A 52,047-nucleotide genomic window follows, 5' to 3' on the forward strand; every position below is an offset into this window, starting at 1 on the left:
TCGTGTCCCTGCCGATGTGCAACATGTACCTGCAAGACCGCGAAGCCGGCCGCACACCGCGTTGGCGCGGCGTCACAATGGCGCATGAATTAAAAGCGGCAGGCGTCAACGTCTCGTTTGCATCCGACAACACCCGCGACCCGTTCTATGCTTACGGTGATCTCGACATGGTTGAAGTCATGCGCGAAGCCACGCGGATTTGCCACCTGGATCACGGGTTAACCGACTGGCCCACGTCTTTTGTCACCAACCCAGCACGCGCCTGCGGTTTCGAAACCCCAAGCCTGAACGCGGGCGCACCCGCCGATCTGATCCTGTGCAGTGCACGCACATGGACAGAGTTTTTCTCTCGTCCTCAGTCGGATCGCATCGTGTTGCGAAACGGTGATCCGATCGACCGCACCCTACCGTCCTATACAGAACTCGACATGATTGTGAGCAAGCCATGACCCCCAATATCGCCGATGCAAAAGCCAAACTGTCCCATCTGGATATGGAACAAAACCCTGCTACCGTGCGGAACAAGTCGCGTGATTTCTTTTGGTATTCCCCGGTTTTGAAGGATGCGATGGATCACCTTGAAGCTGACTTTGTGATCAACGCAAAATCCGAAGACGAGATCATCGAGATTTTGCGTGTCTGTTACGCCCACGATGTCCCTGTCACCATGCGCGGGGGTGGCACAGGCAACTACGGCCAAGCCATGCCGCTTGCGGGGGGCTGCGTGATCCATGTCGCCAAAATGAACAAGGTCAAGGAAATCGGCGCGGGCTACGTCGTGGTGGAACCCGGCGCAGTGATCAAAGAACTCGACGACGAGTTAAAGGAAAAGAGCGGCCAAGAATTGCGCATGTATCCATCAACCTATTCGCAGGCGACCATCGGTGGATTTATCGCTGGCGGTTCGGGGGGGTGCGGCTCTGCTGCGTGGGGTGCGTTGCGCGATATCGGCAACATCAAGCGCCTGCGCGTTGTCACGATGGAGGCTGAACCACGGGTTCTGGAATTCACGGGCGAAGAGCTCCACAGGGTGTCTCATGCTTATGGCACCAACGGCATCATCACCGAATTGGAACTGCCCTTAGCCCCTGCCTATGACTGGACGGAATTGTTTGTGCGGTTCGACACCTTCCGCGCGGCGACAGAGTTTGCAGGTGTCGCCACCGCCGAGCCTGGAATTTTGGTTAAGCTCGCGTCGGTTTATGCGGCCCCCATTGCACATGCTTACTTTCAACGGGTCAAACCCCATGTCACCGAAGACGACCACCTTGTCGGGCTGATGGTGGCGCCCCACAATATGGATGGGTTGGTGACTTTGCTCGAACGCTTTGAAGGCGGCAATGTGATCTATCGTTCTGACGACGTCACATGGGACCGCCATCCCGGTCCTATGTATGAATTCGGCTGGAACCACACGACATTGCGGGCAATGAAGTTCAACAAGGGCCTGACCTATTTGCAGGTCCGCTATGGTAGCGACATTGAAAAAGTCATGGCCGCCTACGAGACCTTTAAGGGCAAGCTACACATGCACCTTGAGGTGATGCGCGACGGTGCGGGCATTTCGTTTGCCGGGCTGCCAATTGTGGAACCGATGGACAAAGATGCGCTTGATCAGTTGGTCGCAGAGCATGAAGCCATGGATTGCATGATCTTCAACCCACACCGCTACACGCTTGAAGAGGGCGGGCGGCAATCCACGGATATGCGCCAGCTTGATTTCAAACGCGAATCCGACCCCAAGGGGCTTCTTAATCCTGGCAAGATGATTGCGTGGGACGAACCGGATTTTGATTACGCTGATATGTATTCGTACAAAAACATCCGCACCAAGCCCGAGGCCGTCGAATGATGGCAGCATCACCCAAAGGACGTGTATTGGTCCTTTTCGCCCATCCTTGCCCCGAAAGCTTTAATGCTGCGGTGCATGACGTCGTCGTGCAAACGCTGACCAAATCGGGCTGGGACGTTGATGATTGCGACCTCAACAAAGAGGGGTTTCAGCCTGTCCTGACCGAGGTCGAGCGGCGTGGTTACCACGAGGAACCCGAGAACATCGAGCCGGTGCGGCCCTACGTCGAACGCGTCAAAGCGGCTGATGCCATTGTGATGGTATTTCCGGTGTGGAATTTTGGGTACCCCGCGATCCTCAAGGGTTTCTTGGATCGTGTTTTTCTACCCGGAATTTCGTTCAAATTGGTCGATGGAAAGGTGCGGCCCGGCCTGACCAACATTAAGAAGCTATATGCCTGCACGACATATGGTGGCACCCGTTGGCGCGCCATTCAGAATGCAGACCCACCCCGCAAAACAGTGACCCGCGCGGTATGGTACGCCTGTGGAATGCCGCAGAAAAAATACATCGGTCTTTATGATATGAACCGAAATTCCGAGGCGACGCTTAAGGCGCACCTTGAACGGGTTCGCCGTGAGATGGAGGCGTTTTAGCAATGAAAGCGCTGGTCGTGTACTGCCACCCCCGCGAAGGTTCATTTAATGCCGCGATCCGCGATTTGGTCATTTCACAGTTGAAGGCAAAGGGCGTAAAATATCGCTTGCGTGATCTCTATGCGGAGCGGTTCGATCCAACGTTGTCGGCACATGATCACGAGGTCTACGAGACAGTTCCCGAAAACCGTGCGCGCGTGGATCGCGACTGTCGTGATCTGGAATGGTGTGACGCGCTGATCTTTATCTATCCGACATGGTGGTACGGGCTGCCCGCAATGCTAAAGGGCTGGCTGGATCGTGTAATGGTTCCTGGGGTGTCGTTCATCATGCCCGATACCGATCGCGGACTAATCAAGCCAGGCCTAACGCATATCACAAAGCTGGGTGTTTTTACGACATGTGGTGCGTCCCGTTGGCTTACCTTCTTTGTCGGGGCACCGGGCAAACGTACGCTTTTGCGTGGTGTCCGTTTGCTGCTGGCAAAACGGTGCAGGACCAGGTTTGCAGCGCATTTTTTGATGGACAGCTCCACGCCTCAAACCCGCGCAGCACATCTTGATGTTGTCAAAACCCGCCTTAACCAACTTATTCATATATAACGTACAGGAAACCTAACGATGGACATACCTGTCATAGACTGGAGCCGTTTTACGAGCGGCGACGACCCTGCTGGGGTCGTGGCTGATTTGGGTCAGGCCTGCCGAGAGACTGGATTTTTCGTCATCAAGGGTCACGGTATTCCCCAAGATATGATCACGAATGTCTTTGCGATGGCCGACAAGTTCTTTGCGCTTTCCATTCCCGAAAAAGAGGAAGTTGCCATTTCGAAAAACCCGCATAATCGCGGGTGGGCGCAGTTGGGCAGCGAGGCCTTGGATGAAACGTCAGGTCTTAAAGATCGGAAGGAAGCTTTTAACGTTGGGTTCGACTTGGCCCCCGATGATCCGCGCGTGCTCGCGGGTGATCCGTTTCGGGGTGTGAACGTCTGGCCCAACGTGACTGGCTTCAAGGACGTCATGCTAGATTATTACGCCCGCGTCCTCACCCTTGGTCGTGAATTGCATCGCGCGTTCGAGGCGGACTTGGGTCTGCCGCTTGGCTATTTTGAACCGCATTTCACCGAACCTATGGCGACTTTGCGGGTGTTGTCATACCCCGCCGCCCCGGATGGCGAGGGGATCGGCGCGGGGGCGCACAGCGATTACGGGTCGGTCACGCTATTGATGACCGATGGTGTTGCAGGCCTGCAGGTCAAGCCGCGCGGGGGTGATTGGACGTCCGTGCCCCATATCAATGGCGCATTTATCGTCAACATCGGGGATTGCCTGATGCGCTGGTCCAACGACATCTACGTGTCGACGCCACACCGCGTATTGCCCCCGAAAACCGCCCGGCGATCTATCGCGTTCTTCCTTGATCCTAATCCCGACAGCGTCATCGCCGCGCTGCCTGGCACAGGACCCGCCAAACACTCACCAATAACGGGCGCGGACTATCTGCGCGCGCGCCTTGATGCCACCTACAAGCCGGAGCCTACACAATGAGACGCCTTAACTGGTCCGAATTTCGCACAACAGAATTTGCCGATTTCGACCCCGAAAAAACCATCGCAATTTTGCCCACCGCCGCCATCGAGCAGCATGGGCCGCACCTGCCAGTAGGGGTGGACACGTTCATCAACGAAGGGATGCTCGCCCGCCTACGCGAGACTTTGCCCGATGACATCACAGTTCTGATCCTTCCTGTTCAGGCTGTCGGTAAATCTAACGAACACATCCACGCCAAAGGCACGCTGACGTATACAGCCAAAACGGCGCTGGACGCATGGACGGAAATCGGCCTGTCCGTGGCGCGCGCCGGCATCAAAAAGATGGTGATCGTCAATTCTCACGGCGGTAACCTTGATCTGATTTCCATTCTGGGCCGCGAGTTGCGGGTGCAGGCGGGAATGATGGTGGTTAAGTGCCAATGGGGAAATTTTGGCAAACCCGAAGGGATGTTTTCCGATCAAGAGAACAAATTCGGGATACATGGCGGCGACTACGAAACATCGTTGATGCTACATTTCAAACCTCACCTTGTGGACATGGCGCAGGCTAAAGATTTCCGTTCAACCGCAGAAACCGCGCCCATCTCCCCGATTGGTCCCGTTAATCTTGCATGGGTTTCCAAAGACCTGAACGTGGCCGGCACCGTTGGCGAAGCGCACCTTGCCACGGCGGAAAAAGGAAAAGCGGCCTGTAAACTTCAGGTGGCGGGGTTCATCGACATGTTGGCGAAGTTGCGTGACTTACCGACAGATGGGTATGCCCGCACAATCCCGGATAATTGAGCCGCGAAAATGCACCTAAAGCGGCTGTCTGATTCCCGCCCTTTGTGAAGGATGGCACGATCGGCCCAGAGCCGATCTTTGCGGTGCAGTTAAATTTCTGTCGACCTTTGACCGCCCAAATGGGGATGAACTTCGCAGGATTATGCTGCTCACATCGACTTCAAGCTCAAGCGTTTTGGAAGCCGCGCCCATCGGGCGGACATTCTATGCTGGTCTATAACAGATGCTTGAACACACCGAAAAGATCGCGCTGTGACGAAATAACGAGCTTCCTGTAAAGGTTGCGGCGGTGGACCTTGCTGGTCTCGGTTGCAATATCAAGGATCTTAGCGGCCGAGCCATTTGAATGCCCTTTGAGCACCAACCCTGCAATCTGCGCCTCACGCTGGGTGAGGTTGATGTTCAATCGGTCCCGGGCGTGGGCTCGGATTATATCGGCCAGCGGTGGCCGTGCAGAAATCGGTTGGGCAGAGGGCGGCGGGGCCGCGGCCTCGCAATGCTGCAACAGTAATTCGAGCAACAAAGGTGCATAGGTTCGCAAATACCGTAATTCGCCCCGCCGAAACGCCCCCTGTTCGCCGCGCCGACTCATCGACAAATGGGCGACGCCTCCGTTGCTCATGGGCGCTAGTAGGCCCACCTCGTCACAAAGCCCGGTGCCGCGATAGTATCGCAGATAGTATTCGCTCGAAAAGAAACGGTCCGGCGCGATGTCCGAGAGGCGGAACAGCCCCCCGCCTTCCGGCAAATTTCGGTGCAGATAAAACGGATCAAAGCCGTAGCTGCCCTCCATATAGTCTTCCAGCGGCCTGCCAAGCAGCTTCTCTGGCTCAATCCAACGATTCAGTAGCACGGGCCGCTGGCCCGGATCAAAGCGCAGGATCAGAAAGGTGCCAAAGGCCATGCGCGCAGAGAATATGGCCTTGTAGGCCTCGAAAAAATCCGGACTCCCGACGGCGCGCAGGGCGTTTCGAAGTTGGCCAACTGCCAAGTCTGTCAGCGTATCGCTCAAAAAATACTCCGGAATCAGATCGAAAAAGGCAAATATCTACCCCTGACGGGGTATATTCTCCAATTCAAATTGGCGCAATCATGCAGACTAAGTTTTGATCAAAAACACAAAGCAAACGGGCGATCAGGGGGAATAATGACCGTAGCAGTTAGCGCCGAGTCCTTGCGGAAAGTGTATCCGGGCAGCCCGCCCGTCGAGGCGCTGGCAAGCATTGACCTGGAGATACAGGACAACGAATTCTTCACCCTATTGGGGCCTTCAGGCTGCGGCAAGACCACTCTGCTGCGGCTAATTGCTGGATTTGAGCATCCGACTTCTGGTCGTCTGGATATGTTCGGTGAAAGCCTGCTGGAATCCCCGCCCTACAAGCGACCGATCAACACCGTCTTTCAGAACTACGCGCTTTTCCCGCATATGACTGTGGCCGAAAACATCGGCTTCGGATTGCAAATGCTGGGCACGCCAAAGGACTCGATCAAAGCCACCGTTGGCGAGATGATGGAACTGGTGCAGATGTCCCAATTGGCAGATCGGCAGACCAGCCAGATCTCCGGCGGGCAACAGCAGCGCGTCGCCCTTGCGCGTGCGCTGGCACCGAGGCCCAAGATCCTTTTGCTGGATGAGCCGCTCAGCGCGCTGGATTTCAAACTTCGTAAACAGATGCAGCTGGAGCTCAAGCGCCTGCAGACCGAAACCGCCATCACATTTATCTTCGTAACCCACGATCAAGAAGAAGCGCTGACCATGTCGGACCGCATCGCGGTCATGTCCAATGGTGCGATCCGGCAGATTGGCCGCCCGCGCGAAATCTACGACCGCCCGGCGGATCGTTTCGTGGCCGACTTTATCGGTGACACGAACTTCCTCTCAGCGGAGGTGATCTCAATCACCGGCGAAACCGCGCAGCTCCGGCTCTCTTCGGGCCAAGTGGTAGAGGCCCACGCGAACGACGGGTCGCAGGGTAAGGTGACACTGGCTCTGCGCCCTGAACATGCGCAACTAACGGCTGAAGGCGCAGGTGTACTCGCAGGTACATTACGCGAGGTAGTTTATTTCGGCACCGATACGCATCTCTATGTCACGCTCGATGACGGCGATGAGTTCATCTTGCGTCAGCAAAATGCGCCGACGATCGACAACAGCTTTACTGCGGGGGACCGGGTTGGGGTGACCTTCCCTGCTCGTGCCGCTCAGGTTCTGAGGGATTGACCGATGGCTGAGCTTTCAAACACCGTCGCCAAACGCGCCTCTCGCACCCGCTGGCTGCTGCTGACGCCGGCGCTGATCATCCTAATTTTCGCCGCCAGCGGACCGCTTTTGATTACGCTTTTCTATTCCTTCCTCACTCCCGGCGACTATGGCGGTGTGGTTTGGGATTTCTCGACTGACGCGTGGTTCGGCGTGCTAATGCAGCGCGATATCTTTGACGACACGCTGGGCTGGTCAGACGCGCATCTGAGCATCTTCTGGCGGTCGCTGAAGCTGTCGATCCTGACTACCATCGCCTGCCTGTTCTTTGGCTTTCCTACCGCCTACTTCATCGCGACGCGGCCTAAAAAGCAGCGCGAGTTTTGGATGTTGCTGATCATCATCCCCTTCTGGACCAATCTTCTGATCCGAACCTTTGCGATCCTCGAATTGATCCGAAATGAGGGGACTGTGAACTCGATCCTGATTGCACTGGGGATCATTGATGAACCAATCCAGATGCTGTTCACCGAATTTTCGATCATCCTTGGCATGGTCTATGTCTACCTGCCGCTGATGGTTCTGCCGATCTACGCCTCACTTGAGCGGCTGGACTTCCGGCTCGTTGAGGCGGGTTATGACCTCTATGCCACGCGGCTGCATGTGCTGCGTCGGATCATCCTGCCCTTGGTCAAGCCCGGCGTGATTGCCGGATCAATCCTCGTGCTGGTGCCATCGCTTGGGGCCTATGTGACACCGCGTGTCATGGGCGGCGGCAACCAGCTAATGATCGGCAACCTGATCGAATTACAGTTTGGACAGGGGCGGAATTGGCCTTTAGGTGCGGCGCTGTCGATCACCTTGTTGGCAATCGTGATGGTCGCCCTGCTGGCCTATGTCCGTGCCGCAGGGAACGAGGAGGTGCAGCATGGCTAAACGCGGCTTTGACATTCGCAAGCTCACCGGCTTTTCCAGCATCGCGATGGCCTGTTTCTTTATGCTCTACATCCCAATTGTGCTGCTGGTGGTCTATTCCTTCAACGCTGGCACCTCCATCGCGATCTGGGAGGGATTTTCATGGCGCTGGTATGTCTCGGCCTGGGACAACGAGATGGTGCAAGAGGCGACGGTCCGCAGCCTCGTGATCGCAGTCTCCGCCGCCACCATCTCAACCTCTGTCGCGGTGCTGGCCGCCCTTGCCACTACACGCACTGGAAAATTTCGCGGGCAGACGGCGGTCTTTGCGCTCATCCACCAGCCCCTGATGGTGCCTGAGATCGTAACGGCAGTGGCGCTCTTAATTTTCTTTGCCTCGATAAAGGTCGTGACGGGCTACACTGGGCTATTGTATCTGATCATCGCGCATTCGGCCTTCTGCATCCCCTTTGCCTATCTGCCGATCCGGGCGCGGTTGCAGGGCATGGACCTCAGTCTCGAACAGGCCGCGGCGGACCTTTACGGCACGCCATTCAAGGTCTTTCGCTACATCACCCTGCCGCAGCTTTGGCCCGGCATCCTCGCCGGAGCGATGCTGGCATTCGTCATCAGCCTTGATGATGTGGTCATTACCGAGTTCGTGAAATCCGCCGGGCAGGACACCCTGCCAACCTATATGCTGGGCCAATTACGCCGGGTGGTGACGCCAGAGATCAACGCAATTTCGACCGTGTTGCTCTGCATCTCTATTATAATGGTGATCGCCTACACCCTACTCAACAAAGTCAGAAAATAACCAACCAACGGGAGCTTAAAATGAAAAAGACACTGACCGCACTTACCCTCATTCTCGCCGGGCCGGCCATGGCCGAAGGCGAATTGAACATCTACAACTGGGGCAATTACACCAGCCCCGAGATGATCGAGAAGTTCGAGAAGGAGACCGGCATCAAGGTCACCATCACGGACTACGACAGCAACGACACCGCGCTGGCCAAGATCAAGGCGGGCGGGCATGGCTTTGACATCGTCGTGCCGTCGGGCACCTATGTCCCGATTTTCGTTGGCGAAGGGCTGTTGATGGAAAGCAAGCCGAACGAGATGGAGAATTTCAAGTACATGGACCCGCAGTGGATCGATGTGGAATTCGATCCCGGCCGCAACTACACCGTGCCGTGGCAGTGGGGCACCGTCGGTGTGACGGTGAACACCTCGGTCTATGGGGGCGACATCAACACCGCTGCCGTGATCTTCGATCCTCCCGAAGAGTTGAAGGGCAAGATCAACGTGGTGCCTGAGATGAATGACGTTATGGGCATGGCGATCCACTATGCGGGCGGAGATCAGTGTACGGCCGACAAAGATGTGTTGAAAAAGGTCCGCGACATCCTGCGCGAAGCGAAACCCAACTGGCTCTCGATGGACTACGGCAATATCGAGAAATACGCCAAGGGCGATCTGGCCGCAGGCGTGAACTGGAACGGTGCCTCCTTCCGGGCGCGCAACCAGAACCCCGACATCGCTTTCGGCTATCCGCAGGAAGGCTATCCGGTCTGGATGGACAACGCCGCGATCCTGTCAGACGCCAAGAACGTCGAAGAGGCCAAGACCTTCCTTAACTTCATCATGCTCCCGGAAAACGCCGCGATGCTGTCTGAGTTTGCGCGTTATGCCAATGGTATCGCAGGCTCTGAGGAGTTCATGCCAGAGGACATGAAGAGCGCCCCCGAAGTTGTGGTGCCCGAAGAGCTGAAGGGTGCGGCCTATGTCGCCAAGGTCTGCCCTCCAGAAGCGCAGAAGCTATATACTGCGATCTGGACTGACCTTCAAAAGTAAGCCCTCGGCCGAACAAAATACTGCGCCCTGCCCCTAATTGGGGCGCAGTTCAAGCACTTCCCCCCATGAATTAAGGACTATCGGCCATGTTGGCAGATATCATCATCCAAAACGGCGCGCTGATCACCTTTGATGAAGATCAGCCGGCGGCCACCGCGCTGGCGGTTGTTGGCAACAAGATTGCAGCGGTAGGCACGGACGCGCAGGTTTCACCGCTGATTGGTCCCGAGACACGAGTGATCGACGCGCGCGGTGGCACCGTATTGCCTGGCTTTATCGACAGCCACGTGCATCTTTTTGGCGGCTCCGTGGAGTTGGGATACCTCAACCTCTACGGCGTCAAAGGGCTGGAAGAAATGCGCAGGCTGATCCTGCCCTACGCCGAAGCCAATCCCGACGACAGGATGCTGTTCTGCGTCATGGCGGACTACGGAATTCTGGGCACTGGCAAGACCCTCACACGCCACGATCTGGACGCCATCCTGCCAGACCGCCCCCTTGCCATGTTTGCCCCGGATCACCACACGATCTGGGCCAACACCGCCGCGCTGGAAGCCGCTGCGCTGCTTCAGGGTGGTGAAGTCGATGCCGGGTCGGAAATCGTCTTGGGGAGCGACGGACTTGCCAGTGGCGCGTTGCTGGAGCCGGGGGCTTATAGCCCCATCTTGTCGCTCACCCGCCACGGCGGCCGCGACATGCTCGGCCTCACCACCGGGAAAGACCCTGAGCCCGCTGCTACCCGCGCTGAACGCGAGATGGATAAAGATGCCATCGCCCGCGGTCTGGCCCATTGCGCCGCGCAGGGGATTACCGGATTACATCTGATGGATGGCAATCGCTACCAGCTTGAACTGCTGTCAGAGCTGGAAGCCGAGGGCCGCTTGCTTTGCCGCTGCCATGTGCCTTTCCACCTCAAGGGCACCGACCCAATCGAGCGTCTGACCCGTGAAGCCTTCGCCATGCGCGCCGACTATAAGGGGGACAAGGTGTGCTGTGGCCACGTCAAAATGTTCATCGACGGCGTGATCGAAAGCGGCACAGCCTTGATGCTGTATCCCTATCCGGGCGCGTTGGGCGAAAATGGCAACACGGGGGACGAGGTCTTTACCCAAGAGCATTTCGTGGCCGCCTGCGTTGAGGCCGACCGCCTTGGCTTTCAAATCGCAATTCACGCCATCGGGGACGCCGCCGTGCGCCGCACAATCGACGCTCTTGAGGCTGCGCAAAAGGTCAACGGCAAGCGAGACAGCCGCCACCGAATTGAACATATCGAAGTGATCCACCCCGATGACATTCCCCGATTGGCCGAACTGGGCATCGTCGCCTCGCTGCAGCCCGGCCATGCACCGCGTGGCCATGTCTTCCCGCCTGACGGTGTCGGGAACTACATCCGTCCTGAACAGATTGAAGGGGCCTATGCATGGCAAACCATCCGAGAGACGGGTGCCAAAGTGATCTTTTCAACCGACTGGCCCGTGATCCCCATCGACGTCATGCCCAACATCAAAGCTGCAATCGCACCGTTGGACCTCGGCCCACTTTGGCCCGACCAGACCCAAAGCCTACGAAATACCCTCGCCAGCTACACCCGCGACAATGCCTGGGCCCAGTTTAAGGAGGCAACGCACGGTAAGCTGAAAAAGGGAATGGTCGCCGACATCGCGGTGTTGAGCGCTGATCTGACCTTGCTGGCCCCCGAGGCAGTAACGGAGGCTGCTGCGACAGTCGCCATTATGAACGGGACGATTACCTTTCAGCGCGCAGAATGAACCTGCATTGTGATGCCATCAAAGAAAGGGGTTTCTCACGATCAGGGCAAAACCTGCGAGTATCGACTTGAATAAAGATACCTCATTGCCTCGAATGACAGCTTACCGTCCCTCGCTGTCGATCGACATGATCGGCCCTAACCCGACACCCAGGTGTGCATCAAATCCAGCACGGTAGTGTTTCAAAGCCGTCATTTCTGCCTCGTACAGAAATTCTCCCGGTCGAGCGTCTGAGTTGTGGGAACGACCGCTTATTCTGAGGCCATAACACTACACTCTCGCAATCGCCTCCACCTCTGACCTCAACCTGCGCTCAGCAACACCGGGCGCAGCGCCCCAGACCGCGATCCAGCGGTAGAAAATCGGCGTGAGGAACAGGGTAAACACTGTAGCAAAACCCAAACCACCGACGATGACCCAGCCTACGGCAATACGGGCTTCTGCACCTGCGCCGGAGGTCAGGATCAGAGGAAGGCCACCGAAGACTGTTGAAACCATCGTCATCATCACTGGTCGGATGCGCAGGCGCAGCGCGCTTCGAATTGCGTTATCAATGTCGTCGCCCGCTTCGCGCAACTGGTTCGCGAATTCGACGATCAGAATGCCGTTCTTGGCCATGACCCCGATCAGCATAACAAGTCCGATCTGACTGTAGTAGTTCAACGAACCGCCAGTAATTGAAATAGCCAGCAGCGCGGCGGCAAGGCCAAAGGGCACCGTCATCATGATAACAACCGCGCTGGCAAAGCTTTCAAACTGCGCCGCAAGCACCAGAAGCACGACGATCAGGGCCACGCCGAAGACCATGTAGATACCGCCCTGTGAGTCGTCGAGCGTCGCGGCCTCTCCGGTGAAGGTAATGCCCATACCGTCGGGCAGGACCTCATCGGCTATCGCTTTTTTAATGATACGGCGACCACCGAGATCTACACCTTCCCCAAGGTTTGCCTGCAGAGAGACAGACAAGGCGCCGCCCAAACGTTCGATCTGGGCATCGCTTACCACCATGTCGAGCGATGCTACGGTGGAAAGCGGGATATAGGCGCCGCTGTCGAGGCGGATTGACATGGATGCGATATCGGAGGGATCATCAATCGGTGGTCCGCCGGGGACGACATTGACGTCTACTTCAACGTCATCAGAAAAGACGCTGACCGCAACATTGCCTTGCACCATAGCTTGTATGAGGCTGGTGACATCCGCGCTGTTTAGCCCCATGTCCCTCGCGGCGCTGTCATCAACGGCCACTTCCAATTGTGCATTAACGCTGTTGTTTGACAGTTGCGGGTTCAGGAAGGTGGCATCCTGCGACATCGCCCCGACAAGAGTGTCAGCGGCTTCGGTCATTTTCGTAAGATTGGTGCCCGTCACGGCAAAGCTCAGCCCGCCGCCCGCGCCACGAATGTTGAGACTATTGGTAGAGCGCGCGCTGACCTGCACGCCGGGAACAGAGGCCAACTGGCCGCTGATCTGCGCGATTAGTTCTTGTTGCGTCGTGTCGCGCTCGGTCCAGTCTGGTAAGCGCACGACGATAAACGCACTGGTGCCACCACCGACGCCAATGATGCTCTGCACCGTCTCGATCTGGCCGCTTTCTTGGTATGGTGCGAGGATACCCTCAACAAGCTGGACCTGCGTATCAAGGTAATCAATCGTTGTGTCCGAGGCTCCGCGCGCCTGCACGAGGAAAAAGCCACGATCTTCTTCGGGGGTAACAGTAGAGGGCAGCGTCATCGCGGCCCCCATGGCTATGATGGCGAAACCAACGGCGACCGACAGAACCAACAAAGGCGTGCGGATGGCGAAATCCATCACGCGGTCAAAACTGCGTGACAGCGCACTGGGTTCGGCTGGCTCGGCGTTGGTCTGAGTCTTGCCGGGGTCCAGAAGTGCCGACAGGACCGGCGCAAGCGTCAATGCGGTAATCGACGACAGCGTGACGGCAAAAGCCAGCACAAAGCCAAATTCCGAAAAGACACCTCCCGCCTGCCCCGGCATGAAAGAAATCGGAATAAACACCGCAGCGAGCGTTGCGGTTGTAGAAATGACGGCCAAGAACACCTCGTTGGTGCCAGATGCAGCGGCAGCAAAAGCCCCCATGCCCGACTTGCGCTTGCGGACGATGTTTTCAACCACCACGATGGCATCATCCACGACCATCCCGGTCGCCAGAACCAGTGCGAGCAGGCTGATCGTATTAACGGAAAACCCTGTAATCCAGATCGCAGCGAGCGTGCCGATCAACGCCACCGGGATCGTGACCGCGGGGATCAAGGTTGCCCGTGGAGAGCGCAAAAACAGAAAGATCACGGCGACCACGATGCCAGTGGCCATAAGGATGGATTTGACGACCTCGTTGATTGATCCTTCAATGAAAATACCATCGTCTGAGGTGACTAACAGCTGCACATTTTCAGGTAGTTGTGCGCGCAATTCATCCACAGCGATCGTGACATCGCGCGAGATTTCCAGCGTGTTGCCAACCGATTGCCGCGTGATATCGAGACCAATGGCGGTTTCACCGTTTACGCGGGTGTAAACGCTGGTGTCTTCCGGGATCAGTTGGACAAAGGCGATATCGGCCACTTGGGTCGTGTCATTGATCGGCAGCTGGTTGATGGTCTCCACAGTGACAGCTTCATTTCCGACGCGCAGCGAGAGCGTCTGGGACTCGCTTTCAAGCGCGCCAAGGGCAGTGTCGTCGCGCAGTTCCGCAAGTGCGATTGAGACGTCAAAAATGGTCAGCCCGCGGCTCAGCAATGACGGTATGTTCACTGCCACCCGGAATTCATTAGCGCGATCGCCGCGCAGGGTCACTTCGGCGATGCCGTCGATCAAGGAGAGACGCTCGTAAACCGTGGTCTCGGCAAGTTGCGTGAGCGTGTCGAGGCTGGCATCCCCCAACAGGGCAAGGCGAATGATCGCGTCAGCGTTGCTGTTGCTTTTGCTGACACTTGGGTCCTCGATATCGTCGGGCAGAGAGCGCAGGGCAGCCGATACGATCTCGCGCGCCTCATTGGCGGCCACGTTGACGTCCGTGCCATCCGACAAATCAATAGTAATCTGGCTCGACCCTGTGCTGGACGTGGATTCAATATAGGCCATCCCCTCAAGCGCGCTCAGTGCATCTTCGAGTACTTGAGTGACTTCGGTGTCTACCGTGCTTGCCACGGCACCCTCGTAAGTGGTCCTGACAGAGAGCACAGGCTGATCCACGTCCGGCATTTCACGGATGTCGACGCTGCTGAACGCCGCCAATCCGGCGATGATGATAAGCAGGTTCAGCACGATCCCGAAAATAGGCCGCGCAACAAAAATGTCTGCGAAACCTGCCTTGTGAGCTCTTTTCTCGAAACTCATGCGCCCGGACTCTTGTGTGCGTTGGCGACTGTGATCTGTGCGCCGTCTCGCAGCTTCGATGCTCCCTCAGCCACGATCTGCGCGCCCAGGGCGGCTGTTGTCTCAACCCAGACCTGATCACCTTCGCGGTAGCGGATGGTGACAGGAATGCGGCGAGCGCTGCCTTCTTCGGCGACCCAAATTCCTGCACCGGTGCGGTCCCACGTAATTGCCGTGGCGGGCACAACGGGCAAGGGATCGGTTTCTTCGGTCATGCGGATGGCAAATGTCATCCCGGCAAGCAATAGCCCTTCGGGGTTGTCGATCTCCGCCTGCACCGTGGCGCTGCGGGTCACGCTGTCGAGCCGACTGTCAAAAGCGGTGACTTCACCTTCAAAGATCCGCCCCGCATAGGTAGGTGTCGAGACAAGAACCCGCTTGCCTTCCGTCAAGAGACCGATGGAGCGTTCCGGCACTTCGAAAGTGGCGAGCAGACTGGTGGTATCGTCAATCGTTACGATAGCATCCCCGCTCGATACACGGTCTCCCACGCTAACGTCACTAAGCCCCAATTTGCCCGAAATTGGTGCCACAATCGTGCGGTCGTTTAGCGCGACCTGCGCCAGCCCCACATTGGCTTCAGCCAAACGCAACGCCACGCGTGCCTCCGACAACGCTACCTCAGTCACAACAGAACTGCCGTTGCTGCGTAGCCCCTCATAGCGCGTCACAGTCGCCCGTGCCTGATCGCGGTTCGCCTCGGCAATCTCAAGCGCCAACTGTTCCGTGCGGTCATCCAAACGCAAAAGGACATCGCCTTTTTCCGCCATCCCATTGGCATGGAGTGCCGTCTCAACTACTTCGCCCGCACCGGTTGCGGTTACGTCGGTGCGGTGCAGTGAGACAGCACTGCCAACGGTCCGCAGAACAAGCGTGTACGCGCGGGCTTCAAGTGGAGTGAGAACAACTATTGTCGCTCGGCTTTGTTGCCCTCCCCGCTGTCCTGGTCGTGCATCGTGAGGGGCCTCAGATGTCTCGGTCGCGCTGCCGCCCCAAAGCTGAGTGACCTGATCAGGAACACCGAAAGTGACGCCATAGGCACCCGCGATGATGATGAGGGATAGAATGGCGAAATATGCTCTTTTCAAGGTCTTCTCGGCTCCTGAGGAGTGCTGTCCATGCGAACATAGCGTTATAGTTTTTGGTAATCGGGTTATCGAGTTCAAACGCGGACGCGCCGGCCGAGGAAATGACATGCAAATCAGTCTGCAAAGTCGGAGAGTTTTGTCATGAAAGGTTCCTGCAGTGTTTGTTCTTGTCTTATACGGTCATCGAAACGCATTCCGTCGCTCGGATTTGAATTTAGTGAGGTAAAAGGAATTTTCTATTAGCCGGCGCAAGATAGGTGGCAATGAACTGAAGCATCCAACGCCACAGACACAGGGGGGCAGCATCGATAGCATTCGAGGTCTTAACTGTCGTTCAAACCCACACGGAACAGCGCGGAAACTGCATCAGCGTTGCCGAACTACTTTAGGAGGAAAACAAACTGCAAATTCAACGAAGGTCGGGTTTTCGCATTCCTGCTGGTGTGCTTGCTGATGCAGCGAACGCCCCTACCCGCCCTATTGTTGATCGACGTGGCCAGATTGACAGATCAGGGTGTTTACGGCATCGATCCACAAAGCGTTGAGATTCAATTGTAACGTCACAATTCTCCCAAAATCTGACATCTGAATTGGAATACATATGCCCACAATGATTCCAATTGATCGCAGGGCAAACCTGATGGGCAGTATTTGGATGATTGCTGCGATGGCCATTTTCGCCGTCGAAGACGCATTTTTAAAAGCAGCGTCAACGGTGCTGCCTGTCGGTCAAATTCTGATGATCTTCGGCTTGGGCGGTGCTGCGCTGTTTGCATGCTTGGCGCGTCTGAATAATGAACCCCTGTTTGTCCCAGAGATCCTATCCCTGCCGATGCGCATCCGGGTGGTATTCGAGATTGCAGGCCGGCTGTTTTATGTCCTCGCCATTGCGTTAACACCATTGTCTGCCGCAACCGTCATCTTGCAAGCCACCCCGTTGGTCGTGGTCGCCGGTGCAGCATTGGTGTTTGGCGAAAAGGTTGGTTGGCGCAGGTGGTTTGCGATCTTTATTGGTTTGATTGGGGTCGTTGTTATCGTTCAACCGGGCACGGACAGTTTTTCGGCCCTATCGATTTTGGCGGTTATCGGCATGATTGGATTTGCGGGGCGTGATCTGGCAAGCCGTGCTGCACCGGCAACGCTCAGCACAGTCATTCTTGGGCTGTATGGTTTCCTGGCAATTGTCGCGGCTGGTGCGCTTATCGCCGTTTGGCAAGGGGTGCCTTTCGTAGGCCCAGATGTTGGGACGTGTTTTTACTTATTGGGGGCCATCTTGGCAGGTGTCGTTGCCTATTCATGCCTGATGAAGGCAATGCGGACCGGCGAGGTATCCGCCGTCACGCCGTTCCGATACACAAGGCTGCTTTTCGGGATCACATTGGGTGTTGTACTGTTCAACGAACAACTGAGCCCGACAATGATACTGGGTTCCGGTTTGATCGTATTCTCGGGGCTTTTCATTCTTTGGCGCGGAAAATCGGCAAGGTAACCGAGATACATCAAAGCTTGATCAGCTGATCCCCAACTTTGACGGTCCCGTCTTGCACGATTTTACAAAGAATTCCGCGCAACCGAAGGTCGCGATTTTCGCGTTTGTTGATCCAGCGTAGACTATCATTCCCGTACCGCTCATGCCACTTGATGCAACCGGTGTTGAATTTATCGCTGACTTCTAGGATCGCGGAACCAGCACTTAACCGTGCGCCCACAGGTAGGTTCGCGGCGCCAAGGTCCATGTCGACAACGATAGGATCGCCCGGATGAACCGTGTTTGTACGATCACGCCAACACAGGTCCATGACCCGCTGCGCAAGAATGGATACCTGTATTCTGGGATCCGGTTCACCGTTGGGCAGCGTTAACCACGGCTTTTTGGTCCACCTTTCACCGATAATCCCGCGCTCGACGGTCATCTCTAGCGTGTCAGGGAAAGTCCGAAGGCCGTAATCAGGTCGAAAGCACAATTGCCCAATTGTGGCACCGCTTTTAGGTGCTGCCAGAATGTGATCCAGCGCGGCGTTACATTCAGCAGTTGTCGCGTGCGCAGGCGTATGCGGTGTCATCTTATCCAACCTCAGAAATCCCTGTCTTGTATCCCTACCCTTGGTCCTGTGCCCAAACAAGGGGCGCTACAAAGCCTCAAAAATCGATATTTTGTATACAACACGGTAGTAATTGCGTTTTCTCCGCACGAGGGCTAACGTTCTTACTATGGAACAACGCAGTGCTATTAACATAGCTAGCTCTCTTGAGAAAATGATCTTTAACGGGACTTTTGCCGATGGTGACAGGCTCGACGAGGTGCGTTTGGCCGAACAGTTTGGGGTCTCGCGCACACCACTTCGAGAAGCGTTACAGCGACTGGAAAGTTCTGGACTTGTCACGTTGATCCCGCGGCGCGGTGCCTTTGTACGTCAACCGGGCCCGTTGGAACTGTTTGAGATGTTCGAAGTCATGGCCGAGCTTGAAGCGGTCTGCGGTCGATTGGCCGCGCGGAGGATTTCAGACAAAGCATTTGATGAATTGCGTGCAGCAAATGCGCGGTGTCAGGCGGCATCGGACGCTCAGAATGCCGACCTCTATTACGACGAAAACGAAACTTTCCATGCCACCATATATCGCGAATCTGGCAACAGCTTTCTTGAGCAGGAAAGCCTGAAACTGCAAAAACGTCTGCGCCCTTTCCGGCGGCAGCAGCTGCGTTTGCGTGGCCGTATGGCACAGTCTATGGCCGAACATGAGGCCATTGTTGATGCGCTGGTGTCAGGCGATGCAGAAAGTGCGGCCAACGCCCTGCGTAATCATGTCAGCGTTCAGGGCGAAAGGTTTCACAGCCTGATGACAGGGCTTAGCGCAGCTGCAAGCTAAGGCCCCGACATAAAAATCCGCCCCCTGCATATTTAAGTGGTGCCCAGTTTAGCATCCTAAACGTCACGAAATGTTCCCAGCCCTCACGCGATGCGCAGGGCTTGTTCAGTTGTGCATCATACTTGGGTAGCAATATCCCGGCCCCGACAGAGGCAAGGACATATTTATAAATTGCTTGACGGGTCACAAATGGCCAGTCTTGTATACAATATGTTAAAATACAAATACAAATAATCCATCACCAACAGTGAGGACTGGATGACTATCAAAGCACTGATCACCGGTACGGCCCTTGGCCTGATCGCCGCATCATCCGCATTTTCCGGCAAGGAATGGAATGCGCCCGACATGTCCCCCCTGCCCACGGTCGTCGCATGAGCGGGTCGTTCTCACGCAGCCAATCGACCCGTAAACCCGGGGTCACGGCAACATCCGGGGGGGTCGTCGCAGCCCAGCATGTTCAGGCCGCTGAGGTCGGTGCCGACGTGTTGGCCGCGGGCGGTGATGCGGTTGATGCGGCGGTCGCCGTCAGTTTTGCTTTGGGCGTGCTGGAGCCTTGGATGTCCGGCCCAATGGGTGGCGGTGCGATGATGCTGTGGCGCGAGGACGAACGCCGCGCCGTTGCCCTGAACTATGGGATGCGCTCTTCAGCCGGGCTTGATCTGGCGCAGTACCCCCTATCTGGCGCGGGCAAGGCATCTGACTTGTTCCCATGGGAGTCCGTGGTTGACGACCGCAACGTGACAGGGGCCACGGCCGTGGCTGTTCCCGGCACCATGGCGGGCATTTCAGCCGCCCACGAACGGTATGGCCGGATGCCGTGGTCGTCGCTGCTGTCACCAGCCGTCGCGCTGGCCAAGCGCGGTTTGCATGTGGATTGGTATGCCGCGCTGATCATCGCCTCCAGCGCGCGGGATCTGGCGCGCGATCCGGACGCAGCAGCGATTTACCTCGATGACGGGGTTTGGCCCAAGGGGTCCGGCTGGACTGCGCAGGCTGATCAGCGTCTGGACCAAAGCGCGATGGCCGCAACACTGGACCAGCTCTCCCAAGAAGGCGCGGCGACCTTTTATCAAGGCGACATCGCCCGCGCCCTTGTGCGCGATGTGACCGACAAGGGCGGGTTTCTGTCGATGGCAGATATGCGCGACTATCGCGTGACGTGGTCCGATCCGCTGTCCTTCCGGTTTCGCGACGGCGTTGTGCATGCTGTTCCCGGCCTCACTGCGGGGCCGACACTGGCCGATGCGATGGGCCACTGGGAAGACAGCTATGACGCCGCCGAAGCCGAAGCGCCGTCCGGGTATCTGGCCCGGGCCGACGGGCTGCACCGTGCTTATGCACACCGTCTATCGTCGATGGGGGACCATGAAAGCGCGCGAGCGCCGGGGTGCACGACGCATTTCTCGATCGTGGACCGCGCCGGCAATATGGTTGCCATGACCCAGACGCTTTTGTCTGTGTTCGGCTCAAAGGTCGTGTCGGGCAGCACCGGATTGATGCTGAACAACGGCGTCATGTGGTTCGACCCCGAACCCGGCAAACCCAATTCGCTTGGCCCGGGCAAAGCGTGTCTGATGAACGTTTGCCCCGTGATTGGTGAAACCGCGACCGGTCGCTTTGCCTTGGGGGCGTCGGGCGGGCGCAAGATCATGCCGGCGGTGGCCCAGATCAGCAGCTATCTGATGGAGCAAGACATGACCCTGCAAGATGCAATCGAGGCCCCGCGTCTGGATGTTTCAGGCGGTGCGCAGGTGTTGGCCGACACCCGTCTTGCTGGCCCTGTGACGGATGCGTTGGCCGCCAAATTCCCGCTGGCTCTGGCCCAACGTTTGCCATTTCCCTATGCCTTTGCCTGCCCCGCAGCTGTCATGCGCCACGGCACCACAAATTCCGGCACGACCGAGACAATGTCCCCTTGGGGCGGTGGCGTCGCAGAACCCGAAAGCACAAAGGACCCCCATGAGCCTACATGACGCCGCATACGCCAATATTGAATCCTATTTCGACACTGGCGCGTTTCAGACCGAATTGGCCGCTTTGGTGGCCCGCCCGACCGAAAGCCAGGACCCGCGCGGCAAGCCGCATTTGCATGCCTATCTGCACGAAGACATCGCCCCTATGCTGCAAGAGATGGGCTTTACCTGCCAGTTTCACGACAATCCTGTGCCAGACGGCCCCCCGATTTTGACAGCCGAGCGGATCGAAGACGCGACCCTGCCCACAGTGCTGAGCTATGGTCACGGCGATGTCGTACGCGCGCAAGAAGACCAGTGGCGCGAGGGGCTGACCCCCTTTGAGTTGATTGAGGAAGGCGACCGTCTTTATGGGCGCGGCGCCGCTGATAACAAGGTACAGCACCTGATCAATCTGCGGGCAATGCGCGCGGTCATTGCCGCCCAAGGGCATCTGGGTTTCAACGCCAAGATCATCATTGAAATGGGCGAAGAGGCCGGATCACCGGGCCTGAAAGAGTTCTGCGCCCAACAAAAGGATTTGCTGAAGGCTGATGTTTTTATTGCGTCGGACGGGCCGCGGCTGCGACCGGCAGCACCAACCATCTTTACAGGATCACGCGGTGGGGTCAGCTTTGATCTAGAGGTCAACCTGCGAGATGGGGCAAACCATTCCGGCAACTTTGGGGGTTTGCTGGCCGATCCTGCGATGATCCTTGCCCATGCCTTGGCCAGTATCACCGACGACCACGGCCAAATCCAGATTGCCGAGTGGCGGCCCGACAGCCTGACCCCCCGCGTCCGCGAAATTCTGGCCGCCCTGCCCGCGCATGATACCGGCATCGCGTTGGACCACGATTGGGGCGAAGCAGATCTGACCCCCGCCGAACGGGTTTTCGGTTGGAACAGCTTTACCATTCTGGCGATGAAGGCCGGGGTGCCAGAAGCCCCGCTGAATGCCATTGCGGGCTCTGCTCGGGCGACATGTCAATTGCGTTTTGTGGTTGGTACCGACGTGGACGATATCTTGCCCGCCCTGCGCCGCCATCTGGACCGCGCAGGTTTCGACAAGGTCAAAGTGGTCGAACACGGCGAAAACAGCTTTCCTGCGACGCGGCTGGCCCCCGATCATCCGATGGTTCGCTTTGCCAGCGCGTCAATTGAAAATAGCATAGGGGTCGCGCCGGATATTCTGCCCAATCTCGGCGGTTCGCTCCCCAATGACTGCTTTGCCGAAGTGCTGGGGCTACCCACAATCTGGATTCCCCATTCCTATGCCGGGTGTGCGCAACATGCCCCCGACGAACACGTGCTCAAAAGCCTGTCGCGTCAGGCGTTGCTGGCGATGACCGGTCTGTTTGCCGACCTTTCAACGCAGGGCTCAAACTTGAAATAACAGTGAGAGGAACGAAAACATGGTTCAGACAAGTTTTCTTGGGGATATGCTGACTTCGTTGTTCGAGCGTCGCCGCAACACCAGCACCAGCAGCGATACCCGCCCGATAGAAGAAATGTGCCTGTCGCTTTTGGCATCTGCGGGCGAGGTGTCTGGTATTTATCTCGCTAAGGCGATCCTAGACCGCTACGCGGAGCTTGGCACCGCCCAGAAGCTGGAATTTTTTCGTTTCCTGAACGACACATTGGAAATGGATGCTGGCAATTTGTGTGACCTGACACAGGCCTATCTCGATACAGGTAGCGTTGCGGATTACCGCGCCATCACAATCGCTGCCGAACCGCGCAGGCAGGAATTGTTGCGGCGACTGAACCAATCCGCTGGCGCGACGGCGCAATTGGTTTCAATGCGGGTCGATCTGCTCGGGTTTTTGAAAGACCACCCTGAACTCAAACGGTGCGATTTTGATTTCCTGCATTTACTGCGCAGCTGGTTCAATCGGGGCTTCTTGGTGTTGCGTCAGATCTCTTGGGAGACACCCGCCAGCATACTCGAAAAGATTGTAGAATACGAAGCCGTCCACGCCATCAATGATTGGGAAGATTTACGGCGCCGGCTCTATCCCTCGGACCGCCGTTGTTTCGCATATTTCCACCCCACAATGCCGGACGAGCCGTTGATCTTTGTCGAGGTAGCGCTGATGAAGTCTGTGCCATCCTCGATCCAGCATGTGCTGGCTGAAAACCGCACGCCGTATCAAGCCGCCGATACAAATGTCGCCGTTTTCTATTCCATCTCGAATTGTCAGGACGGGCTGCAGGGCGTGAGCTTTGGTAACCTGCTGATCAAGCAGGTGGTCGATGAGTTAAGCCAGCAGTTGCCGCAGCTTGATACCTTTGTCACACTGTCGCCCATTCCGGGGTTCAATGACTGGCTCGCGGCGCAGACAGACACCCCTATCACACAACATGTTCTAGCGGGTGATGCGTCTGAAACGGAAGTCGAAACGGCCGCAGCACATTATCTGGTCAACGCCAAGCGCCCGGGCGGAAAACCCCGCGATCCCGTCGCACGATTTCACCTAGGTAACGGTGCGATCCTGCACGAAGTTCACGCGAACGCCGACCTGACAGCAAAAGGACGCGAGCAATCAAGCGGCGCAATGGTGAACTATCTCTATGACCTGAAGCGGATTGAGAAAAATCATGAACAATTTGTCCATGGCCAGACGATTGCCACGTCCAAACCCATAGCGTCCAAGGCGGCCGCCTTTGTAGCAATGCAAAAGGCAGTGCCCACAAAATGACCAATCGCCTTTAGGGCGCATTGATCGCGGACAAGTTTGTCACGAAAACGCCCCCTACCCCAAGTTGGGGGAATTTACAGGAAGCGTCCCAAGCGTCCGTATTTATCTACTATATCTACATGTTGCTGACATGATGGCCGCTCATCAGGAGCCTTCAAAAAACCCTTGCAAAGGAAAAGCCGTACACCTCTGGGGACTGACCACCCCGCGAGCTGGATTTGGATGGTGCAGAAACCATTGACGAGTTCGCTCACATGGTGACGCGCAACACGCCGGCAGGTTCCAATTCTATCCCATGGCATGCAACGCTTTGGTCTGTGTAATTGAACCAGAACCGCTCTGCTTTTGTTGTACGAATGCGGACACCGTCGGGCATGGGAAGGGTCTTGATCTGTGCCGCGGCACAGGTCGTCACGATAAACTGGTCGAGAGCTTCATCATCCAGCCAGCCAGCCAGATAAGTTTGATTGCCTTGGCACATCGCAACCGGCTCACCCGCTTCGCTTTGCAGTGTAACTTGGGCGCTGCCCTCCAACACCTCGCGGTAGCGGATGACCCTCCCCCCACTTTGTAGCGAAACAAAGATATCGCTGCGCAAGCTTTCGATCTGGGCGACCGTTACATCCAAGTTTGGAATGCTAGGCGGCAACGGCACAGGGATCGCCATTTCCCCATTTCGCGCCCCTGCACGCGGGCCATAGACAACCGCGCTGTCGCAGCTTGCGAGCGCTTGTTTCAACGCGTCTTGCATGAACATCAAACCGGGGGCCAGGATCAGCTTGTAGCCGTAAAAATTGCGCGTAGTGGCAGGCAGAATATCCACTGATAAACCCTGTCTTCGCAGCGCTTTATACGTATGAAATACCAACCCGAAATAGCTTAGGTCGCGGCCATGGGGTTGGGTTGCCCATGCAAAATCCGCGTCATAGTCAAACACAATGGCAACGGGGGCTTGCCCGCTGACCACATCCGGCGCGTCGCGCATTTCTGCATTCACTTTCCGGACTTCCTCCATCGCAAACGCTTCTTTGCTGTCAGGGCGCAGCAGGCCTGCATGCAGCTGCTCTTGCGCAAATGGCGCTTGCCGCCAACGGAAATAGCACACCGCTTCTGCACCATGGGCAAATGCCTCCCAAGACCACAGGCGCACCATGCCTGCCAACGGCACGGGGTTGTGCGGGGCCCAATTCACAGGGCCTGGCTGTTGTTCCATCACCCACCAGCGGCCGCGGCCCACGGCCCGGTAGAGATCGTGATGAAATGCCTGAAAATCGGGATCACCTTGGCGGGCAAACTTATGCTGGTGCGCGGCATTGGCACCGACCCTGTCCTCCAAGAAACCCAAGGGGTAGCTGTCCCATGTGGCGATATCCAGATTTTCGCCCACGGCAAAATGATCGAAATCGGTGATCCTGCCCATATAGTTATGACTGACAGGCGCGGCGCTGTGACGTCGGATCACGTCAAGCTGTAGCTGGTTAAACAGCACCACCTGATCCGAACTGAAACGACGGAAGGCCAAGCTATGCGCCGGGTTCGCTTCGGTCACGGTCAGGTTTGGTGGATCGATATCTTCAAAGCAGTCATAGTCCATCGACCAGAACGTGTTCCCCCATTCAGCATTCAGCCGCGCGACCGTCCCATAACGGTCTTCGAGCCATCTGCGAAACGCAACAGCAGCCGCATCGCTGTAAGAGATCGTTGTGTCATGGCAGCCATATTCGTTGTCGATCTGCCACGCTGCGACATGGGGATTGCCGCCATAGCGGCGCGCCATCAATTCGGCGATCTTGACGCATTCTTTCTTGTAGCCTTCGTGGCTAAAGCAATAGTGCCGGCGCGACCCGAACTTGCGTGGCCGTCCTTCGACATCCACCGCAAGCATGTCGGGGTGACGTTTCAACATCCAGCGCGGCGGGGTCGCCGTGGGCGTGCCCAACACGACTTTCAGTCCGGCCGTACCCAATGTCTCAATCGCAAGATCAAGCCAGTCCCAGTGATACTCATCGGGTTTAGGCTCTAGCTTGCTCCATGAGAACTCCCCGATCCGCACCCATGTCAGACCGGCCTCGACCATACGGCGGGCGTCGCTCTCCCACATCTCGACAGGCCACTGTTCAGGGTAATAGCAGGTCCCAAGGGTTCGTTTCATCATGCCTCACAAAATTATCCGGTGTTCCCGCTGGCCTTTGACCCCTGCCGCAAAGCTAAAGGTCTGGCCATCCTGCGCGCCATGACGCCCTTGCGCAGCCGAGGTTACAAAAACGGTCTTAAGGTCAGGACCCCCAAAAGCAGGGCATGTGGCCTGCGCGGCGGGTACGTCATATGCTTCTATCAATGCGCCATCGGGCGCATAACGGGCGACCTGCCCCGCACCCCATTGCGCGTTCCAAAGGCATCCTTCGCTATCCACAACCGATCCGTCGGGGTTTCGCTTGGTCTGCTTGAGGTCCACAAAAACTTCTGCATCACCCGCAGGCCAGCCGTCATCCGCGTCGAGAGCAACCCTCATAATCTGCCGCGTCGGTGTGTCCGTATAATAGGCAAAGCGACGGTCAGGCGAAAAGGCGATGGAGTTCGAGATTGTGATGTTTCCAAACAGCTTGCGCAATTCGCCTTTGTAGAACCTGTATATCGCGCCCATCCCACGGTCTGCGTCAAACCCCATCGTGCCGATCCAGAAACCGCCCCAAGGGTCCGCACGCCCGTCATTTGAACGGGTCAGCGGCTGGTCCGCTTCCAACGGCGCAACCAACGCGCGTTCACCACTGATCAGATCAAACTGCCAAAGACCGGTTTCCGAGGCCATGAGCAGCGTGTTTGTATCAATCCATCCGGCAGCAGAGACACATTCGTCAAAGTTCCACGAAAGGACGTCACCACCCTGTCGCGACAACAACGTCTTGCCAAGAATATCAAACCAGAACAGCTGCGCACGCTCGGGGTGCCACAATGGCCCTTCCCCCAAGGTACACGCACGTGCATCGAAAATCTCAGCGGTCACTGGCGCAACGCTTTGTCATAGGCCGCCACCGCTTCACGTGCGTTTTTTCCAACGTCGGCAGTACTGTAGCCCGGTTTATACAGGCTGGACCCAAGGCCAAATCCAGTGACGCCGGCAGCCAGCCATTCGGCAAAATTCACGGGGCCCACACCGCCCACGGCAAAGGTCTCGGTCCCTGCGGGCAAAACCGCATTGATCGCTTTCAAGCCCTCAATGCCCAGCAAGAACGAAGGGAAGAACTTCAGCCCGTCCGCCCCGGCCTTGAGGGCCGCAAAACACTCGGTCGGGGTCATCACACCGGGATAGGATATCATGCGCGCTGCCTTGCTGGCCTCAATAACGGCGGTATCGGCATTGGGCGAAACAATCATTTTGCCGCCCGCATTCGCAACGTCCGTGACGCTTTGCACGTCCAGCACGGTCCCCGCCCCGATCATCGCTTGCGCGCCATGGCTGCCGGCCATCGCTTCGATTGATTTAAGCGGTTCTGGCGAATTCAGCGGCACCTCGATCCGGGTGATGCCTTCTGCGATCAGTGTCGCGCATATCTCGGCGGCTTCATGCGGTTGGATCCCACGCAGGATGGCGATGATATTCCGGCTCATGTCGATGCCCCTTTTCTTAGGTTATATGCAGAGGTCAGACCGGCAAGCGTCAAATCTGCGCTCTCCAGCACCTCGGCTTGAATGCCCTGCTCGGCCAATGCGCTTTGGTAATGCTCGGCAACAGCATCCGCACCAAGGATCGCGACATGACGCCCCAGCCAATAAGGCTTTGTGCCAGCCAACTCCAAACCGATCAACAAGCCAGACAGCCGCGCCCGCCCTGCGTCAGCAGAGGTGCCCAGCAACAACCCTGCGGCGCGCATGCCGAACAGTTGCGCGGCGAAAGCCTGCGGACGGTCCATCGCGCTGGCCACCCCGGCCAGAAAGCTGTCCTGATCCCAGCCATCACTGGTGACGGAATGGCGCAGCACAGAATGCTGGGACAAAAGCGCAAATATCTCGCCCGTCATGCAGGTCTGGAAACTGACAATTTCGCCTGCGCTGATATGCACCCATTTGGTGTGGGTACCGGGCAGACATAAAATACCGTCAAAATCGGGCTGAGCGCTTAGCACACCAGCGATCTGGGTTTCCTCACCGCGCATTACATCAGGGGGGGACATCTGTTTGACTCCCGGCAGGATGTGCACGGCTAGTCGCGGATCAGTGCTGGCAGGGGTGACAGCGGCCTGCCCGCTTGGTGGGGCACAGGGCGTCGCAACATAGGGCGCTTCCATCCACCCTTCGCGTGCGCCGACCATGCCTGAACAAATGACAGGCGTCACACGGTCCGGCGCAAGATAGGGTTCAACCAATTCCAACAACGCGGGCTCAAACGCGTCACGCCCCAGACCAGCCATTCCATTTTCAGAACTGTCTTGCGCAAAAGGCAGACCATCACGGCCCATCATCCAGACCCGCAGGTTAGACGTGCCCCAATCAACAGCAATCCATTCAGCGCTTTGTTGCACAGTGTCCATCCCCTATCCCGTGACCACGACGCCGCCGTCAACCGCGATCAGCTGGCCTGTCATCATGCGGCTAGAGGTGGACGATAAAAACAACACGCTGTCCACGATGTCTTGGGGCTTTAGCGTATCCTTGAGGCATTGCCGGTCGATATGTGCCGCTAGCGCTTCGGGTGTGACCCATTTCTCGATCTGCTTATCCGTCAGTACCCACCCGGGTGCCAGCGCATTGAGGCGGATTTTGTCTGGCCCAAACTCGCGTGCAAGCGAGCGGGTCATGCCGTTAATCCCCGCGTTTGCGGTTGTGTAGGACGGATAGCCCGCGTTGCCCATCATGTAGGAAATCGAGCTCATGTTCACAATTGCACCGCCCCCCGCCGCGCGCATGCCCGCAATCACGGCTTGGCATGCAAAGAAATAGGATTTGAGGTTGATCGCTTGGGATTGGTCCCAGAATTCCTCGGTCACTTCTTCTGCTGAGTGGCGCGCATCGTTTGCCGCATTGTTGATCAGGACAGTGACAGGACCGTGCGCGTCGGCCGCCGCAGCCAAACATCGCTTGAGCGCTGGAATGTCAGAGATATCACAGGTCTGGTCAAAGGGGCGACGACCGTGTTTTGCTTCCATCTCGTCACAAAATGCGGAGGCATCACTGCGCTGGACAAAGCTGACCTTTGCCCCCTGCGCCATAAAGCCGTCGGTCAGGAATGCGCCAATACCGGCACCGCCGCCGGTGATGAAAACCGACCGTCCGCGCAGGTCCGGAAAAGTTGCATGTGTGGTCATCAGTGGCTTTCCCTTGTGACAGGGCGGGTGTCTTTACCCACCAGAAAATCAAGGTCTGCGCCTTGGTCGGCTTGTAAAACCGTATCGATATAAAGCTTGGCATAGCCGCGCACGTAATGCGGCGGTTCCGGCATCCATGCGGCACGGCGTGTCGCCAGCACCTCGTCCGAGACCAGCACATCAAGCGTGCCGTCAGCCACAGACAAGCGAATGCGGTCACCGGTTTGGACCAGCCCAAGATTGCCGCCCGCGTTCGATTCCGGGCTTACGTGCAGAATGACTGTACCGTACGCCGTGCCAGACATACGCGCATCGGATACACGCACCATATCGCGCACCCCCTCTTTGATCAGGCGCGCAGGGATCGGCATATTGCCGACCTCGGGCATGCCCGGGTACCCTTTGGGGCCGCATCCCTTGAGAACCAGCACAGTGTCGGCCGTCACAGGCAAATCCTCGCGGTCGATATTGGCTTTCATATCCTCGATATTCTCGAACACATAGGCATCGCCCTCATGCTCCAACAGCGCATCTGTGGCGGCAGATGGCTTCACAATCGCACCGTTGGGCGCGATGTTGCCGCGCAGCACCTTAAGCCCCGCGGCAGGACGCAGCGGATTGTCCAGCGGGCGGATCACATCCTCGTTGTAGCATTCGGCACCTTCTGCATAGGCGAGGATATCACCGCCCATCACCGTTTTTGCAGGACGCAATTTATCGCGCAGATGCGACAGCACGACAGGCATGCCACCCGCATAGCAGAAATCTTCCATCAGGTATTTGCCCGAGGGCATGCAGTTGACCAGCAGGGGAATGTCCGAGCCAAGCTCGAAGTCATCCAGCGATAGTTCGATCCCCACACGTCCCGCAATCGCAAGCAGGTGGATCACCGCATTGGTCGAGCCGCCCACAGCCGCATTGGCAAGGATCGCATTCTCCATCGAAGCGCGGGTGATGACCTGCGACAGCCTGATGTCTTCCTCGACCATCTCGACAATCCGTTTACCCGTTAGATGCGCCAGCGCCATACGCCGTGCATCGACCGCAGGTAGCGCGGCATTGGTGGGCAAGGACATGCCCATCGCCTCGACCACACTCGCCATTGTCGAGGCCGTACCCATGGTCATGCACACACCCTTTGAACGGCTCATGCCGGATTCAGCGGCCATGAAATCTTGCAGTGTCATCTCCCCCGCACGCACAGCTTCTGAAAACTTCCAAACGTCCGTACCAGAGCCGATATCCTTGCCCTTCCACTTGCCATTCAGCATGGGGCCAGAGCTGACCACGATAGTCGGCAAATCAACGCTTGCGGCCCCCATCAACTGACCCGGGGTTGTCTTGTCACAGCCCCCCAGCAACACCACCCCATCGATGCCATAGGCGCGGATGCTTTCCTCAACATCCATCGCCAGCAGGTTGCGAAACAGCATGGCAGTCGGCTTCATCTGCGTCTCGCCAAGGCTCATTACCGGGAACTCGACCGGAAAGCCGCCAGCCTCCCAAACACCGCGTTTCACACCCTCGGCCAGATCGCGCAGGCCCGAGTTGCAGGGCGTGAGTTCGGACCATGTATTGCAAATGCCAATGATCGGGCGGCCATCAAAAACGTGGTCGGGGAAACCCTGATTTTTCATCCAGCTGCGGTGGATAAACCCGTCACGGTCATTCTTGCCATACCATGCGCGGTTGCGTTTTTCTTTTGTCATAGCCGAGTTCCTTCAACGACCCACATACGTTCAGGGAACGACCATGGCAGGGTCACGCCATGGTTCATGAGATATTTACCCGACAGCACAAGATCACGATCTTTTAAGGCAGTTGTGCCGCGTGACAGGCTTACCACCTCGTCGCGGTTGGCAAGGGTGATTTCATACATCGCGGCGGGGTCAAGCCCCGTAAGCCTTAGCGGGCGCGGTGAGATTTGGGCAGAGGTGGCGGCCTTGCCTGCGAAGACGACAAACCGTGCGCCTGACGGGTCTTGTTGCTGCTCTGCGACCACCGCCGGATCGGCGCTATCGAGACGCAGGATATCGGCGGTACGCATCCACGAACGGTTGTCTTTCCACCACTGCGTGACCCGCATCAACACTTCTGTTTCACGGGCGTCCAGCTCACGCGGATCCATCTCGAACCCCATGTGACGCTGTGCGGCGACCCATGCGCGAAAGGTAATATCCAGCGTACGACCAGAGGTGTGACAGTGACGCGGCCCGACGTGACTGCCAGTGACAGCCGAAGGCAGGAACAATGCGGCGTCATGCTGAATACGCAACCGCTCAAGCGCATCATTGCTATCGGACAGCCACACCCGCTGGGTTCGCGCCATAATGCCAAAGTCGATACGCCCGCCGCCAGAGGCACAGCTTTCAATCTCGACAAACGGGAAATCCGCGCGCAGGCGGTCCAACAACGCGTAGGTGCCACGCGTTTGGGCCGCATCGGGTGTCGGCAAGACACGGTTATGGTCCCACTTGATGTAGTCGATAGGATTGTCGCGCAGAATGGCTGAAATACGGGCATAGAGGAACTCGCGCACCTGCGGCAGCGCCATGTTCAGCACCTTTTGCTGCCGCCCCTGTATCTGGTCCTGCGGACCTAGCGCCCAGTCCGGATGGGCCCGATAGACATCGCTATTTTCCGAGATCATCTCGGGCTCGAACCACAGGCCGAACGTCATGCCAAGGCTGTGCACATGATCAATGAGCGGCGTCAAACCGTCAGGGTATTTGCGGGCGTCAATGATCCAGTCCGCAAGGCTGGTTGTGTCGTCGTCCCGCAGACCGAACCAGCCGTCATCCAGCACAAAACGCTCTGCCCCCAAATGCGCTGCGCGCTCTGCGATGTCTTTCAGGGCAGGCCATTTATGGTCGAAATACACCGCTTCCCAGCAATTGTAATGCACAGGGCGCGGGGTATCGGGCTTGGGCCACGTCACAATCCGGTCGCGCAAATGGCGCTGAAAGCTGACGGCACAGCCGTTCAGCCCTGTATCGGAGTATGTGAGGTATAGCGGCGCAGTCTCAAAGCGTGTGGCCGCCGCAACCTCGGTGCCCGTTGCGTGGCCCCATTGCACCTGACGGCGGCCGTCCTGCAACTCTTCTGCGATCATCGTGTGACCGCCCGACCAGCCGTAATGAAAACCGTAGCATTCGCCCTGCGTATTCGTGGCTCCTGTAACGGGGACCATCAGGCCGGGAAAATGCTCGTGACCCGTACGGCCTGTGCGGTTATCGCGGGTGCGGATACCTGCGGACCATGGCGTTCTATTCAGCTGAAATTCACCGCACCAACGGCCCGAGACATCAATCATATCCATCGCCAATTGCGGGGCGGGCATCACAGGTGCGGCAAGCCACTGCAACCGAACGGGCTGCGTCGCGTCCAGCGTGGTTTGGCAGGTGATAATTCGCGTCTGCGCATCGGCAGCAAATTCGAACGTGAGCGTGAGACCGTTGCCTGCATCCTGACAGACGAAACGCAGGGCATCCCCCTCCTCCACGTTGTGCAAGCGGAATTCTGGCAGCAATGGCGTACCATCGCTGGCGCTCAGCGTCAGACCCGCCTGCCCTTGAAAACTGCGCGCAGCCTCGGGGCACAGCGACACTGCGGGGTTTTCGTCAAGCATCCCACCCGTCACGTCAATCTGATGGGCCGCGCATAGCGCGCCGAGGTTTTCACCTGGCGGCAAGCTTCCGCCCCAATAAACGACCTGCGGCAGCCGGTCATTTTCCGAGGCCAGAACAAGCGTCTGACGCCCGTCATCTAGGCGGTAAGTCTTTGTCATATCTATCTACTTTACAGCGCCAAGCGTGAGGCCGGCAATGAAGTGCTTTTGCATCAGAAAGAACATCGCAACCGGCGGCAAGGCCGCCACGATCGAACCAGCGCTCATCAGGTGATAGGCCGCGCGGAACTGCGAATTGAATTCAGTGATCCCAGCGGTGACGGGTTGCGCACTTGGCCCTTGGGTCAGCACCACCGCCCAGAAATAATCGTTCCAGATAAAGGTAAAGATCAGCACGGCAAGTGCCGCAAGTGCGGGCTTCATCAGTGGCAGTACGACAAAGAAGAATATCCGCCATTCGGCCACCCCTTCCACCCGTGCTGCCTCGATCAACGGAAAGGGCAGCGCGCGGATAAAGTTGCGCATGAAAAGCGTGCAAAACCCTGTCTGAAACGCGATGTGGAACAGCACCAGACCTTGAATGCTGTCGTACATACCCAAGTTGATCGTAAGGTCGCGCACCGGCACCATCAGAATCTGGAACGGCACAAAGTTGCCGGCGATAAACATAAAGAAGATCAGCAGATTTCCTTTGAACCGGTACAGTCCCAATGCAAATCCTGCCATGCTGGACAGTGCAATCGCCCCCAGAACCGTAGGCACAGTAATAAAGACGGAATTCAGCAGATAGCGCGGCATGTTGCTCTCGAAGAAGACTTTGCCGTAGTTGGCAAACCCCTCAAAACTCGAAGGCCAGCCCCAATAATTGCCATTCGCAAAATCAGCCGCAGGTTTGATGGAGAACATTGCAACGGCGATCAGCGGTAGCAACCAAAGGATCAGCGCAAAAGGCAACAACGCCTGATAGGTCAGCTGCCAACTGCGGGACTGTTTTGCGATGGGTGTTGGAAACATCAGTGTGCCCCCCGCTCGTCACGCCACATGGCATAAAGGAAGTAGGCGATAAACCCTAGCATGATCAGGAACAGGATCACTGCAATGGCAGAACCGTACCCCATGCGGAACCCGAACTCAGATAAGGATTCCTCGAACATATAAAATGACAGCACACGGGTAGAGCCGAACGGCCCGCCGTTGGTCATCACACTGATCAGATCAAAGGAACGCAGCGCGCCGATGATCGTCACCACAAAGGCGATGAAAGTCGCAGGCTTGAGCTGGGGCAGGATAATATACCACAGCATCTTGCGCCCCTTTGCCCCGTCCAGACGCGCGGCCTCGATTTGTTCAGGGTCAACTGCATTCAGCCCGGTAAGATACAGGATCATGCAATAGGCGGTCTGGGGCCACAGCCCCGCAGCAATAATCCCGTAGGTCGCTGTTGTCGGGTCGCCCAGAATGTTCACCGGCCCTGCCCCAAATACCGCAAGGATTGCGTTCAAAAGCCCCTCGCGTGGCAGGTAGAACCACGAGAAGACCAAACCGACCACCACCTGAGAAATCACGAAGGGAAAGAAAAAAAGCGATTTATATAAACGAATTCCGCGCACCGTCTGGTTCAGGAAAAGCGCGATGAACAGGCCCGCAGGTACCGCCAGCATATAGAGCACAAGCCATTTGAGGTTATTCCAGAACGACGTCTCGAATTTGCGATCCATTTTCTGATCGCCAATGCCCAACAGACGTTCGTAGTTTGCGGTGCCTACATAAGTCTTTTCACCCAGGCCATCCCACTCGTGAAAACTGATTGCGAAACTCTGACCGATGGGAATGATCACATAAACCGCAAAGAACAGCATCGCAGGGAACAGAAACAGCCACGGCGTCAGCGCAATCTCGTTGCGCCTGTACCAACTGCGTTTGGTGCGTGTTGTCATTGATGACATGCCGTGGCCTCCGGAAAATCAACGCATGCGAAAACCCCGGAACATCAGGCTTGCGGATAGGTTGAAAATGGGGTGCGCCCACCCAAGGTGGGCGGGCGCAGAAATTTAAGTTACTGGTAGATGCGTTGACGCGCTTCTTCGAGACGCTCAAGGATGTCATCAAGGTTGTCAGGCACGACCATGAACTCCTGAAGGCCTTCCATGCCGACGCTTGCCATTTCCGCGCTAAAGTCGCGGTCAAAGAACTGGGCAACGCCGCCCTTGGCATTGGTTGTCAGCATCTCGAAACCCTGCTCCAGAAACTCGTCCGCATCAACGGAGGAGGCCGCGTTGACAGGAAGCTGGCCCAAAGCATCGCCCGCGTTGATCTTGGTCTGCACATCGGCAGAGGTCACATACTGAAGGAACGCCCGGGCATTTTCCTTGTTTGTGGCACCTGACGGGATGTGGAATGTGTCGGTTGGCGCGTCCTCACCCTGTGGTACATCCGCGATTTTCGGGAACTGATAGAAATCGATCTGCTCGTCGGTCAGCCCACCTTCACGCATCGCCGCAACCGCAAAGTTGCCCATCAGATAAGACGCCGCCTCGCCGTCGATCATAAAGTTCAACGCTTCTTGCCAAGAATACGACTGGTGGTCGGCGATATAGCCGCCCATGTCGATCAGCTTGCGCCAGTTCGCAAATGTCTCGCGGACGCGCGGATCGGTCCATTCCACCTCGCCGCGGGCAAGCTGCATGTGGAAATCGAAACCGTTGGTGCGCATGTTCAGGTAATCGAACCAACCGCCTGCCGTCCAAAGGAACTTGGTCCCGATGGCGTAACAGGCACGACCCGATGCCACGATTTTCTCGCAGTTGGCCAGCTCTTCTTCGAAGGTCGCCGGCTCGCTTAGACCCAGTTCTTTAAAGATGTCCTCGCGGTAATACATGCCCCACTGATAGTATGTATAGGGAACGCCCCACTGCTTGCCATCCATGGTCAGGGCACCCTTGACGGACTCCAGACCCGGCAGATCGCCATTGGCATACATGTCAGAGATGTCTTCGAACAAACCGGCAGACACATAAGGCCCCATACGATTGGCCGCATACCAGTTGATCACATCCGGGGGGTTCGCACCCAACGCATTGCGGATCTGTGTTTTCCATGCCTCACGGTCAACAATCGTCAACTCGATATCCAAGTCCGGATGCAACTCTTGGAACCCTGCAACAAGCCCCTCCATCACGGCACGGGGTGCGGGGTTCGACATGTCCGACGTGATCTTGAGATCTCCAGACAACTGGTTCCCGTCTGCAAAAGCAAACGATGTTGAAAAACTCGCCGCGACGACGGCCGCAAGTGACGCCTTAAGAATGGAATGCATGGTATCCTCCCTGATGCTTCCGCAATTCAAAACCGTCTCATTATTTGAAACTTAGTTTTGTATATTGATATATAACGGCAAGCTCGCTAGCCTTGTCAACAGTTTGGTGCGGTGCATGCATGCCCGGAATACAGTGTATTGGATGCCAAAACGCACAGAGACAGAGGGACGGCGGAGAGTGATATGAATGTTGTGACCAGCGATGGCACCGTCGCAAAAGCACTAAGTGTGCTTGACCAAGTAACCGCGATGGGGCGGCCTGTCAGAATGCGCGAACTGCTTGAAACGTCCGAGTTTCCAAAACCGACCTTATACCGATTGCTGCAAACTCTGACGAACCAACGCATGCTGAGCTATGATAAAGAACAGCAAACCTATGCCCCCGGTATCCGGTTGGTCAGCCTTGCCCATTCCGCATGGTCGCAAGCGTCGCTTGCCCCGATTGCGGCCCCACATATCAGTGCGCTTGGTGCCAGTTTGCGCGAGGCGATCCACCTTGCCCAGCTCGACAATGGCCAGGTTGTTTTCGTCGACAAAAGACAAGCCAGCAACCGCTTTGCAACATTGGCACGCACCGGTCAGGTTGCGCCCGCCTATTGCACCGGCGTCGGCAAGGCCATCCTCGCCCATCTTCCGAAAGAAGAACAAGCCCAAGCGCTGCGGCAGCAGGCGTTCCTTAAATATACCGATGCAACCCATACCAGCGCTGAGACACTCCTGCGCGAGCTTGAACAAATTCATTCCGAAGGTGTCGCCTTTGACCGCGAAGAGCACGAGGTTGGCATCATCAGCATTGCAGCCCCCATCTTGACCAATACAGGCCGTGTTGTGGGCGCTGTGTCGATCGCGACTGCCACAAACCGCCATACATTGGACGGGCTTAATGCTTTCCGCCCTGCCCTGCTTGACTGTGCCGCCCTTATCGGGGCCGAGGCGCAATCGTGGCAATCCCCCTCCGTCCCTTCATAAAAGGAATTCCCTTATGGCCGGTGTCGTCCTGAAAGATGTCGTAAAACGCTATGGCGAAGTTCAAGTGATCCACGGGATCGACCTTGAAATCGAAAACGGCGAGTTTTGCGTTTTTGTCGGGCCGTCGGGCTGTGGCAAATCAACGTTGCTGCGCATGGTCGCCGGGTTGGAGCAGACGACCGAAGGAAGCATGAGCATCGGGGACAGGGATGTGACCCGCATGGACCCGGCAGAGCGCGGCGTGGCAATGGTTTTCCAGACCTACGCGCTTTATCCCCATATGACCGTGCGCGACAATATGGGTTTCGGCCTCAAGATGAACGGCTACCCCAAAGCGGAAATCGCCCAGAAAGTCGCCGAAGCCACGCGGATCCTAAAACTTGAAGAGTATCTTGACCGTAAACCGGCTGCCCTGTCGGGCGGGCAGCGACAGCGTGTGTCAATCGGGCGGGCGATTGTACGCGGCCCCGAGGTGTTCCTGTTTGACGAGCCGCTGTCGAACCTTGACGCCGAACTGCGTGTGGAAATGCGCGTTGAAATCGCGCGGCTTCACAAGGAAATCGGTGCCACCATGGTTTATGTGACCCATGATCAGGTGGAGGCAATGACCCTCGCTGATAAAATTGTGGTCCTCAGAAAAGGCAGGATCGAACAGGTCGGCGCGCCGCTCGAACTTTACCGAAACCCTGACAATAAATTTGTGGCCGGATTCATCGGATCACCGGCGATGAACTTTATCGAGGGCACATCAACAGGCGACGCTGTCACGCTTGCTGGCCTTGACGGCACCTATGCCCTGCCGATAGCACTGCCTAAGAAAGGTACAGCCGTCATCCTTGGCATTCGCCCCGAACACATCGAAATCGACCCCAGCGGGAATAGTTTCACGGTAGAGATGACCGAAGCACTGGGTGGTGTGTCCTATGTTCATCTGCTGTCCGATACCGGCACAAAAATCATTATTGAGGAACGCGGCGACGAGCGGTCGAAAGAGGGCGCGCGTGTTGGCGTGAAGATACCGCTGAACCGCGCGATGCTGTTTGACGCCAAAACGGAAAAACGCCTGAGATAGTGGCAATTTACGCCGCAGTAGGCGTCCACCCTACATCTATTTAGCAAATATTGATTTGTCGGTAAAAAAACTCAGCACGTTGCGCCACTCAGCGCACGAGCCGCAGTGCAAATCGGCCCGCGCCGCATTTCAGCGGGTTCGACCCCTTTGTTCATATATCTTCTGCCCGCAGGTATGGGCATGTCGAAAATTTTTATTTAAACACCTAGAGTGATAGGTGATAAACCACTAAGACAACCATAGCGGGCGGGTGATATGCAGGCATATGTGCGCTTTAGGCCCACCACCCCAATAGGCGTAGCTTGTGGACGGTAATTTGAAGTTTAATTTTTCGAAGCAGACAAAAATCAGCAGTATCTGGGCTTTCGGGGTATTATGCGCGGCAATCCTGCTCATATTGATCACCGCGTATCGATTTGATCGCCTTTTGTATTCATCATACATTCAGCAAGTGCGATCCGACACTTATTTTGAGCTACTCGAAGTTCGGGAAAGCTTTGAAGAAATCACACATTCTCAATCCCTTGTCCTAAGAGAGCTGGCCACATTTATCAGTGAAAATCCGGACGTCAGCCAGGATGAGTTTGCGGCACGCGTAAAGAACATTCGCGGCTTGGACGACTTAATGATCAATATCGCTGCTGCCCCTGATATGGTTGTTTCGCTCATCTACCCAGCCGAGGAAAATCAGGGGGCCTTGGGGCTTAACTATCGCGAGAACGCCGAGCAGCTTCCAGCCGTGTTGAGGATGATAGAAACCGGAAACGAACTGATCACGGGACCGGTCAATCTGGTTCAGGGGGGCTTGGGGCTTATTCTGCGGGCACCTGTCTATCTTCCTGATGCTGATAACACCACTGACGACGACACCGTCCAATCGCTCAGAGAGCCGTGGGGCATCGTATCGTTGGTGTTGGACTACGATCAATTTCTAATTGAATCCGGCATCGCCGAAGCAGAAGAAAAATATGATCTACTGATTGATATTGCCGAAAACTCAGACGGGGCCCAAGGCTCCTTTGTGTATGGCGATCAATCATTGGTCGGACAGGATACCGTAAACCTGGCATTTGACTTTGAATTCGAGGACTGGATATTACACGCTATCACGAAAGGTGGATGGCCGGAAACTTCTCCCGACCAATGGCGGCAGCGAAACATCATGCTATTGGCAAGTTTGGCACTGCTGGGCACCTTGATTTACATCCTATGGCTTTCTCATACGCGCAAGCGCGCCGAATTGCTGCTGAATATGGGGATTGAGGCATTGGAAGATGGTTTCGTCATGTTCGATGACAATGACCGACTGATACTTAGCAACTCAAAATATCGCAAAATCTATGACCTTCCCGAGAAGGTTCTGAAACCCGGCACCCCCTACCGCAACATCATAATGGCAGGGGTCGAGAGCCGACAGTTCCCACCCAATACCCCTGATCAGTCTGACTGGATCGAACGCAGGCTTCGGCTGCATCGTTCCGGAGATCACATTGATTTAGAAAACCATCTTATTGATGGGCGCGTTATCAAAGCGTCAAACCACCCCTTGGAAGACGGCGGCTATGTAGGTCTGCGTGTCGATGTAACGGAATTAAGCCAAGCAAAAGAAGCCGCCGAAGCAGCAAGCGAAGCCAAGACCAATTTTATGGGTGTTCTCAGCCACGAGCTTAGAACCCCGTTGACGGTCATAATGGGCGTTGCACAGATCCTAAAAAATACCCGGGGGCTCAGTAAGTCAAAGGAGCTGTCATCTGCCTACGACCAAGGCGACGTTAAACCGGAAGACGCCAAAGCGCTGCTTAACGAGCTATATGATCAACTTGACGGATTAATGGCGCGGATGACCCAATCCGGCGAGCATCTTCTACATTTGATTAACGAGATTTTGGACATTACCAAAATTGAATCCGGTGGCCTGATTATCGAGCCGGAGCTTTGCCAAATTAGCGATATCGTGGACCCGGTCGCAGAGCAGCTTAAGACGCTCACAGTTAAAAAGGGGCTTGATTTCGAGGTCGTACAAGACGCCGAAACGGTATTTGCCGACAAAGTCAGAGCACGCCAGATTCTGTTCAATCTGATCGGAAATGCGATCAAATTTACCGATGCCGGATTTGTCCGTCTTATCGTCAAGACGGACGGCGACATGGTAAGGTTTGAGGTTCACGACAGTGGCATGGGCATACCCGAGGACCAGCTCGAAAGTATCTTTGATGTCTTCTATCAGGTCGATTCAACGGCGACCCGGCGCGCAGGGGGCACAGGCATGGGGCTGGCCATTTCAAGAAGCCTGGCCGAATTGCAAAACGGCCGCCTCACCGTAAGCAGCACAGCCGGAAAGGGCAGCTGTTTTGTACTGACCCTGCCCGCCAACAAAGTCTTTACGTAGCTCTTAGCTAGCTACCTGTCTCAACACTCCTGCTTGGAAATGCGTGTTGCTGATGCTGACGTAATCAGCTAAATCTTGATTCGTTATGTTATAACATAACGAATCAGACACCCGGTGACCAACCGAATGGAGATCACACATGCATTTCACAGCCGCAAAAAACCTTAGCACTTTCATTGTCTGCGCGTTTGTCGCACTAACCGCACCAGCCAGCGCACAAACCAACCAAGCCACCGACAAGGCGCACACGCATGCGCATACATCGGATGACATTTACCGCGGGATTTTCGAAGACGACCAAATCGAACCGCGGCAGTTGTCAGATTGGGAGGGTGACTGGCAGTCCGTCTACCCGTTCTTGAAAGATGGAACTTTGGATGAGGTGATGGTGCATAAGGCACAGCATGGCGAACGCACTGCCAGTGAATACAAAGCCTATTATGACATCGGATACGCGACGGATGTGGAACGCATCCTGTTTCAAGGCAACACCGCAACCTTCTTTCGCAATGGCGTTCCACTTCAGGGCGAATACAAGAATGACGGCTACGAAGTACTGACCTATGCAGCGGAAAACCGGGGCGTGCGCTATATCTTTAAAAAGGTAAGCGGCGACGCCGATGCGCCTCAATACTTCCAGTTCAGCGACCACCGTATCGCACCAGCCAAAGCCGACCATTACCACCTTTATTGGGGTAACGACCGCGCCGCGTTGTTAAATGAAGTCACCAACTGGCCGACCTATTATCCTGCCAACCTAAGCGGGTCCGAGATCGCCGACGCGATGCAAGCACACTAATTTCGCGCAGGCATGGCGGGTGAAACACTCTCGGCATGCCTGCTTTCAGTGCGATCCGCCCGCCCAAACGCATATCCCGACACACCCAAATACCAGCCTCGATTGGTGCATAAACCGGCATCTCATCCTACGGTAGCGTACACACACTTAATTCATACTATTTTTGTCAGATATGGGGTTGATTTGCATGCCAACAAATGGAATTGGTGAAAACGCACTAGGAGGACCGGTGAATATTTTCACCTGGCGCGAACCTCGTACTGCCACGACATAAATGAGCCGTTTCAGGAAAGTTCTTTGAATTGCTGTACGAAAGTCGGAAAAGCTTCTTACTCGTTTCGTATCTGGACCATTGGCACCAAATGCGCGCGACACTGGTGCGCCGGCTTGGATCACACGACCTTGCAGATGAGGCGATGCAGGAAACCTGGTTGAAACTCGAGGGGATGAAGGCAAACAGCAGCACGATTGCCAATCCCCAAGCCTATCTTTTACGCATCGCTGGAAACATCGCAATCGACATCATTCGCAAGGAACGCCGCCATAGCGACCGCATGGCCTCTAAGGACATCAACCTTGAAGAGCTGATTGACAACGCCCCCACCACCGAGGCCATTCTTATCGCCCGCGAAGACCTAAAACAGCTGGTCCGCGCGTTGCTGGGCCTGTCGGACAAAGCCAGAAAAGTTCTTTTGATGAACCGAAGCGTTGGTATGAGCCACCGCGAGATTGCCGCAGCCCTTAATATATCCGAGAGCATGGTGGCAAAATACATGGCCCAAGCCCTGCGTCATTGCCGCGATCATTTCCGCGAGGTCGATTAACGTGAGAAACCTTGTTTTGATCAAGATTGTATTTCACGCTGCGCCACAGCGCAGAAGGACGGTCTAGATGCCGCAACAAATCATCAAAGAACCCGATCCCCAAACCCACCGCCTCTCCAGCCGTGCGTCAATCGCGCTGAGCGATCAGGCTTTGGACTGGATCATCCGCCTCAACTCTGGCGACGCCGTGCCGCAAGAACAGCTGGACTGGGCCGCGTGGCGTGAACAAAGCCCCGAACACAGCGCCGCGGCAGAAGAGGCAGAAGCACTTTGGCAAGGGCTTGGCCCTGCGGGCAGTGCTTGGGGCAAAACCACGAGCAACCGGCGGGTGACACGTCGGGCCATCTTGGGCGGCAGTGCCGCACTTGGCGTCGCGGCTGGCTTTAATCAATTGGGCGTTCTAGGGCCCCATCTTCTTGCGGATTATCAAACCGCAGCAGCCGAACGCCGCGATCTGGTTCTGGGCGACGGAACCCAAGTCGCAATGAATGCGCGCACCGCATTCTCGGGGCATTTCGACAGCGGGCAACGCGGGGCAACGATGTACCGGGGTCAGGCCCTTTTTGACATAAAGCCACAACCAGCCACACCATTCACACTGCAGGCAGGCCCGCATCGTATCCACAGCAAGAACAGCGGCGTCGACGTAGAATTTGAAAGTGACAAGCTGACAGTTGCGGTGCTGAACGGCGAGGTCGATGTGACCGGGGGTGCCACCCCGATAACACTGCGCGCAAACCAGATGTTGCAGATCAACGGACAGGGTATGCAGGGGCAAGTCCAAGCGGTTGACGCGCAAGCACATACCGCGTGGCGCAGAGGCAAGTTGATTTTCAACAACCGCAGTTTGGCTGATCTAGCCACCGAGCTTGAACGGTATAGAGGCGGGCGCATCGTCGTTATGGGTGATGCCCTTGCTGCGATGAAAGTTACCGGCGTTTTCGACCTGTCCGACCCCGAGGGGGTGCTCGACAATTTAGGTCAGTCACTGCAAGTGCAGGTGAGCCGAATGCCGATGATTGCGGTTATTCGAGCAGCGTAACCCGCTGAAATACAATAACTTTCAAAGTAACTTAAAAATATTTGCGATTTGGACTGCAAGTCAGGCCTCTTCGCTTCGTCTTTATTAGAGAGGACGAGCCAGATCATTTGAGAACCAGCCAGCCACATAGAAACAATTAACTCGGCTGGGACAGATGACTAGAAAATCAAATAAAACGCAGGCACTGCGCGCTTTGTTGCTTTGCACGGCGGCATCCTTTGTGATCCTTCAAGATGGTATTCAACAAGTCGCTTTCGCACAGCAGGCCGAACAAAGGCTGGACATCCCCACCCAAGAACTCGGCACCGCGCTCACCCGTTTGGCGGATACATTGGGACTGCGGCTGGTTGTTGCCACCGATGTAATCGCGGGAAAACGCAGCACTGCATTGTCGGGCGTATACTCGACCAACGGGGCCTTTGCGCAGCTGCTGGCAGGCACCGGGGTCAGCTACAGCTTTCCCAACAACGGCACCGTGCGCATCACTGGTCCGGCAATCGATGAGGCATCATTCGACGGCCTTTTACTTGACCCGATTACGATTTCAGGCGGCAGCGGCGAAGAAGCAATCTATGAAACGCCGGGGGCCGTCGCCCATATTTCCCAAACCGATATTGATCGTTTCCGTGGGTCCAGCCCGGGCGATATTTTCCGGGGCACACCTGGCGTGATCTCTGGCGAGGCGCGGAATGGATCGGGCGCAATTGACGTCAACATTCGCGGGATGCAGGGCATGGGGCGTGTTGCGACCACGATTGATGGCGCAGAAAACTCGATGCAGGTCTATCAAGGCTATCAAGGCATCTCGAACCGGACCTTTATGGATCCCGATCTTTTGGGCGGTGTGGACATCTCCAAAGGGTCTGATGTGACATCGGGGGGCATCGCCGGCACGGTCGCAATGCGCACCCTTTCCGCCGACGATATTGTCAAAGACGGCAACGTTTTTGGCCTGCGGCTCAAGGGTGGCTTCGGCACGAACACCAGCTCGCCAAATGCGGGCGATAGGGCGGGCTATAGATTTAGAAATATCCTTCGCGGCACCGGCACTGCAACGGCCTCCGAAACCGGCATGGAGCGTCCGGGTTTACTGGACCGGACCCAAGGATCAGGCAGCGTCGTTGCCGCCATGAAAACCGAAAACGTCGATCTTTTGGCGGGCTACGCCTATCGCAAGCGCGGCAATTATCATGCGGGGGAAAACGGGCCTGCGGCGTCGCCGGAATGGATCGGCGGCTATGGCACCGACCAAGGGCTTTATTACGACTACGTTCAAAACAGCGGCGTTGCCAACTACCGCGCTGGCGAAGAGGTGCTTAATTCCGAGCTCGAAACAAAGTCCTTTATCGCGAAAGGGACATTGCGGTTCGGCAATGGCCACGCGGTCGAGCTCAGCCACTCGTCTTTCGACAGCGAAGCAGGCGATTTCCTTGCCCGCACGCTTACGTCAAATACCAGTCAGGCAACGCAGTCCGATGAAACCTCAGGCACGCGGCTTAGCACGCAAACGCTGAAATATCGTTGGGACCCGATAGACAACGACCTGATTGATCTGAAGTTCAATCTTTGGAACACAAATCTTGAAACTTTGAACCCGCCCCGTTGGGGAGTGGTCGATCCTGTTGATCTGGGTCTGCCTGCTGGTTACCGCGTCGGCTCGCAAACCACGATGTGGGGGCTGAGCCTGGACAACAGATCGGTCTTTGACATCGGCTCAGGCTCTTTTGATCTGAGCTATGGTTTCGCACATAAAAACGAGGATGTGCACGAGCGCCCTTACACGTCAGAAATAGAAAACGTCGCCTTTCGCAATGCCGAACGCGAAGAGACCAGCATATATGCAAAACTGGCCTACAGCCCGTTGGATTGGCTGACCGTGAATGGTGGTTTGCGGTATTCCCATTTCAAAACCCGCGACCGCAACTTGTCTTATAGTGCTGTGCTCGAAGGCCGCGAGGACACAGCATATAATGCTGCACTATCCGATTCCGGGTTCAGCCCCAGCATCGGCGCAACGTTTGAACCTTGGGCGGATACGCAGTTTTACGTGAACTATTCCCAGGCCAAGCGGATGCCAAGCCTTGTGGAAACAAGCGCCAGCTTTGTCTCTGTTAACCCTGCCATCACACCCGAACACGCCAGAAACTGGGAAATCGGCACGAATATCACCCGCGATGGCGTGTTCAACAGCGACGATACCAGCATGCTTAAGTTTGGGTTCTTTGATTGGAAAGTAGACGATTATCTTTCCCGCGAATGGAAAGCTGGCGCAGAAGGGGAAACATCCACCCTGCAAGTGTTCAACATCGACCGCGCGCATTTTCAGGGGCTGGAATTGTCGTACCGCTACATGCTTGGCGGGTTCAGCGCGGAACTTGCTGCCAACTATTACACCAAGGTCGAATTCTGCCGCACGGACGCAACCTGTGAAGACAAGTCCCTTTATGCAGATTACGCGACCAACCAAGTACCACCGGAGTATTCTGTCGATCTGACGGTGTCGCAAAAATTCAGAAATGACGCACTAACGGTAGGCGGACGGGTTTCCTACACCGGGGGCCGCGCCATCGGTCACGGCGATGCAACCGGACAAGGCATGTCGCAATTCATCACACAGGTGAATTGGGAACCGTACACGCTGGTCGATGTATTCGCTGAATACGAAATCAATGATGCTTTCACCGCGTCTGTGCGCGTCGAAAACCTGCTTGATCAATTTTACGTCGATCCGATCAGCATCGTTGCCATGCCTGGACCGGGGCGCACGATCTACGCCTCTTTGACCGCCGAATTCTGATCCCGAAAGAGTGCACGCAGGGCCCTGCCCCGTGTCTGCATTCGGATCTGCTGCAAAATATTTAAGGAACGAAAAGATGAACACCATCTTGAACAATGTAGGCCTCGCAACAGGTGCAGACCTCAACCTGATCCCCACCGCCAAAATCAGCATCAGGCGTCGGCTGCGCTGTGACGTTTTCAGTGCACCGCGCTGCGGTTTCGAAATCCCGGTCGCAATGGCCCTGTTCATGGCTGTAATTGCGGGCACACCGGTCACCGCCGACACATGGACCGGTGCCGCAGGCACAGCCGACTGGCATACCGGAGAAAACTGGCAAAGCGGCACGGTGCAAACCGTGACTTCGGCTGATGCTGCGATCATCGACACTGGCGAAACCGTGGTGATTAACGGGCGCAATGCAACATCAGGCTGGTTGGAAATGGGTGTGGATTCCCCGAACGCGGGTCTGACCATCACCAATGGCGGTTTTCTAGAAGTTTACGCTAATTCCTATGTCGGGAAAAACGCGGGTTCCAGCGGAACGCTGACAGTCAGCGGCGCAGGGTCCAAATACAGGGGTACCGGATACGGCACGACCTACGTGGGCTATAGTGGCGACGGGACGTTGGTTGTAACCGATGGCGGCACCGTCGATGCCCCTGTTGCAGTCGCCCGGCAAGCAGGCTCGACCGGCACAGTCACCGTATCGGGCGAGGGGTCATCCATCAGCGCCATTAGCTCCTTGGGGGCCGGTGGAACGGCGACGTTAACGGTCACGGACGGCGGCAGCGTGGGTAACATCAGCGATATTACCAACGCCGACATTACAATTTCGGGTGCGGGTTCGTCTGTTGCCGGCAAGATAGGGATAGCAGGCGGAACACTGTTGGTGACGGATGGCGGCACTGCCAACGGTTCTGAAAATACTGCCAACTTTAGAGGAACGGCCACATCGGATGGTCAGGTAACGATAACCGGCACGGGCAGTTCATTGAGCGCTCAAAGCCTAACGGTGGGATCATCGCATAAAGCCGATATGCGCGTCGCAGATCGGGCGACCGTCACCGTCAAAAATGGCCTGACGATCAGCTCAAGCGCCGGATTCTCATATGGTATCCCCGGTTTGGAGTTTCTCGATCAACCCGCGTCCGAGGGCAACCTGACTATCACAGGTGAAGGCACCACATTTACCGCTGGCGACGGGATGCGGCTGGCACAGGGCGGCAAAGGGACGTTGACCGTATCAGATGGCGCTGTTTTCACATCCGGCGGCATCTCTAGGTTCGCTAATCACGTTGATGCCATCGCGACGATCAACCTTGGCGCGGCTGCCGATGAAAGCGCCATCGCCGCAGGATCAATCGACTTGGGATCTGATGTGCGCCTGTCCTCGGGCACCACCAATATCGTGTTTAATCACACCAGTGATGACGCCACATTCAACGCTGCGCTGACAACTGGCACCGGCAGCGCCACGATCAGCCAGATGTCGGGGGGCACCACGATATCAGGCGACAGTTCCGGGTTCTTTGGCACAACGAATGTCACAGGTGGCACGCTATATGTCACCGATGCGTTGGGTGGCACCTTCAATGTGACTGGCGGCACCTTGGGTGGCACCGGCACGATTGGGTCGGGTGCCACAGATACGACTGTGGCGAGCACCACAACAATTGGGTCGGGCGGGGTCTTGGCACCCGGTGCCTCGGGCGCGACGGGCACGTTGAACATCGACGGTGATTTGGTGTTTGAAAGCGGGTCCAAGTACGCAGTTCACATCGCCGGTAACGAGACGTTGGACCTGACACTGGTCGGCGGCGACGTGACCATCAATTCGGGCGCAGAGCTTGAGGTTTATGCCCTTGGCATACAGGCAAATTATGGCGTCAACTATTCCGGCGACGGGCATGTTTATACGGTTGTAACAGCCGAAGGGGCGCTGACGGGTGATTTCACCCTCAGCCAAGAAGAAACCGCATTTTTGCGTTATGAGACCAGTTCGGATGCTCAAAACGCATATGTCACTGTGTCCCTGCTTGGTGACGTCCCCGACGAGGTTATCCCCGTCGAAACCCCGGAAGACCCGGTAGACGACCCCGAAGAAGATCCAACGGAGGAGCCTGTCGAGGACCCAACAGAAGAGCCCGAAGACGAAGGGCCGTTTACGCCAGCCGCGAACACAGCCAACCAACATGCCACGGCGCAAGCGTTGGAATCTCTGTCACAAGACAACACCCTGTGGTGGATCATGGCCAACAGCTCCGACTACGACGAGGCACGTATCGTTCTGGATCAGGTGTCCGGGGCCGAGCATGCCTCCACTCAAAGCGCCCTGGTCAATCAAAGCCATCAAATCCGTACACTGGCGGTCGACCGCCTGCGCTATGTTTTTGAGGGGCAAGCCCAAGCGCAAAACGCCCTGCCAATGACCGTCTCGCGCAATGCCATCGGAGATCAAAGCATCGCGCAAATTCCAAGTGTTTGGGCGCAGGCTTACGGCTCTTGGGGCACCATCTCGGCCGGTGACGAGGCCGAGCAAGTCGATACGTCAGCCAGGGGTTTGGTGCTTGGTGCAGATGTTCAGGCGGATGCATGGCGTTTCGGCGCAATGGCTGGCTATGGTCAGTCCAATTTCGACACTGCCACATCCGACGGTGCGTCAGATTCCTATGATCTTGGCGTCTATGCCGGCACGCAATGGGGGGCATGGTCACTACGTTCTGGGGCGAACTTTACCAACCATAGCATTTCGCGGACACGCAATGTCAGCTATTCCAGCGATGTGTTGACCGCCGATTATGACGGGCAAACCCTGCAAGCCTTTGGCGAGCTTGGCTATCATTTCGACGCCGGGAATGCCTCGGTCGAACCCTATGGCAACCTTGCGCATGTGCGATTGAAAACCGACGGCTTCACCGAAAGCGATGGTACTGCCGCGCTTAGCGTCCAAGAGCAGACGATGAATACCACCTTCGTCACGCTGGGTGTGCGGGTGGCATCAGCCTTTGAACTGGGCGGGATGGATATCGTCGCACGTGCAGATATCGGCGGGCGTCATAGTTTCGGAGATGTTGATCCGCAATCGACGCAGTCCTTTGTAAGCGGCGGCGATCCCTTTACGGTATCCGGCCTCGCCAATGCCCGAAACACAGCCACCATCGAGGCGGGTATTGATATCGATATGTCGCGGGCAACGACATTCGGCCTGTCCTATGTGGGTCAGCACAGCTCCAACTCTAACCAAAGCAGCATCCGGGCGAGCTTCAACATGAAGTTCTAAGACCAGAAAAGGTTTCTGGCGGCGGGATTACACCTGCCGCCAGAGATGACCCCGTGTTGTGCCAAGCACCGCACGCCACCCAAAAACAAGAGCGACGGTTCATGCCAGCAACGGCCAAACCTGCCCTCCACAACTCTAGGCCTGTGCCGATGAAACTATTGATTTTCCCGACCCTAGCGATTGCGCTGTTCCTCATCACCCAAAGCGGCCCACCGATGGCAAATGCGCAAACTCAGGCTTCGGCATCCGCGCGTCCCGACGTGTATGAGAACTGGGCCGTTACTTGCGCATCCGGCCCACAACCGGCCGCCTGCGTGATGTCACAGCAACAGCGCAAGCAAGCCACGGGACAGCTTGTTCTGGCTGTCGAGCTGAATGACGTCTCGGCACAGCACGCTAAAGGGACAATCGTTTTTCCTTTCGGCCTAAGCCTGCCTGATGGAGCCATGGTTCAGGTGGATGACATGCCAATCCTCAGTTTCCTGCCCTTTGAGACCTGTTTGCCCGTCGGCTGTATCGCACCGGTTCTATTTGATGCCGACACCCTTGCCGCCCTGCGCAGCGGCGCAGTTCTACACCTCATGACCAAGGCGCACGACACAGGGCAACCCGTGCGTTTTACCGTTTCGCTAAAAGGATTTTCCGCCGCCCAAGACCGGGTCACGAAACGGCGAGAAACCGAATAACGGACCTGCCCCCATCCACATTACCCTAGACAGGACAGCACCAGATGACCTCTGAAACCAAAATTTTGCATCCCGCACACACTCCCGAACAAGAGCTACTCTCGGATCGGTTTCGGTCGGAAACACGAACCACACATGAAGGCGTAGATCACGCGATCATGGCAGCAGAACCGTTTGCTAATATCGCAAACTATGGTCTGTACCTGCGCGTGCAGCACACCCTCCACCGCGATGTCGAACCGTTGTATCACCACCCTGCCCCGTCGGAATTCAAAGATGTATTTTCTGTGGTTCAAGGCCGCTCGCGGTTTCAAGATGTTACACGTGATGCGGCCGATCTGAATTTGGATATACCACCCCACAATGCCAGCCCCTTGTGCAAAGAAATGGAACCCGCTGCGGCCCTGGGTTGGCTCTATGTGGTTGAGGGGTCGAACCTAGGGGCAGCGTTCTTGCTGAAGTATGCCAAAGAAATGGGGCTGTCTGAATCTCACGGTGCACGGCATCTGTCGGCACCCCCGGAAGGGCGGGCCCCTTATTGGCGGGCGTTCAAAGAGACCTTGAATGCCCTTTCTTTGAGTGTCGAGCAAGACGCGCGGGCGATGGATGGCGCACGCGCGGCATTTGCGCATGTTCACACACTGGTACGGCAACATCTTGCCCACGCTTAAGCCGGGTCCGCCCAACAGTCTCCATCACGATCCCCGAACAGAAAGGCCCGCCTGTGTCTAATACCTATTTGCCCCTCCTTTCACTGAAAGCAGCCGCTGTCGGCCTGTGCCTTTTCGCATGCGGCCCAGTCTGGGCCCAACAGATCGCACCGCAACCCCTGCAGGCCGAGCAAGACGCCGAAATCGTCCCCCAGCCAGAGGGCGCACCGCAAACCGTGACCCCGGAGACAACGGTCGCAGAACCGCTTGACCCGTTCCCATCCCCGTTGGACGATCCACGGGCCGCGATCCGCTGGTTGCTGACGCAGACCGAAGGTCAATCGCACGATCTATCACCTGTTGGCATGTACAGGGCCGCTGATATCGTCGTGAAGATCGTCATGCTGGGGCTTGCTTTTGCCTCGGTGATCACATGGACAGTCTGGATCGCTAAAACGCTTGAGCTTTGGGCTGCGCGCAGACGCACCCGCAGCGCTTTGAAGGCCTTGGCGCGGGCACATTCGCTGGCCGACGCACAGCGGTTTATCAAGGCGCCGCGCGGCACCGTCGCATGGATGGTCGCCGAGGCGGGAGCAGAAGTCGCGCAATCCGAGCCCGCGCTAGATTACGCCGGCGGTAGCGGGCTGAAGGAACGCGTCGGTGCCGCGCTTGGTCGGATCGAGGCACAGGCGGGCCGCCGCATGGCGCGGGGCACTGGCGTATTGGCAACCATCGGATCGACCGCACCTTTCGTTGGGCTGTTTGGTACGGTCTGGGGCATCATGAACGCGTTCATTTCGATCGCAGAAAGCAACACAACCAACCTTGCCGTGGTTGCGCCGGGCATCGCCGAGGCGTTATTGGCGACGGCCATCGGCTTGGTCGCGGCAATTCCAGCGGTGGTAATCTATAACCTATTTGCACGCTCCATCGCGGGGTATCGATTGGCCTTGGGCGATGCCGGTGAACGGATTGAACGGTTGGTCAGCCGTGATCTTGACCGCCGGGCATTGCCAGCAGCGACGGTATAGACAATGGCTGCCAAGCTCAGAGAGAACGCAGACGATCTGATTGAAAACAGTGAGATCAATGTCACGCCATTCATTGATGTCATGTTGGTGCTTTTGATCATTTTCATGGTGGCCGCCCCCCTGTCGACTGTCGATGTGGCGGTAGATTTGCCGGGCGCGGCAGCCAAACCTGCCCAACGTCCGGATGAACCGCTGTATCTGACTGTGCAGGCTGATGGAGCACTGTCGCTGGGGGAAACACCCGTGACGCGCGACGCACTGGCGGGTGAAGTCGAACGCGTTACCGAGGGGGATCATGACACCCGCATTTTCCTGCGGGCGGACAAGGCGATAGACTATGGCACCTTTATGGAGGTGATGAATCTGCTGCGGCAGGCCGGGTATCTCAAGATCGCTTTGGTTGGATTAGAACAGATGCATCCGGTCGATCAGGCTATATCAGAAGGCGGCGCAACAGGCGCGGACACTACTGAAGTAGATCGTGATGAGTAAGGCCTCGCAAAACTATCAAGACATATTGTTTACCGATCTGATCCTTTGGGCGGGCGCATTTGCAACGGTAATAGTTGCTTACGGAAGCATTACGGCGTGGACCATGCAGGAAACACCCACGCTACCTGCAGATGCCCCGCCGCCTGTCATCATGATCGAACTTTCACCACTGCCCGAAGCGACAAATACAGAGGAAACCGAAGTTTCGGTCGACCAACAAGACACACAAGCCAGTACGCCCGCACAGGAGG

At 56.5% G+C, this 52,047-nt stretch carries 43 protein-coding genes (1 of these 43 running past the window's edge); 29 read left to right on the forward strand and 14 right to left on the reverse strand.

The genetic code is table 11. The features are described from left to right. The 6 genes in view from AADJ11_RS17305 to AADJ11_RS17330 are tightly spaced (at most 26 nt apart) and all read left to right on the forward strand, a layout consistent with a single transcriptional unit that may run on beyond the window. On the forward strand, positions 1-449 hold the 3' portion of the coding sequence (locus AADJ11_RS17305) for a cytosine deaminase (RefSeq protein WP_341235687.1). The gene continues 832 nt to the left of window position 1, outside the view; the window shows 449 of its 1,281 coding nt (coding positions 833-1,281); its start codon lies off the left edge, out of view; it ends in the stop codon at positions 447-449. Next, on the forward strand, positions 446-1,852 hold the full coding sequence (locus AADJ11_RS17310) for an FAD-binding oxidoreductase (RefSeq protein ID WP_341235688.1): 1,407 nt from the start codon (positions 446-448) through the stop codon (positions 1,850-1,852). Before AADJ11_RS17305 ends, AADJ11_RS17310 begins: the two co-directional genes overlap by 4 nt. Before the next feature lie 26 nt (positions 1,853-1,878). Next, positions 1,879-2,448 carry an NAD(P)H-dependent oxidoreductase gene (locus tag AADJ11_RS17315; protein ID WP_341235689.1) on the forward strand — a complete coding sequence of 190 codons (570 nt, stop codon included), beginning with the start codon at positions 1,879-1,881 and terminating at the stop codon, positions 2,446-2,448. A 2-nt stretch (positions 2,449-2,450) separates the two neighbouring features. Beyond that, positions 2,451-3,050 carry an NAD(P)H-dependent oxidoreductase gene (locus AADJ11_RS17320; RefSeq protein ID WP_341235690.1) on the forward strand — a complete coding sequence of 200 codons (600 nt, stop codon included), beginning with the start codon at positions 2,451-2,453 and terminating at the stop codon, positions 3,048-3,050. Positions 3,051-3,068: 18 nt separating this feature from the next. Then, a complete protein-coding gene (locus AADJ11_RS17325; protein ID WP_341235691.1) occupies positions 3,069-3,995 on the forward strand; it encodes a 2-oxoglutarate and iron-dependent oxygenase domain-containing protein in 927 nt (308 codons plus the stop codon). Continuing rightward, positions 3,992-4,783 (forward strand): creatininase family protein, encoded by a 792-nt coding sequence (locus tag AADJ11_RS17330; protein ID WP_341235692.1) that lies wholly within the window; start codon positions 3,992-3,994, stop codon positions 4,781-4,783. The genes AADJ11_RS17325 and AADJ11_RS17330 overlap by 4 nt, the downstream gene beginning before the upstream one ends. Before the next feature lie 214 nt (positions 4,784-4,997). Here the strand turns inward: AADJ11_RS17330 and AADJ11_RS17335 are convergent, their stop codons facing one another. Continuing rightward, positions 4,998-5,795, reverse strand: a complete 798-nt coding sequence (locus AADJ11_RS17335) for a helix-turn-helix transcriptional regulator (RefSeq protein WP_341235693.1) — start codon at positions 5,793-5,795, stop codon at positions 4,998-5,000. 135 nt (positions 5,796-5,930) lie between these two features. On the opposite strand from AADJ11_RS17335, the gene AADJ11_RS17340 reads away from it, so the two are divergent. The 5 genes from AADJ11_RS17340 to AADJ11_RS17360 all read left to right on the forward strand — a co-directional run bounded on the left by AADJ11_RS17340 (position 5,931) and on the right by AADJ11_RS17360 (position 11,524). Further along, entirely contained in the window at positions 5,931-7,004 is a 1,074-nt protein-coding gene (locus AADJ11_RS17340; RefSeq protein ID WP_341235694.1) for an ABC transporter ATP-binding protein, read from the forward strand. Positions 7,005-7,007: 3 nt separating this feature from the next. Beyond that, positions 7,008-7,919 carry an ABC transporter permease gene (locus tag AADJ11_RS17345; RefSeq protein ID WP_341235695.1) on the forward strand — a complete coding sequence of 304 codons (912 nt, stop codon included), beginning with the start codon at positions 7,008-7,010 and terminating at the stop codon, positions 7,917-7,919. Next, positions 7,912-8,715, forward strand: coding sequence for an ABC transporter permease (locus AADJ11_RS17350; RefSeq protein WP_341235696.1), 804 nt, complete (start codon positions 7,912-7,914; stop codon positions 8,713-8,715). Before AADJ11_RS17345 ends, AADJ11_RS17350 begins: the two co-directional genes overlap by 8 nt. A gap of 20 nt (positions 8,716-8,735) precedes the next feature. Continuing rightward, the gene (locus tag AADJ11_RS17355) at positions 8,736-9,755 is read left to right on the forward strand and encodes an extracellular solute-binding protein (RefSeq protein ID WP_341235697.1); all 1,020 of its coding nucleotides are present in this window, start codon (positions 8,736-8,738) and stop codon (positions 9,753-9,755) included. A gap of 86 nt (positions 9,756-9,841) precedes the next feature. Beyond that, the gene (locus AADJ11_RS17360) at positions 9,842-11,524 is read left to right on the forward strand and encodes an amidohydrolase (protein WP_341235698.1); all 1,683 of its coding nucleotides are present in this window, start codon (positions 9,842-9,844) and stop codon (positions 11,522-11,524) included. Positions 11,525-11,794: 270 nt separating this feature from the next. Here AADJ11_RS17360 and AADJ11_RS17365 read toward each other — a convergent pair whose 3' ends face one another. Next, positions 11,795-14,884, reverse strand: a complete 3,090-nt coding sequence (locus AADJ11_RS17365) for an efflux RND transporter permease subunit (RefSeq protein ID WP_341235699.1) — start codon at positions 14,882-14,884, stop codon at positions 11,795-11,797. Then, positions 14,881-16,011, reverse strand: coding sequence for an efflux RND transporter periplasmic adaptor subunit (locus AADJ11_RS17370; RefSeq protein WP_341235700.1), 1,131 nt, complete (start codon positions 16,009-16,011; stop codon positions 14,881-14,883). Before AADJ11_RS17370 ends, AADJ11_RS17365 begins: the two co-directional genes overlap by 4 nt. A 601-nt stretch (positions 16,012-16,612) precedes the next feature. Between AADJ11_RS17370 and AADJ11_RS17375 the strand changes: the two genes are divergently transcribed. Continuing rightward, a complete protein-coding gene (locus AADJ11_RS17375) occupies positions 16,613-17,500 on the forward strand; it encodes a DMT family transporter (protein ID WP_341235701.1) in 888 nt (295 codons plus the stop codon). Between the two features lie 10 nt (positions 17,501-17,510). Here the strand turns inward: AADJ11_RS17375 and AADJ11_RS17380 are convergent, their stop codons facing one another. Beyond that, entirely contained in the window at positions 17,511-18,074 is a 564-nt protein-coding gene (locus AADJ11_RS17380) for a hypothetical protein (RefSeq protein ID WP_341235702.1), read from the reverse strand. A gap of 148 nt (positions 18,075-18,222) precedes the next feature. On the opposite strand from AADJ11_RS17380, the gene AADJ11_RS17385 reads away from it, so the two are divergent. The 4 genes from AADJ11_RS17385 (at position 18,223) to AADJ11_RS17400 (ending at position 23,536) form a co-directional block, all read left to right on the forward strand. Next, complete coding sequence (locus tag AADJ11_RS17385) at positions 18,223-18,879, forward strand: GntR family transcriptional regulator (RefSeq protein WP_341235703.1); 657 nt, start codon at positions 18,223-18,225, stop codon at positions 18,877-18,879. Positions 18,880-19,253: 374 nt separating this feature from the next. Further along, complete coding sequence (locus tag AADJ11_RS17390; protein WP_341235704.1) at positions 19,254-20,855, forward strand: gamma-glutamyltransferase; 1,602 nt, start codon at positions 19,254-19,256, stop codon at positions 20,853-20,855. Next, on the forward strand, positions 20,842-22,230 hold the full coding sequence (locus AADJ11_RS17395; protein ID WP_341235705.1) for a M20 family metallopeptidase: 1,389 nt from the start codon (positions 20,842-20,844) through the stop codon (positions 22,228-22,230). The genes AADJ11_RS17390 and AADJ11_RS17395 overlap by 14 nt, the downstream gene beginning before the upstream one ends. Before the next feature lie 19 nt (positions 22,231-22,249). Next, positions 22,250-23,536, forward strand: coding sequence for a malonyl-CoA decarboxylase (locus tag AADJ11_RS17400; RefSeq protein ID WP_341235706.1), 1,287 nt, complete (start codon positions 22,250-22,252; stop codon positions 23,534-23,536). Positions 23,537-23,786: 250 nt separating this feature from the next. Here AADJ11_RS17400 and AADJ11_RS17405 read toward each other — a convergent pair whose 3' ends face one another. From AADJ11_RS17405 to AADJ11_RS17450, 10 genes are all read right to left on the reverse strand, one after another. Beyond that, the gene (locus AADJ11_RS17405) at positions 23,787-25,688 is read right to left on the reverse strand and encodes a beta-galactosidase (RefSeq protein ID WP_341235731.1); all 1,902 of its coding nucleotides are present in this window, start codon (positions 25,686-25,688) and stop codon (positions 23,787-23,789) included. Positions 25,689-25,694: 6 nt separating this feature from the next. Beyond that, positions 25,695-26,540, reverse strand: a complete 846-nt coding sequence (locus AADJ11_RS17410) for an SMP-30/gluconolactonase/LRE family protein (RefSeq protein WP_341235707.1) — start codon at positions 26,538-26,540, stop codon at positions 25,695-25,697. Further along, complete coding sequence (locus AADJ11_RS17415) at positions 26,537-27,145, reverse strand: 2-dehydro-3-deoxy-6-phosphogalactonate aldolase (RefSeq protein ID WP_341235708.1); 609 nt, start codon at positions 27,143-27,145, stop codon at positions 26,537-26,539. Before AADJ11_RS17415 ends, AADJ11_RS17410 begins: the two co-directional genes overlap by 4 nt. Continuing rightward, entirely contained in the window at positions 27,142-28,065 is a 924-nt protein-coding gene (locus AADJ11_RS17420; protein ID WP_341235709.1) for a 2-dehydro-3-deoxygalactonokinase, read from the reverse strand. Before AADJ11_RS17420 ends, AADJ11_RS17415 begins: the two co-directional genes overlap by 4 nt. A gap of 3 nt (positions 28,066-28,068) precedes the next feature. After that, the gene (locus tag AADJ11_RS17425; RefSeq protein WP_341235710.1) at positions 28,069-28,839 is read right to left on the reverse strand and encodes an SDR family oxidoreductase; all 771 of its coding nucleotides are present in this window, start codon (positions 28,837-28,839) and stop codon (positions 28,069-28,071) included. Next, a complete protein-coding gene (locus AADJ11_RS17430; RefSeq protein WP_341235711.1) occupies positions 28,839-30,548 on the reverse strand; it encodes an IlvD/Edd family dehydratase in 1,710 nt (569 codons plus the stop codon). The genes AADJ11_RS17425 and AADJ11_RS17430 overlap by 1 nt, the downstream gene beginning before the upstream one ends. Next, entirely contained in the window at positions 30,545-32,626 is a 2,082-nt protein-coding gene (locus tag AADJ11_RS17435; protein WP_341235712.1) for an alpha-galactosidase, read from the reverse strand. Before AADJ11_RS17435 ends, AADJ11_RS17430 begins: the two co-directional genes overlap by 4 nt. A 6-nt stretch (positions 32,627-32,632) precedes the next feature. Next, complete coding sequence (locus AADJ11_RS17440) at positions 32,633-33,481, reverse strand: carbohydrate ABC transporter permease (RefSeq protein WP_341235713.1); 849 nt, start codon at positions 33,479-33,481, stop codon at positions 32,633-32,635. After that, entirely contained in the window at positions 33,481-34,413 is a 933-nt protein-coding gene (locus AADJ11_RS17445) for a sugar ABC transporter permease (RefSeq protein ID WP_341235714.1), read from the reverse strand. The genes AADJ11_RS17440 and AADJ11_RS17445 overlap by 1 nt, the downstream gene beginning before the upstream one ends. 110 nt (positions 34,414-34,523) lie before the next feature. After that, positions 34,524-35,783 carry an ABC transporter substrate-binding protein gene (locus tag AADJ11_RS17450; RefSeq protein WP_341235715.1) on the reverse strand — a complete coding sequence of 420 codons (1,260 nt, stop codon included), beginning with the start codon at positions 35,781-35,783 and terminating at the stop codon, positions 34,524-34,526. A 183-nt stretch (positions 35,784-35,966) separates the two neighbouring features. On the opposite strand from AADJ11_RS17450, the gene AADJ11_RS17455 reads away from it, so the two are divergent. From AADJ11_RS17455 to AADJ11_RS17515, 13 genes are all read left to right on the forward strand, one after another. After that, positions 35,967-36,752, forward strand: coding sequence for an IclR family transcriptional regulator (locus AADJ11_RS17455; protein WP_341235716.1), 786 nt, complete (start codon positions 35,967-35,969; stop codon positions 36,750-36,752). A 13-nt stretch (positions 36,753-36,765) separates the two neighbouring features. Then, a complete protein-coding gene (gene ugpC, locus AADJ11_RS17460; protein WP_341235717.1) occupies positions 36,766-37,824 on the forward strand; it encodes a sn-glycerol-3-phosphate ABC transporter ATP-binding protein UgpC in 1,059 nt (352 codons plus the stop codon). Positions 37,825-38,128: 304 nt separating this feature from the next. Beyond that, a complete protein-coding gene (locus AADJ11_RS17465) occupies positions 38,129-40,213 on the forward strand; it encodes an ATP-binding protein (protein ID WP_341235718.1) in 2,085 nt (694 codons plus the stop codon). Positions 40,214-40,352: 139 nt separating this feature from the next. Further along, positions 40,353-41,012, forward strand: coding sequence for a metal-binding protein ZinT (locus AADJ11_RS17470; protein WP_341235719.1), 660 nt, complete (start codon positions 40,353-40,355; stop codon positions 41,010-41,012). A 362-nt stretch (positions 41,013-41,374) separates the two neighbouring features. Next, positions 41,375-41,836: an RNA polymerase sigma factor gene (locus tag AADJ11_RS17475; protein WP_341235720.1), complete on the forward strand. Its 462-nt coding sequence runs from the start codon at positions 41,375-41,377 to the stop codon at positions 41,834-41,836. A gap of 67 nt (positions 41,837-41,903) precedes the next feature. After that, complete coding sequence (locus AADJ11_RS17480; RefSeq protein WP_341235721.1) at positions 41,904-42,878, forward strand: FecR domain-containing protein; 975 nt, start codon at positions 41,904-41,906, stop codon at positions 42,876-42,878. Positions 42,879-43,032: 154 nt separating this feature from the next. Then, positions 43,033-45,675, forward strand: coding sequence for a TonB-dependent receptor (locus AADJ11_RS17485; RefSeq protein ID WP_341235722.1), 2,643 nt, complete (start codon positions 43,033-43,035; stop codon positions 45,673-45,675). Positions 45,676-45,751: 76 nt separating this feature from the next. Continuing rightward, positions 45,752-48,937, forward strand: a complete 3,186-nt coding sequence (locus AADJ11_RS17490; protein ID WP_341235723.1) for an autotransporter domain-containing protein — start codon at positions 45,752-45,754, stop codon at positions 48,935-48,937. 149 nt (positions 48,938-49,086) lie between these two features. After that, complete coding sequence (locus AADJ11_RS17495; RefSeq protein WP_341235724.1) at positions 49,087-49,623, forward strand: invasion associated locus B family protein; 537 nt, start codon at positions 49,087-49,089, stop codon at positions 49,621-49,623. A gap of 44 nt (positions 49,624-49,667) precedes the next feature. Continuing rightward, positions 49,668-50,294, forward strand: coding sequence for a biliverdin-producing heme oxygenase (locus AADJ11_RS17500; protein WP_341235725.1), 627 nt, complete (start codon positions 49,668-49,670; stop codon positions 50,292-50,294). A gap of 53 nt (positions 50,295-50,347) precedes the next feature. Beyond that, entirely contained in the window at positions 50,348-51,304 is a 957-nt protein-coding gene (gene exbB, locus AADJ11_RS17505; protein ID WP_341235726.1) for a tonB-system energizer ExbB, read from the forward strand. Between the two features lie 3 nt (positions 51,305-51,307). Further along, complete coding sequence (gene exbD / locus AADJ11_RS17510; protein ID WP_341235727.1) at positions 51,308-51,796, forward strand: TonB system transport protein ExbD; 489 nt, start codon at positions 51,308-51,310, stop codon at positions 51,794-51,796. Beyond that, positions 51,789-52,047 (forward strand): hypothetical protein (locus tag AADJ11_RS17515; protein WP_341235728.1); only part of this gene is annotated, 259 nt, incomplete at its 3' end. The genes exbD and AADJ11_RS17515, both read left to right, overlap by 8 nt.

It is taken from the genome of uncultured Sulfitobacter sp. (assembly GCF_964021855.1).
Classification (GTDB): Bacteria; Pseudomonadota; Alphaproteobacteria; order Rhodobacterales; family Rhodobacteraceae; genus Sulfitobacter.

Excerpts from the sequence above, each read along its gene's own strand:
- AADJ11_RS17310 (WP_341235688.1), top strand. The coding sequence starts at position 446 with ATGACCCCCAATATCGCCGATGCAAAAGCCAAACTGTCCCATCTGGAT.
- AADJ11_RS17320 (WP_341235690.1), top strand. The coding sequence starts at position 2,451 with ATGAAAGCGCTGGTCGTGTACTGCCACCCCCGCGAAGGTTCATTTAAT.
- AADJ11_RS17325 (WP_341235691.1), top strand. The coding sequence starts at position 3,069 with ATGGACATACCTGTCATAGACTGGAGCCGTTTTACGAGCGGCGACGAC.
- AADJ11_RS17330 (WP_341235692.1), top strand. The coding sequence starts at position 3,992 with ATGAGACGCCTTAACTGGTCCGAATTTCGCACAACAGAATTTGCCGAT.
- AADJ11_RS17340 (WP_341235694.1), top strand. The coding sequence starts at position 5,931 with ATGACCGTAGCAGTTAGCGCCGAGTCCTTGCGGAAAGTGTATCCGGGC.
- AADJ11_RS17345 (WP_341235695.1), top strand. The coding sequence starts at position 7,008 with ATGGCTGAGCTTTCAAACACCGTCGCCAAACGCGCCTCTCGCACCCGC.
- AADJ11_RS17350 (WP_341235696.1), top strand. The coding sequence starts at position 7,912 with ATGGCTAAACGCGGCTTTGACATTCGCAAGCTCACCGGCTTTTCCAGC.
- AADJ11_RS17355 (WP_341235697.1), top strand. The coding sequence starts at position 8,736 with ATGAAAAAGACACTGACCGCACTTACCCTCATTCTCGCCGGGCCGGCC.
- AADJ11_RS17360 (WP_341235698.1), top strand. The coding sequence starts at position 9,842 with ATGTTGGCAGATATCATCATCCAAAACGGCGCGCTGATCACCTTTGAT.
- AADJ11_RS17365 (WP_341235699.1), bottom strand. The coding sequence starts at position 14,884 with ATGAGTTTCGAGAAAAGAGCTCACAAGGCAGGTTTCGCAGACATTTTT.
- AADJ11_RS17375 (WP_341235701.1), top strand. The coding sequence starts at position 16,613 with ATGCCCACAATGATTCCAATTGATCGCAGGGCAAACCTGATGGGCAGT.
- AADJ11_RS17380 (WP_341235702.1), bottom strand. The coding sequence starts at position 18,074 with ATGACACCGCATACGCCTGCGCACGCGACAACTGCTGAATGTAACGCC.
- AADJ11_RS17385 (WP_341235703.1), top strand. The coding sequence starts at position 18,223 with ATGGAACAACGCAGTGCTATTAACATAGCTAGCTCTCTTGAGAAAATG.
- AADJ11_RS17390 (WP_341235704.1), top strand. The coding sequence starts at position 19,254 with ATGAGCGGGTCGTTCTCACGCAGCCAATCGACCCGTAAACCCGGGGTC.
- AADJ11_RS17395 (WP_341235705.1), top strand. The coding sequence starts at position 20,842 with ATGAGCCTACATGACGCCGCATACGCCAATATTGAATCCTATTTCGAC.
- AADJ11_RS17400 (WP_341235706.1), top strand. The coding sequence starts at position 22,250 with ATGGTTCAGACAAGTTTTCTTGGGGATATGCTGACTTCGTTGTTCGAG.
- AADJ11_RS17405 (WP_341235731.1), bottom strand. The coding sequence starts at position 25,688 with ATGAAACGAACCCTTGGGACCTGCTATTACCCTGAACAGTGGCCTGTC.
- AADJ11_RS17415 (WP_341235708.1), bottom strand. The coding sequence starts at position 27,145 with ATGAGCCGGAATATCATCGCCATCCTGCGTGGGATCCAACCGCATGAA.
- AADJ11_RS17420 (WP_341235709.1), bottom strand. The coding sequence starts at position 28,065 with ATGGACACTGTGCAACAAAGCGCTGAATGGATTGCTGTTGATTGGGGC.
- AADJ11_RS17425 (WP_341235710.1), bottom strand. The coding sequence starts at position 28,839 with ATGACCACACATGCAACTTTTCCGGACCTGCGCGGACGGTCGGTTTTC.
- AADJ11_RS17430 (WP_341235711.1), bottom strand. The coding sequence starts at position 30,548 with ATGACAAAAGAAAAACGCAACCGCGCATGGTATGGCAAGAATGACCGT.
- AADJ11_RS17435 (WP_341235712.1), bottom strand. The coding sequence starts at position 32,626 with ATGACAAAGACTTACCGCCTAGATGACGGGCGTCAGACGCTTGTTCTG.
- AADJ11_RS17440 (WP_341235713.1), bottom strand. The coding sequence starts at position 33,481 with ATGTTTCCAACACCCATCGCAAAACAGTCCCGCAGTTGGCAGCTGACC.
- AADJ11_RS17445 (WP_341235714.1), bottom strand. The coding sequence starts at position 34,413 with ATGTCATCAATGACAACACGCACCAAACGCAGTTGGTACAGGCGCAAC.
- AADJ11_RS17450 (WP_341235715.1), bottom strand. The coding sequence starts at position 35,783 with ATGCATTCCATTCTTAAGGCGTCACTTGCGGCCGTCGTCGCGGCGAGT.
- AADJ11_RS17455 (WP_341235716.1), top strand. The coding sequence starts at position 35,967 with ATGAATGTTGTGACCAGCGATGGCACCGTCGCAAAAGCACTAAGTGTG.
- ugpC (WP_341235717.1), top strand. The coding sequence starts at position 36,766 with ATGGCCGGTGTCGTCCTGAAAGATGTCGTAAAACGCTATGGCGAAGTT.
- AADJ11_RS17470 (WP_341235719.1), top strand. The coding sequence starts at position 40,353 with ATGCATTTCACAGCCGCAAAAAACCTTAGCACTTTCATTGTCTGCGCG.
- AADJ11_RS17475 (WP_341235720.1), top strand. The coding sequence starts at position 41,375 with ATGCGCGCGACACTGGTGCGCCGGCTTGGATCACACGACCTTGCAGAT.
- AADJ11_RS17480 (WP_341235721.1), top strand. The coding sequence starts at position 41,904 with ATGCCGCAACAAATCATCAAAGAACCCGATCCCCAAACCCACCGCCTC.
- AADJ11_RS17485 (WP_341235722.1), top strand. The coding sequence starts at position 43,033 with ATGACTAGAAAATCAAATAAAACGCAGGCACTGCGCGCTTTGTTGCTT.
- AADJ11_RS17490 (WP_341235723.1), top strand. The coding sequence starts at position 45,752 with ATGAACACCATCTTGAACAATGTAGGCCTCGCAACAGGTGCAGACCTC.
- AADJ11_RS17495 (WP_341235724.1), top strand. The coding sequence starts at position 49,087 with ATGAAACTATTGATTTTCCCGACCCTAGCGATTGCGCTGTTCCTCATC.
- AADJ11_RS17500 (WP_341235725.1), top strand. The coding sequence starts at position 49,668 with ATGACCTCTGAAACCAAAATTTTGCATCCCGCACACACTCCCGAACAA.
- exbD (WP_341235727.1), top strand. The coding sequence starts at position 51,308 with ATGGCTGCCAAGCTCAGAGAGAACGCAGACGATCTGATTGAAAACAGT.